This is a genomic window from Mesorhizobium sp. WSM4829 (assembly GCF_055811475.1).
Genome location: NZ_JBVVQJ010000013.1, coordinates 92954 through 147992 on the forward strand (window position 1 = coordinate 92954; position 55039 = coordinate 147992).

The window sequence follows — 55039 nt, forward strand, 5'->3', positions numbered from 1 at the left end:
CCCCGGCGCCCCTTTTTTTTTTTTTCACAATTTTTTTTTTCTCCCCCCCCCCCCCCCCCCCCCCCCCCCCCCCCCCCCCCCCCCACCTCTCCCCCGATCGACGGGGTAGAGGAAGGGCGCGAGCTTATGCAGGCTGGCGCCCTTCCTCTCCCTCCGGAGGGGGGAGAGGTGGCGCTGCGAAGCAGCGACGGAGTGGGGGAAGCCGTACACGAAACGCGAAGCCGCCGAAAAACGGCCGCGACTCGGCGAGCGAGAAAACTCAAGCAAGAAACAAGGCAATGACCAGGAAACCGGAAAAACCAGGCTCTGCCGGCATTCGCGTGCTGAAGACGCGGATCAAGAAGAAAAGCGGCCTGAAGGAATCGTCACGCCGCTGGCTGCAGCGCCACATCAACGACCCCTATGTCCAGCGTTCCAAGGCCGACGGCTACCGCTCGCGCGCGGCCTACAAGCTGATCGAGATCGACGACAAGCACCATCTGCTCAAGCCCGGCATGAAAGTCATCGACCTTGGCGCGGCACCCGGCGGCTGGTGCCAGGTCGCCGCCGCGCGCACGAAATCGACGGCCGAACACCCGCATGTCGTCGGCATCGACTATCTGGAGATGGACGCGGTGCCCGGCGCGCCGGTGCTGTTGATGGATTTTCTCGACCCGCAGGCGCCGGAAAAGCTCGCCGAAACGCTCGGCGGCCAGCCGGACATCGTTTTGTCCGACATGGCCGCACCCACCACCGGCCATCGCCGGACCGATCACATCCGCACCATGTATCTGTGCGAGGTGGCCGCCGATTTCGCCCTCTCGGTGCTGAAGCCGGGCGGCCATTTCCTTGCCAAGACTTTCCAGGGCGGCGCCGAGAACGAATTGCTCGCCAGGCTCAAGCAGAATTTCCGCTCGGTCCACCACGTCAAACCGCCGGCCTCGCGCGACGAGTCGGTGGAGCTTTATCTGCTGGCGAAAGATTTCAAGGGTTAGCGTCCTTTCCTTCTCCCCTTGTGGGAGAAGGTGGCCGAGCGAAGCTCGGTCGGATGAGGGGTGCTCCAGCTTGACGCAAACTCTCGTGTACATCGGCAAAATCACCAACGCCTCATTCCGTCCAACACCCCTCAACCGTCTCGGCGCTGCGCGCCGATCCACCTTCTCCCACAAGGGGAGAAGGGAGAGAGCCTACGATCCCGGTGGACCCACCCCCAGCGTCTTCGGCGCCGTCAGCCCGCCATGTCCCGATACGGCGTTGCCGGCATCGGGCGCCAGCCGCATGAATGACAGCGATGCGGCGGCCGACACCGCCGCGACAATGAAGAACGCGATGTGGAAGTCGCTCAGCGTCAGCGCCCCGCCATGGATTGTCGTCGACACTTCCAGAATGCCGCCGGCCAGCGCCACGCCGAGCGCGATCGACAGTTGCTGGAACACTGCGGCGATCGGCGTTGCCCTGCTGGTGTCGGCGGTCGAAATCTCGGCATAGGCTAGCGCGTTGATGCCGGTGAAGAACATCGAGCGGATGAATCCGCCGGCGAGCAAGATGGCGAGGATCAGCAGATAGGGCGTCTCAGGAGTCAGCAGGCCGTTGACGGCAATCGACGCCGCCGCGATCAGCGAGCCGAAGATCAGCACGCGGCGGAAGCCGGCGACCCGGAAGATCAGCGCGGTGACGAATTTCATGCCGATGGCGCCGATCGCCGCCACGAAGGTGATCATTCCCGACTGGAACGGCGTCAGCCCGAAGCCGATCTGGAACATCAGCGGCAAAAGGAAGGGTACGGCGCCGATGCCGATGCGAAACAGCCCGCCGCCGAGGACCGAGGCGCGGAACACCTGGTTGTGTAACAGTTCGAGCGCCAGCAGCGGATTTTTGGCGCGGCGCGCATGCAGGAGGTAAAGCACGGCAGAAACCAGCCCGACAGCCACGGTGAGGAAGCCGGCAATCGGCGGCAAGGCCGGCAGGCTGACCACCGACAGGCCGAAAACGATGCCCGATGCCGCCAGCCCGCTCAGCACGAAGCCGATGAAATCGAGCGGCGGCGTTGGCGCCGCTTCGGTCTCCGGCAGGAAGCGCGTGGCCAGCCAGATGCCGATCAGCCCGATCGGCACATTGATCAGGAAGATCCAGTGCCAGCTGAAATAGGTGGTGATGAAACCGCCGACCGGCGGCCCGACGAGCGGCCCGAGCAATGCCGGAACGGTCAGCCACGACATCGCGGCGACGAGTTCGCTCTTCGGCGTGGCGCGCACCAGCACAAGCCGTCCCACCGGCGTCATCATGGCGCCGCCAATGCCCTGCAGGAAGCGTGAGACCACGAAGGCCGGCAGCGAATTCGACACCGCGCAAGCGACCGATCCGACGATGAACACGGCAATCGCGGCGCGAAACACGGTCTTGGCGCCAAAATGGTCGGCCATCCAGCCGCTGATCGGAATGAACACCGCCAGCGATACCAGATAGGCGGTCAGCGCCAGCTTGAGCGCCACCGGGCTGGTCTGGAGGTCGACGGCGATCGCCGGCAGCGACGTTGCGATAACGGTCGAATCCATGTTTTCCATGAAAAGGGCGACCGCCAGGATAAGCGGAATGGTGCGGTTCATGGAGCGCGTCCGGATTCGATTGTTGCCGACCGGGCTAAGCCGACAGGCAGGGCGGTTACCACGGGTTGCGTTGGATGTCGCCTTAACTTGCTGTCACATTTGTGCGACCTGGCACCGGGCATGCCCAACAAAACTCCGGAGCAGCGCAGTCGGCGAGGCGGCCGCTTCGGCTTTCGCCAATCACCAGCGGTGAATGCCGGTCGCCATCCGTCACCGCGAAAGGCATTAAGCTGAGTCCGCGGCCCTGTCGTGCACAAGCAATCGGCTTTTCAACGGCGACGGGACGTGTTACGAGCCAGCGCCAATCCTGAAAGGGAAGAAGACGAGTCGGCGCTGTCCATCCGGTCCAGCGCTTTTCATGCATTCCGAGGGCTGGCCATGGCAAAGATTATCGAAACGTCCACAGGCGCATTGGCGCTGACCTTTGACGATGTGCTGCTGCAGCCGGGTCATTCCGAGGTCATGCCCGGCGAAACCGATATCGGCACCCGCATTGCCGGCGACATCGACCTCAACGTGCCGATCCTCTCCGCCGCCATGGATACCGTCACCGAGGCGCGTCTCGCCATCGCCATGGCCCAGGCCGGCGGCATCGGCGTCATCCACCGCAATTTCTCGCCGGCCGAACAGGCCGAGCAGGTGCGGCAAGTCAAGAAGTTCGAATCCGGCATGGTGGTGAACCCCGTCACCATCGGCCCCGATGCGACGCTCGCCGACGCCCTGGGGCTGATGCGCAACTACAGCATCTCGGGCATTCCGGTGGTCGAGAATGGCGGCGCTGGCGGGCACACGGTCGGACGGCTGGTCGGCATACTGACCAACCGCGACGTGCGCTTCGCTTCCGACCCGGGCCAGAAAGTCTACGAGTTGATGACCCGTGAGAACCTGATCACGGTCAAGGAAAATGTCGATCAGGACGAGGCCAAGCGGCTCCTGCACCAGCACCGCATCGAAAAGCTGGTCGTGGTCGATAGCGGCGGCAATTGCGTCGGATTGATCACCGTCAAGGACATCGAGAAGTCGCAGCTCAACCCGCACGCCACCAAGGACGTGCAGGGGCGCTTGCGCGCGGCGGCCGCCACCAGCGTCGGCGATGACGGTTTTGAGCGCGCCGAGCGGCTCATCGATGCCGGCGTCGACCTTTTGGTGATCGACACCGCGCATGGTCACTCGCAACGCGTGCTAGATGCGGTGACGCGGGCCAAGAAACTGTCCAATTCGGTCCGCATCCTGGCCGGCAACGTCGCCACTTCAGAAGGCACGCTGGCGTTGATCGATGCCGGCGCCGATGCCGTCAAAGTCGGCATCGGGCCGGGTTCCATCTGCACCACCCGCATCGTCGCCGGCGTCGGCATGCCGCAGCTTTCTGCGATCATGTCGGCGGTCGAGACGGCGCAGAAATCGGGCGTCTCGGTCATCGCCGATGGCGGCATAAAATATTCCGGCGATCTCGCCAAGGCGCTCGCCGCCGGCGCCAGTGCCGCCATGATCGGGTCGCTGCTGGCCGGCACCGACGAGAGCCCGGGCGAAGTCTATCTGCACCAGGGCCGCTCGTTCAAAGCCTATCGCGGCATGGGCTCGGTCGGCGCCATGGCGCGTGGCTCAGCCGATCGCTATTTCCAGGCCGAGGTTCGCGACACGCTGAAACTGGTGCCGGAAGGCATCGAAGGGCAGGTGCCTTACAAAGGACCTGTGTCCGGCGTGCTGCACCAGCTTGCCGGCGGCCTGAAAGCCGCTATGGGTTATGTCGGCGGGCGCGACCTTGCCGATTTCCGCGACCGCGCCACCTTTGTACGCATATCCAACGCCGGACTTCGTGAAAGCCACGCCCATGACGTCACGATCACCCGCGAAAGCCCGAATTACCCCGGCGGAGCCTAACCAGTTCGCACGAAGCCTGACGGCAATGATGCTGCGGCTGTCGCGCCACGCTGCCGCGCTCTGTTTTGTCTGCGCGGGGGTTTTCGTCGCCATGACGGCGATGGAGTTCCTCTATTTCCGCCAGCTGAGCGGCGGCCTGCCGTCGCTCGATTTGCGCTTTGCCGGGTTCACCCCGGACGAGGGCATGGCCTGGCTGACGGCACTCGGGCGTCGCGGCAGCGAGATCAGACTGGTCTGGCATTACCTGACCTTCGACCTGCTGTTTCCGGCGCTGCTGTCGCTGACATTGGTCAGCCTGATCCTAGCCACCGGGCGGCGGCTGAAGAACTTCCGGGCTCTGTCCGTCCAGCTTCAGTCGCTGTTCGCGCTCGTCCTGGTGCTGCCGTACACGCTTGCCGATTATGCGCAGAACATCGCGGTGGCCCGCATGCTCTCCGATTTCCTGTCGGCCAATCCGGACTCGCTGTCCTTCGCCTCGGCGCTGATCGTCATCAAATTCGCGCTTCTGGCGATACCGGTGATCGTCATCGCGGTATTTCACCTGGCCGCTCAGAAACAGCGCTGACTGCCCTTCTCCCACAAGGGGAGAAAGTCTGGCGAATGCTACAAATCGAACAGCGCGATCTTGCGCTTGTCGAACTTGATGGCAAGCTCGCCGCGCACCAGCTTGAGCGCCGCCTCGCCGAACACGGCGCGTCGCCAGCCTTGCAAGGCCGGCACGTCGGCGTCCTCGCCCTCGGCGGCGATGCGGTCGATGTCGTCGCTCGAGGCCAGCACCTTCGAAGCGACGCCCTCCTTTTCTGCGACGATCCGCAACAGCACTTTCAGCAGTTCCGCGGCGGCATTGGAGCCTTCGGGCGGCTGAAAACTCTTCGGCAGCTTCGGCATCTCTTCCCTGGGCAAGGCAAGCGCGCTGTTGACCGCGCCAAGCAGCGCCGTTGCCGTCGCCGAGCGTTCCCAGCCTTTCGGCGTGGTGCGCAGCTTGCCGAGTGCTGCCGCATCGCGCGGCGCCTGCTGCGCCACCTCGTAGATGGCGTCGTCCTTGAGCACCCGGCCGCGCGGCACGTCGCGTTCGCGCGCCTCGCGTTCGCGCCATGCCGCCACCGCTTGCACGATCGCCAGCTCCTGCGGCTTGCGCAGCCGCATCTTCAGCCGCTTCCAAGCGTCCTCCGGATGCGGATCGTAGGTTTCGCGTGCGGTCAGCACGTCCATCTCTTCGTTCAGCCAGTGGGCGCGGTTTTCCCGCACCAGCTCGGCGCTGAGGTGCTGGTAGACCTCGATCAGATGGGTGACGTCGGCAAGCGCGTAGTCGAGCTGTTTCTCGGAAAGCGGCCGGTGGCGCCAGTCGGTGAAACGTGAGGACTTGTCGAGCCGGGCGCCGGTGATTTTTTGGACGAGCTGGTCATAGGAGACGCTGTCGCCGAAGCCGCAAACCATCGCCGCCACCTGGGTGTCGAACACAGGATGCGGCACCAGATCGCCGAGATGAACGATGATTTCGATGTCCTGGCGCGCCGCATGGAAGACTTTGACGACCGCCTCGTTGGCCATCAGCCTGAAGAACGGCTTCAGGTCGATATCGGGTGACAGCGGGTCGATCAGCGCCGTCACCCCGGGTGCTGCCATCTGGATCAGGCAGAGAATCGGCCAAAAGGTCGTCTCGCGAATGAATTCGGTGTCGACTGTGACGAAATCCGACTTTTCGAACGTGGCGAGAGCGGTCTCGAGTTCTTTTTGGGTGGTGATGACGTGCATCAAATCGCTTTTGGCAAAGTGTAAGGTCTCCTTCAATTTCAGCCGCGCGGGCTTTCGTCAAGCCGCTGTCGGGGTTTCAAGACCTGACGGGCCGTCATCATTGCCTGGCAGGCCCGTCGGAATCATCGTTGCGCTTGGCCAGCCGGGCGAACACCGTCGATGTGCGCAAAAGGCCGATGAAACGGCTGCGATGGCCGGCCGGCACGCCCGATCGCACCTGCATCCGGTACAGGATGACGACGACGAAGATGGCATAGACGGTGGCGGTGAACACGAACAGCGCGCTTGGCCCGAAATACTGCATCGCCGTCGAGGCGGCGAACGGCCCGCCAATGGCGCCGAAGGAATAGAACAGCATCAGCGCCGCGTTGATCAGCACGAACTCGCCCTTGTCGGCGCGGTCGTTCGAGTGCGCCGCCGACAGCGAATAGAGTGGCATGGCGAAGCAGCCGAAGATGAAGACGATCACGAAGTTGAGGGACGGGTCGCTGCGCGCCCAGAACACCAGTGCCAGCGACGCCAGCAGCGCGCAGCACGTCGTTATCAGCAGCACCGAACGCCGGTCCCAGCGGTCGGACAGGTAGCCGAGCGGATATTGGATGATGGCGCCGCCGAATATGCCGACGCTGACGAAGGTTACGACGTCGGTGACCGACATGCCGATCTGTTCGGCATAGACCGGCGACAAGGTGCGAAAAGCGCTGTTGGTGACGCCGACGGCGATGCAGCCGAAGCAGCCGAGCGGCGAGATCCGCCAGACGCGGGCGAGGTCGAGCTTGACGTCTTCGGGCGGGGTCGGGTTGGAGCGATCGCCGAGCGACACCGGCACCAGCGAGAGCGTGATCATGATCGACATGACGGCGAAGATGGCGAAACCGCCGGCGCCGACGATCGGGATCAGGAACTGTGCGCCGGTGACCGAACCGATGTCGACCATCCGGTAGATGGCCAGCACCCGCGCGCGGTCCTTGTTGGCGGCCCCGGAATTGAGCCAGGCTTCCATGATGGTGAACAGGCCGGCGAAGCAGAAGCCGCCGGCGAGACGCAACGCGCACCACATGACCGGGTCGACGACCAGCACCAAAAGCAATGTCCCGGCCGAAGCGATCGCCGCCAGCGCGGAAAACGCGCGGACATGGCCGACGGCCTTCATGATGTGGGTGACGGCGAGGCAGCCGAGCAGGAAGCCGGCGAAATAGAACGTCCCCATCAGGCCGATGGTCGAGGCCGAAAACCCCTCCTGCGCCCCGCGCAATGCGATCAAGGTGCTCTGCAGGCCGTTGCCGCCGAGCAGGATGCCGGCGGCAATAAGGAGCGGGATCAGCGGGCGCATGGAGGACATGAAGGAGGGCCTGTCGTTGATCCTTCTTGAACCATCGCCCACGCCAATGCCAGCGGCAATTGCCGGCGGTTGGCAGGCCAGCGCCGGCTATCAACGCATCAGTTTGATTTTAGCTGGGAATCCTTCGCGCTGCCGATGGCCGCCCTACCGAAGAATTCTGTTTGTCATCAGCCATTTGACGGAGCGGGGCCACGCGTAATTCGCACCCATCCGCAGATCGGTAAAACCCTGCGAAACAGGTTGCCCGCTATCAGCGTCGAGGATGCGAATGAACATCGTATGCTCTGTTCGGCTGACGCGCGTTACGACGCCCAGCAAGGCAAGAGACGCGCCGTGCTCTTTGGCGATCTTGCTTTCACAGCCGCCGCAATTGCGCAATCCGTGCGGCGCCACCGCCTGCTCATCCCCGGCTGGCACATCAAGCACTGTAAAACGCCCTGACTGGGAGAGCATGTCCTTCGCCATTTGTGCCGACTCGGACAGATAGCGCCTATCATGTTCATCCGGGGGAATTATGCCTGCGCCAGCGCTCTTGTCTTCCAATTCGAAAGGAAACACCTCGATGGACATCGGCTTTGTCTGTGCGTGTGCAATTGCGCAGGTGCCGACAAGCAGCATCACCAGGACAGTCAACGTGCGAATGCGCATGGTAGTCCTCCCGCCAATGTGACGGCCATTGTACACGGCTCGGCCACGCTGATCACGATCAGGCGGAGGAAATTCTACACTTTGACTGTGGTGCGGAGTTTTCACACAGCCACGGACGAATGCCGAAGTTCGAATCAAGATGCTGCCGGGCGACGCCTGCCTTGACAAAGGCGGCCTCTCATGTGCTTTTCGCGCAAATTTTCGGGCCGGGCCATCATGCCTTGGCCGCAATCAGACATCCGGACTTAGCCATGACAATGCATCGTTACCGCAGCCATACCTGTGCCCAGTTGAGGAAAAGCGACGTCGGCTCTTCCGTTCGCCTTTCGGGCTGGGTGCATCGCGTACGCGATCATGGCGGCCTGCTGTTCATCGATTTGCGCGACCACTATGGCCTGACGCAGATCGTCGCCGACCCGGATTCGCCGGCTTTCAAGATTGCCGAGACGGTGCGCGGCGAATGGGTCGTCCGCGTCGACGGCGAGGTCAAGGCCCGTCTGGCCGAGACCGCGAACGCCAATTTGCCGACCGGCGAAATCGAGGTTTTCGCGCGCGAGATCGAAGTCCTGTCGGCGGCCAAGGAACTGCCGCTGCCGGTGTTCGGCGAGCCGGACTATCCCGAGGACATCCGTCTCAAATACCGCTTCCTCGATTTGCGCCGCGACACGCTGCACAAGAACATCGTGGCGCGCACGAAGATCATCGCCGAGATGCGCAAGCGCATGGGCGAGGTCGGCTTCACCGAATTCTCGACGCCGATCCTGACCGCTTCGTCGCCCGAAGGCGCGCGCGATTTCCTGGTGCCGTCGCGCATCCATCCCGGCACTTTTTACGCGTTGCCGCAGGCGCCGCAGATATACAAGCAATTGATCATGGTTTCGGGCTTCGACCGTTACTTCCAGATAGCGCCTTGCTTCCGCGACGAGGACCCGCGCGCCGACCGGCTGCCGGGCGAATTCTACCAACTCGACCTGGAAATGAGCTTCGTCGAGCAGGACGACATTCTGGCGACCATGGAGCCGGTGATGCGGGGCGTGTTCGAGACCTTTGCCGCCGGCAAGCCGGTGACGCAGGAGTTTCCGCGCATCGCCTATGACGTCGCCATGCGCAAATACGGCACCGACAAGCCGGACCTGCGCAACCCGATCGAGATGCAGGCGGTCTCCGAACATTTCCGCGAGTCCGGCTTCAAGGTGTTCGCCAACATCCTTGCCAACGACCCGAAGGCCGAGGTCTGGGCCATTCCGGCCAGGACCGGCGGTTCACGCGCTTTCTGCGACCGGATGAATTCCTGGGCGCAAGGCGAGGGCCAGCCGGGCCTCGGCTACATCTTCTGGCGCAAGGAGGGCGAAAAGCTCGAAGGCGCCGGCCCGCTCGCCAAGAACATCGGCGAGGAGCGCACCGAGGCAATCCGCCTCCAGCTCGGTCTTGCCGATGGCGACGCCGCCTTCTTCGTCGCCGGCGACCCGAAAAAGTTCGTCTCGTTCGCGGGCGCGGCGCGCACCCGCGCCGGCGAGGAGCTGAACTTGGTCGATCGCGACCGTTTCGAACTATGCTGGATCGTCGACTTTCCCTTCTTCGAATGGAACGAGGACGAGAAAAAAATCGATTTCGCCCACAACCCGTTCTCGATGCCGCAGGGCGGCATCGATGCGCTCAACGGTGAGGATCTGCTCGGCATCAAAGCGTTCCAGTATGACATGGTCTGCAATGGTTTCGAGATCGCCAGCGGCGGCATCCGCAACCATCTGCCGGAAACCATGGTCAAGGCATTCGAGACTGTCGGGCTCAATCGCGAGACGGTCGAGGAGCGCTTCGGCGGCCTCTACCGCGCGTTCCAGTACGGCGCACCGCCGCATGGCGGCATGGCGGCCGGCATCGACCGCGTCGTCATGCTGCTGGTCGGTGCCAGGAACCTTCGTGAAGTGACGATGTTCCCGATGAACCAGCAGGCCTATGATCTGTTGATGAGCGCGCCGTCGGAAGCCAGCCCGCAGCAGCTTCGCGAATTGTCGCTGCGCGTCGCAGTGACCAAGAAAGAGGGTTAAAAACCTCCCGCAACCGACTCTATTGATTCATAAAAAAGCCCGGCATCGCTGCCGGGCTTTTTGCTTTCAAGGGATCGCTCCGGTCAATCTTCGTTCGCCTTGACCGTCACGCCAAGCGTCTTCGTCAGGTCCGCCGGGTTGGACATGGCGCCTGCCATGATCAGCGCGAACGGCACCGCTGCCGGCGGCTCGGCCAGGATCTCGATGCTCTGCGGATCGTCGAGATATTTGCCGACCGCAGCCGACACCTGCGCCGTCAATTCCGGATTGTTGAGCTGCGCCATGCCGAAAGGCACGACCGCCTTGGCCTGGTTGGCGATGTCCTTGCCGGACATGCCTTGCTGCTTGCCGACATAGTCCAGCACCTTGTTGGTCAGCGAATCGTCGTCGAAGCGGATCGAAGCGCTGTTGAACGAAAGCTGCTGCAAGACGCCAAGCATGGCCATGCCTTGCGCCGAATTGTCGGCGCCTTGGGGCTGCGCCGCCATCTTCTTCTGCATCTCCTGCAGCGACTTGATGACGTCGAGCGTGTAGCCGCCGAAACCGAAGGTCATGCCGAGCGTTCCGGCATTGTCGACAGCGATGTCGTATTTCGACAGCTCCATCTTGCCGTCCGCAGGCTGCCAGGTGCCCTCCATGGCAAGGTTTCCGGTGATGTTCTGGTAGCCGAGCGCGTTGATCACGTCCTTGGACTTCGGGTCCTCGACCAGCGTCAGGTCGGCATTGAACTTTTCCGTGGTGCCGGAAAACGCCATCGCCTTGCCGTCGGCCGGCGGGGTGATTTCGATGGCGAGCCCATCCATCGAGAAGGCGGTCTTGTCGGCGACCTTGACCGTCATGTTGTCGAGCTCGGCCGATTCATACATCATCATTGAACCGAGCGGGCCTGTGGCGCCGTCGGCCGGAACCGTCATGTCGTGGATGATGAAGGGGCTGAGGTCGAGCGTGACGCCGTTTTCGCTGTGCTGGAATGCCGAAGTCGAGACGGTTTCGATTTCATAACCGCCATTGGCTTCGGTCACGCCTTCGAGCTTGATGTCGCCGATCTTGAGCGCTTCCTTTTCGGCCGCCGGCTTGAGGGCCACGCCCTGCAGCACCATGCTGGAGGCATCGCCCGTCACCCCGGTCCAGGAGATGTCGACGCCCTGCGCGGCGAGAGCCGCCTTCAGCCGGTCGGCGACCGCCGCATCCTGCGCGAGGGCCGCATTCAGCGGCAGCGTCAGCAGCAAGGTCGAAAAAGCGAGTTTGTTGAGTGTCGAGCGTCTGATCGTCATCGCGGTTCCCTGAGAGTGTGCTGAAGATTTTTCAATTCGTTGCGCCGTTACCCTTCCGTGACGAACTGGACGGGAAAAAGGCGTTCCGCCGCACAATGGTCGAAAACCACGGCGAAAGGCAAATCCGATCCATTGCCATAGAGCTGTGATGTAACCGATTGATGTTGGTCGGCGCAGCAGTGCGTCCAGTTCGTGTTGCGGATAGGCTGCCCCACTCAGGCGCCTCTTGCCGCGAATCACCCACTCGGCTAGTCCCAGCCCATGGGAAAAAGGCTTTTGCCGCCTGGCGATGGCGGTGGCGACAACATCGAGCCGGTCGATCTGAAGAAAGCGCTGGAAGAGCGCTATCTCGCCTATGCGCTGTCGACCATCATGCACCGGGCGCTGCCGGATGTGCGCGACGGGCTGAAGCCGGTCCATCGCCGCATCATGCATGCCATGCGGTTGCTCAGGCTCAACCCCGACCAGGGCTTCGCCAAATGCGCCCGCATCGTCGGCGAGGTGATGGGCAAGTTCCATCCGCATGGCGACCAGTCGATCTACGACGCGCTGGTGCGGCTGGCGCAGGATTTTTCGATGCGCTATCCCCTGGTCGACGGCCAGGGCAATTTCGGCAATATCGATGGCGATAACGCTGCCGCCATGCGCTACACCGAAGCGCGCATGACCGACGTGGCGACCGAGCTGCTGTCCGGCATCACCGAGAATGCGGTCGACTACCGGCCGACCTACAATGAGGAGGACGAGGAGCCGGTCGTGCTGCCCGGCGCCTTCCCCAACCTGCTCGCCAACGGCTCGTCCGGCATTGCCGTTGGCATGGCGACCTCGATCCCGCCGCACAATGCCGCCGAGCTCTGCGACGCCGCCCTGCATCTGATCGAGCAACCCGATGCGCCGGTGACGACGTTGATGGATTTCGTCCAAGGCCCGGATTTCCCGACCGGCGGCATCATCGTCGACAGCCGCGCCTCGATCCTCGAAGCCTACGAGACCGGTCGCGGTGGTTTCCGCGTCAGGGCGAAATGGAGCCAGGAGGACCAGGGCAGGGGCACCTGGAGCATCGTCGTCACCGAAATCCCCTATGGCGTCCAGAAGGCGCGGCTGATCGAAAAGATCGCCGAGCTGCTGATGGCGCGCAAATTGCCGCTGCTCGAGGACATCCGCGACGAGAGTGCCGAGGATATCCGCGTCGTTTTGGTGCCGAAGAGCCGTTCGGTCGATCCCGGCATCCTGATGGAATCGCTGTTCAAGCTGACCGAGCTCGAAAGCCGCTTTCCGCTCAACATGAACGTCCTGTCGCGCGGCAAGATACCCAACGTGCTGTCGCTGAAAGGCGTGCTCAAGGAATGGCTGGAGCACCGCCGCGAGGTGCTGATCCGCCGCTCCAGGCATCGCCTCGGCGAGATCGAAAGGCGGCTGGAGATCCTCGCCGGCTATCTGATCGCCTATCTCAACATCGACGAGGTGATCAGGATCATCCGCGAGGAGGACGAGCCCAAGCAAGTGATGATGGCGCGCTGGTCGCTCACCGACAACCAGGCCGAAGCCATCCTCAACATGCGGCTGCGTGCCCTGCGCAAGCTCGAGGAATTCGAGATCCGCAAGGAATTCGACGGTCTCACCACCGAGAAGAAGCAGATCGAGGCGCTGCTCGCGTCCGACGCCCGGCAGTGGTCGATGATCAAGTGGGAGGTCTCCAGCATCCGCGAGAAATTCGGACCGGAAACCGCGCTCGGCAAGCGCCGCACCCAGTTCGCCGACGCCCCCGAACATGACCTGACCGACATCGCCCATGCCATGATCGAGCGCGAGCCGGTCACCGTGGTCGTTTCGGAAAAGGGCTGGCTCAGGGCGATGAAAGGTCATCTGACCGACCATTCGTTGCTGACCTTCAAGGAGGGCGACAGCCTCAAGCTGGCCTTCCACGCCCAGACCACCGATAAGGTGCTGGTCTTCACCACCGGCGGCAAGTTCTACACGATCGGCGCCGACCGGCTGCCGGGCGGGCGCGGCCATGGCGAACCGATCCGCATCATCGTCGACATGGACAACGACCAGGACATCGTCACCGCCTTTGTCCATGATCCCAAGCGCAAGCTGCTGTTGGTGTCGCACGACGGTAACGGCTTCATCGTGCCGGAAGAGGAAGTCGTCGCCAACACCCGCAAGGGCAAGCAGGTGATGAATGTCAAGGCGCCCGACGAGGCCCAACGCTGTATGCCGGTCGCCGGTGACCATCTCGCCATCGTCGGCGAGAATCGCAAGATGCTGGTCTTCCCGCTCGCCGAAATCCCTGAAATGGGGCGCGGCAAGGGCGTTCGCCTGCAGAAATACAAGGATGGCGGCGTCCTCGACCTCAAGACCTTCACGCTCGCAAGCGGTCTCTCCTGGCAGGATTCTGCCGACCGCACCTTCACCAAATCACGTGAAGAGCTGGTCGAATGGATCGGCGCCCGAGCCTCGGCTGGACGCATGGTGCCGAAGGGATTCCCGAGGACGGGGAAATTCGGGTAGGTAATCTCCCCCCTTGAGGGGGAGATGTCGCCGAAGGCGACAGAGGGGGTCGGAACGTTCAGGCGCGACGCGACCTCTTATTGCGACAGAGGAGGCTGGGGCTTCACGCGCGGCGACCCCCTCTGGCCTGCCGGCCATCTCCCCCTCAAGGGGGGAGATTAGCAGTTCCATCCAAACATTTGGAATGTCGTCACGATTGCTGCACTATCATGGCGCATAAGCATCGCTACATAAGACGCGGACACACGCGTTTGGGAGAAACAGGCACTTGAAGGAAACCAGGGTTCGGAAACCGGAAGGGCAGCAACGCCTGTTCGGCCTGTCGACGCCGGTCAGATCCGCGGTCATTCCGCCGCTGTCGGCGGCGCGGTGGCTGCTGGTGCTGATCGTTGCCGCCGGGGTCTATTTCTTTCATGGTTTCCTGGTCCCGGTGCTGGCTGCTCTGGTCATCGCCTTTGCCAGCTGGCCGCTCTATCGGCGGTTGCTTGCTGCCGTCGGCGGCAACCGCACGGTCGCCGCGACATTGGCGATCCTGTTCATCCTGACCTTCCTGGTGGTGCCGATCGCGCTCGCCGGCGCCTACGCCAGCAACGAAGTCCGCGAATGGGTTGGCTGGGCGATCGAGACCAACCGCCATGGTGCGGTGACCCCGCACTGGATCGCCACGCTGCCGGTGGTCGGCGACTGGCTGAACGAGCAGTGGACGCGCAATCTCGGCCATCCCGGCGGCATCGGCGAACTGATCCAGCTGATCAGCGGCGCCAACATCGGCAGCATCTACCGCGGCGTGCTGGCCGCCGGCGGCAGCGCCTTCGGCCTTCTGCTGGCGCTGCTGTTCATGATGATCGCGCTGTTCTTTGCCTATCGCGACGGCGAGCATTTCGCCGGCCAGGTCGACCGTCTCGGCGAACGCATCCTGCCGACCAGGTGGGAGCGGATTTCACGCGTCGTGCCGGCGACGATTTCCTCGACGGTGACCGGCATGACCATTATCGCCATCGGCGAGGGGGTGGTGCTGGGCGTGGCCTACTGGCTGGCCGGCGTGCCGTCGCCGGTGACGCTGGGCGCCCTGACCGGCATCATGGCGCTGATCCCCGGCGGCGCACCGCTGTCCTTCACGCTTGTTTCGATCTATCTCGCCGCCAGCGGCTCGCCGATGGCCGGTTTGGCGCTGTTCATCTGGGGAAGCGTCGAACTGTTCATCGTCGACAAGACATTGCGGCCGAAGCTGGTCGGCGGCCCGATAAAGCTGCCGTTCCTGCCGACCTTTTTCGGCCTGGTCGGCGGCGTCAAGACGATGGGCTTTCTTGGCCTGTTCATCGGTCCGGTGCTGATGGCGTTGCTGGTCGCGATCTGGCGCGAATGGCTGCGCGAGGTGGAATTGGCCGACGAGCTTGCCCCCGCAGCGCCGGCGGAACTCGAAGGGGCGCCGCCGCAAATCGAAATCGTTGCCGAGAAGAAGTCTCAGGCCGGGTGACGGACTGCAAGGCTGGCGCGGCGTTTTCGCCCCTCAAGCAGCTGCCATAGCGAATGGACAACCAGCGTGACGATCAGGATCGCGCCGCCGATCAGGCTGTTGCGCGACGGCGTCTCGGCAAAGATCATCCACATCCAGACCGGCGCCAGCACGGTTTCGAGCAGATAGAACATCGCCACTTCCGGTCCCGAAATATATTTCGGTCCGTTGGCGAGGCAGAAGAACGAGATCGGCATGATGACGGCGCCGTTGAAGATGATCCACCATGGCGCGTTTACCTGAAACCCTTCGCCCGAAACCATGAACACCGCGACGGCCAGGGGCAGGATCACGCCGATCAGCGAAGCGAACCCCATGTCCTTGCCGCTGGCGCGCGAGATGGTGATGGCCAGCGCGATGAAGAAAGCCGAGCACAGCGCCATGAGGTCACCGAACAGGTGGCCGGTGCCGATCGAATCGCCGACGATGATCGCGACGCCGACGATCATGGCCAGCATCGCCATCACGGTGACCAGTCGCGGTCGCTCCTTCAGGAACAGCCAGGACAGCAGCGCCGCGAACACGGTGTTGAAGGCCAGGATGAAGACCAGGTTGGCGGTCGTGGTGTGATAGATACTGATGACGAAGGTAACCGAGGTCAGGCCGTAGCACAGGGCGACGACGAGCCCTGACCAGCCGGGGATGAGCTGGGGCGCGTTACGGCTCAGCGAGCGCCACACAGCCCAGATGATCAGCGCCGCGACCAGGGTGGTGCCGGTGCGCAGCAGGAGGATCGTCCATGCGCCGCCGTCGGCGAGCCGGATCAATGGAATGTCGATGGTCAGCGTCAGCCCGCCGATGGCGGTGATGAGAAGGCCTTTTTGATGATCGTTGTGGGACGACATGGCAGTTCCCGCAATGAATTTGGAGGCGGCCAGCACGCGCTATTGCACACTCTCCCGCCAAGCGGAAAGGCCAGCAGGCGCTCCCTGGAAACAGTTTAAGATTGGACTTTGGAAAAACTATTCAGCGCGAAACCGCTTCGTGGTCGTAGCGTTCCCAGCCTTTCGGGCCGAGATGCTCCTGCGGCATGAAGCGCATCTTATAGTTCATCTTGCGCGAGCCGTTGACCCAGTAGCCGAGATAGACATGGGGCAAGCCCATCGCCCTGGCGCGAGCGATGTGGTCGAGGATCATGAAGGTGCCGAGCGAGCGGTCCTCGAAGTCCGGGTTGAAGTAGGAATAGACCATCGACAGGCCATCGGCCATCTTGTCGGTGAGGGCGACTGCGATCAGCTCGCCCTGACCCTTGCCGGTGATAAAGCTGTCGGGGCCACGGCGCCGGTATTCGATGACCTTGGTGTCGACATGCGTGTCCTCGACCATCATGGCGTAGTCGAGCACCGTCATGTCGGACATGCCGCCGCGGCGATGGCGGGCATCGAGATAGCTGCGGAACAGCGAATACTGCTCGGTCGACGGTTGCGCGTCGTGCATCGCGCCGATGAGGTCTGAATTGTGCTGTATCACCCGCTTCATATTGCGGCTGGCAGTGAATTCCTGCGCCAGGATGCGCACCGAAACGCAGGCGCGGCAGGTCTCGCAGGCCGGCCGGTAAGCGATGTTCTGCGATCGCCGGAAGCCGCCTTGCGTCAACAGGTCGTTCATCTCCGATGCCTTGTCGCCGACCAGATGCGTGAACACCTTGCGCTCGAACTGGCCCTCAAGATACGGGCATGGCGACGGCGCGGTCAGGAAGAACTGCGGCGACTGGGTTGGATGCTGCGTCATCGACCCTTGGAAACACTCCTGCGAATCATCATACCTTTGGCGCGCACGGCGAAAAATTCAACAGGATTGTGAAAGCGTGGCTACCGGACGCCTTCACTTTGCACATAAATGCTCGCTGGGCCTGGTGAAAAGCTGTTTCAGCGGTCACTGCGGCTGACCACCGTGCCGAGCAGCAGGTCGTGCAGCGTGCGCTTGCGGTCGGCAAACAGCGACACCAGAAGGACCAGCGGCGTCAGGATGACGTTGCCGGCCCAGAACAGAACCGAATGGACCACCGCCGTCAGCCCGTCGATGCGGGTGCCGTCGAGACGGTCGAGCCGGATCCCCATCATCTTCATGCCTGTCGTGGCCTGGTCGGCGCTGCCGAGCGTGTTCCAGATGTAGAGGATGGCGACGGCCGGCACGAGGATGGAAAACAGCATCCAGCCAAGGCCAAGCGTCAAAATCCCGAGTAAGAACACCAGGATCGCGAACGGAATGGTGAGCAGCGCGACGATGCAATAATCGATGATGAAGGCGAGGACACGCCGCGTGCGCACGCCATCATAGGCCCTGACATCATCGAGCCTGCTGATTTCGCCGTCGAGAACGCGCGCGTTCATGTCATTTCCTCGCAATCAGGCCCGGCATAGGGTGCGGACCGCCTGGTGTTGAAATGGTGAAGTCCTGCGGCGGAATCAAGATCGAGCCTTTTTTCGGCCCTGCTACCGGAGGCAACGCCGAATGTAGACTGGATCGGTTGAATTTGCGGTACGGATGACGTTAGCTTGCTGCAGCGCAACAAATACGGCAAAAGCGCCCAACGGCGAGGGACAGGGCCAATATGGACTACGACATGCTGGTCATCGGCAGCGGGCCCTCAGGGCGCCGCGCCGCGGTGCAGTCGGCCAAGCTCGGAAAATCCGTGCTGGTGGCCGACAGGGGCCGGCGCCTTGGCGGCGTGTCCGTGCATACCGGCACCATCCCGTCGAAGACCTTGCGGGAAACCGTGCTCAACCTCTCGGGCTGGCGCGAGCGCGGCTTCTACGGGCGCGGCTACCGGGTCAAGCAGGATATATCGGTCGGTGATCTGATCGAACGCCTGCACAAAACGCTCGATCACGAGGTCGAGGTGCTGCAGCACCAGTTCATGCGCAACACGGTCAAGAGCGTGCGCGCCACAGTCAAGTTTCTCGGTCCCAACAGAGCCAGCCTGACGACGGATACCGGTGACTACAGCGAGGTCGGTTTTGCGCATGCGCTGATCGCGGTCGGCACCCGCCCGCACCGGCCGCGCGACGTGCCCTTCGACAAGATCCGTGTCTTCGACAGCGACGAAATGCTGGAACTCGAGCGCCTGCCGCGGACGCTGACGGTGATCGGCGCCGGCGTCATCGGCGTCGAATACGCGACGATCTTTTCGGCGCTCGACGTGCCGGTGACGCTGGTCGAGCCGCGCGACAGCATCCTCGATTTCGTCGACCGTGAGATCGTCGACGATTTCATCCATCAGATGCGCGACCGCGGCATGACGATCCGGCTCGGCAGTGCGATCAAGGAGATCGCCTCGAAACCAGACTATGCCGAGGTGACGCTTGCCGACGGCCGCAGCATACGCTCGGAGATGGTGCTTTATGCGGCGGGGCGCACCGGCAATGTCGGCGGGCTCGGACTCGATGTGATCGGCATCGAGGCCGACTCCCGGGGCCGCATCAAGGTCGACCCGCAGAGCTTCCGGACCAGTGCGCCGAACATCTATGCCGCCGGTGACGTCATCGGCTTTCCGAGCCTCGCCTCGACCTCGATGGAGCAGGGCAGGGTGGCCGCCTGCCATGCCTTCGGCGTGCCGTTGCCACCGCCGCCGGAAACCTTTCCCTACGGCATCTACGCCGTGCCGGAAATCTCGACCGTCGGCCAGTCCGAGGAGCAGGTGCGCGAGGGCGGCGGCGCCTATGAGGTCGGCGTGGCGCGCTTCCGCGAAACCTCGCGCGGCCATATTATGGGCGTCAACACCGGCTTCCTGAAGCTTCTGTTCTCGATCGAAACGCGCCGGCTGCTCGGCGCGCATATCGTCGGCGAGGGCGCAACCGAACTGATCCACATCGGCCAGGCGGTGATCAATCTCGGTGGCACCGTCGATTTTTTCGTTAACAACACCTTCAACTATCCGACGCTGGCCGAAGCCTACAAGATCGCCGGGCTGGATGCCTGGAACCGGATGGGGCGGGCATAGGGCGACGGGCTCATCAATTCGCCTGCGCGATCGCGGCTGCCGGGCCTGCCAGCCACTGCCTGACGATTTCAGCATCCCGGTCGCCGATTTCATGGCCGGAGGCGATGGTGTGGGCCTCGACCGCGGCGCCATGCGATTCGAGCAATGCGACCAACGCCGGGGCGAAGGGCGCGTAGGTCAGGTCATCTGCGCCGGCGATGATCAGCACGCGCGCTTTGGACAGATCGGCCGGGGGCACGTCGTCGAGCACCGCCATCGGGCGCAGCAACGCTGCCCGTTCGATGCGGCCGGAATGCAAAAGCATCACGCTCGAAACCAGATTGGCGCCGTTCGAATAGCCGAGGAAACTCGTCCGGGCGAGATCGAGACCGTGGCGCTTCGCGGCCGCGGTGATGAAGCCGGCGAAAGCGTCCGTCTCGGTGCGGATACTGTGCTGTTCGAAACGCGTCGGCGTGATCCGCGCGAACCAGCGGAAACCGTCCTCCTGGGCGACACGGCCGCGCACCGTCACCAACACCGCATGCGGTGCGATTTGCCGTGCCAGCGCCACCAGCGTCGTTTCGTCGACACCGGACCCGTGCAGCAGGAAAAGGCATTCGCCGCTTGCATCCACGGGCCGGTAAAGTCGGTAGAAAAACGGCAGGTCGCGCCGCAAAAAGCCGTCTTCCGGAGGTTTTTCGGCCATATTGCATCCTTTTGATTTCGTGTGGTTTTTATTCATTTGCCGGCTTCAAAACGGAATATTTTCGGGCTCCTTCAAAGTTGATTGAACCGGGCGCATTTCAGTCCGTTTGTTTGCCGATATGCTCCTGCGGGAGGAATCGAAGCGGTGCGTCCGGCGGTCGCATCGATCGCGGCATGAACAACCAGCTTTGAGGCCTTTTATCGATGACCATGCCAATTTCACCGGATCGCGGGCCGCGTATCCCGGATCGCGGGCCGCGTGCCGCGGAACGCGATACGCGCATCGATGTGTTCCGCGCTCTCGCTCTGCTGATCATATTCGTCGACCATGTGCCGGGCACGGTTTTCGAAACCCTGACCTACAAGAATTTCGGCTTTTCGGATGCCGCCGAGGCCTTCGTGCTGATCTCCGGCATGTCCGTCGCGCTCGCCTACGGCGCAAAATTCCAGTCCGGAGACCGGCTCCTGGCGACACTGAAATTGTGGCGCCGCGCCGGAGTGCTCTATGTCGCCCACATCGTCACGACGATGGCGGTGCTGGCCATCTTCTGCGCGGCGGCGATGTTCGCGAAGCGGCCGGACATGCTGACCCTGATCAACATCGAACCGTTGATCAGGGACCCGCAACATGTGCTGATCGGCATCGTCACGCTTGGCCATCAGCTTGGCTACAACAATATCCTGCCGGTCTATGCGGTGCTGCTGCTGATGGCGCCAACCTTCCTGCTGCTCATCAGCTACCGGCCTTTCACTGCGCTCACCCTGTCCGGAACTCTGTGGCTGGTTGCCGGGATCTACCAGATCGCCCCGCCGAATTACCCTGAGCCCGGCTTCTGGTTCCTCAATCCGCTGTCGTGGCAGTTCCTCTTCAACATCGGCCTGGCGAGCATGCTGTACATCAGGCGCGGCGGCGTCATTCCGGTCAATCGCTGGCTGGTCGGCGCGTCGGCGGCCTATGTCGCGACGGCTTTGGTCTGGGTGCACAGCCCGCTATGGGGGCACGTGTCGTGGCTGAACCTGCCCGTGGTGCTGACCGGCTTCGACAAGACCTTCCTGTCGCTGCCGAGGCTGCTGCACATCCTGGCGGTGAGCTATCTGATCGTGGCGTTTCCTTCTGTCTCCAACCTGTTCCGCACCAGCCGCGATCATCCGCTCGCCATATTGGGCAAGCGATCGCTGCCGGTTTTCATCGCCGGCACGCTGATCGCCATGTCGGCGCAGGTGATGAAGCTGATCAACCCGGGCGGATTTGCCTATGACAGCCTGCTGATCGCCGCCGGCATCGCCATGCAGTTCGCGCTCGCCTATTATCTCGAATGGCTGTCTTCTATTGGCGGCAACAGCAAGCCGGTCCGCAGCGCGGCGCCGCCGGTCCGTGCGTCCTTCGGCGTGGGCGGCATGGCGACTAGCAACCCCTAGAGATTTTTGCAGCCGAGTGGAATCACTTGGCGTCGCAGAAATGCGGCTAAAACAAATAGATAGAGCGGGATCCCAAGTTCAATTCGAATGCATCCCGCCCTAGTCCGGATAGTAATCGGGACAAAAAGGGCGGGGAGGCAGCGGTGCCGGATCGGTCGTGCTACGGTCGCGCTGGCTGTGGGTGACGAGCCCAAAGGTCCGGGCCCTGACCGAGGCTTGTACACGCGGGGGGTCACCTCGCGCTCCCTGCGGGCGGGGCAAGAACACTTGCCAGGCGCAGGAAACCGCGCCACGTATGAAATTAATTTGACGACCGGGCTCAGGCTGTCTTGGGCGGCGGTCCCGACGATGCCCTGACGACAAGCTCGACGCCAAGCGTCTCGCGCCGCACCGTGCCGTCGAAATCGAGGATCGTTCGCGCCGCCCGGCGGCCGATCTCGGCGATTGGCTGCGCGACCGTGGTCAGCGGAGGATCGCAAAGTGCGGCGTCAGGCACGCCGTCGAAGCCGACGACGGAGACGTCGCCGGGAACCGCAATGCCACGCGCGGCCAACCATTCGATCGCAACCATGGCGATCCGGTCCGACATCGCCAGGATGGCGGTCGGCTGCGCTGCCGAGGCGAAGATCGTTTCGAGGCCGGCGCTTGTGCTGGCTTCGTCGTTTTCGGTCTCGTATACCGGGATCCCGGCGGTATCGACGCCATACCGGGAAAACGCCTCGAAATAGCCGACGAGGCGATCGCGCGTGCCTGTGTAGAGGGCCGTCCGGACCTTCTCCGGCGAGACAAGGCCGGTGCTGCCGTCAGCGAAAGGCAGCGCCAGCACGGCGAAGCGCCGATGGCCAAGCTCGGCGAGATGCTGCGCCGCCAGGCGGGCGCCGGCGACATTGTCGACGCCGATGGCCGAAACGGTGTCGTCGTCGAAGCCGAGCTCAAGCGCGACAAAGGGGAGTTTGCGTTCGCGCGTCAGTTCGACAAGCCGTGAGCCGCCCTCGATGCAGAACAGGATGAAGCCGTCGACCAGCGCGCTCTGGATGTTCCAGGCAAGTTTTTCCTGGTTGCCGGCCGATACCAGCGCTATTCCCGCGCCGGTGGCGTCACAGGCCTCGGAAATGCCGGCCATCATAGCGCGGGCAAAGGGATCATCGAAGAAATAGGACAGCGGCTCGGTCGTGGCGACGCCGATCGCGTTGACCTTGCCGGCGCGCAGCAGCCGGCCCTTGGGGTCGGGACCGGCATAGCCCATCGCCTCGGCCGCCGCCTTGACCCGTTCGCGGACTTCCTCGCGCACTATTTCGGGACGGCTGAAGACGTTGGAGGCGGTGCCGTGCGAAACCCCGGCGGCCTTGGCGATGTCGGCCAGCCGGATGGGTCTGGTATTGCTTTCGCTGGATGATGCCATTTTTCTGCCTCCAGGCTGCTATCTAGCATCTTTGTTGGATCGATTCAAATTTTGCTTGACATCAGCGCGGTCCAAGCCTAGTTTTGAATCGATCCAATTGAGTATCGTCATTGGATCGATTCAGTAAGGAGCGAGCCATGCACCCCGTCAATTATTTGTTCGAAGACATCTATCGCAACGACTGGAGCATAATTTCGAAGCAGGTGGCCCGGACACGTCGCGGCAGCGCCGGCCCGTGGATCCGTGATCTGCGTTTTCTCGTGGAGCGCAAGCGGAGCTAATCGGCAGCGTTTTTTCACGCCTGTCGATTGGATCGATTCAAATCTCAAATCGAAGAGGAAACCAAGCCATGCACCCGATCAATCATCTGTTCGAAGAGATTTATCGCAACTATTGGGGCATCTCGCCGGCCATCGACAGGCCGGAGCGGCGGCGCCTGGCCAAGCCGGCGGCACGCAATCGCGACCTGCCGGTCCGGTCCGAGCGCCGGCAAGAGCGGCCATCGTCTGACTGACCGTCGTTTGGCGGATGCCGAATCCGGCCGCCTCAGGAGCGCGGGCGCCTCAGCGCCGAGGCCGCAACCGTTAGCCAGCCGGCGATGAGCAAGGTGCCGCCGATCGGCGCCGACATCGAAAAAAGCCGCGAGCCGAGGAAGTCGCGGGCGAGCAGGTCGCCGCAGAACAAGACAAGCCCGACGAGAAGAATAAGGCTCGCGGTACGCAGCATCCGGTTTGCGCCAACGAGGCCGACGGCAAGGAAGACCGGTGCATGCATGAGCAGGAACGACGCGACCGTGCCGACGAAAGCGCCGCCCAGATGTGCCGCCGCGGCAAAAAGCGCCACACCGGCCGCGCCGCACAGACCGCCGACGAAAACGAGGATGCGCTCGATGCCGCTTGCTGGGTGGTCGGCTGTGCTCATGTCTTGGACTCCGTGAAGTGGCCCGCAAACCGTGTCAGGATTTGCCCGCCTGCACCAGCATGTCGCGTGCGCGGCGGGACTGGACCAGCCAATTATACGCCGCTCCGCCCGCCATCAGCACCGACGTGCCGAGAAACACCGCGCGCATGCCGAAATGACCGCCGACGAAGCCGCCGAGCAACGGCCCGGCGACCTGTCCGACATACTGCGCCGAGATCGACAGACCGAGCACATTGCCGCCGACGCCGTCCGGGACATTATGGCGGATGACGCTGGTGATGCAGGGCAAGAGGCCGCCAAGCGCCAGTCCCATCAGGAAACGCAGGCCGACGAGCTGCCAGCCCTGCGTGACGAAAGCCTGCGGGATCAGCAGCAGCGCCGAGACGGCAAGCGCCGCAATGATGACATTCCAGTGACCGACGCGGTCGGCGAGCCTGCCGAGACGCGAGGCCGACAGGATGGCGCCAAGTGCCGCCGCCGACATGACCACGCCGGACATCAGCGTGACCCGGCTTTGGTCCTCTATGATCTGTTGCACATAGACCGCGATGATCGGCTCGATCGACATGGTGGCGAAGCTCAGCAGCATGCCGGTCACCAGCATGGCGACGATCGGGCGCTTGTCCGGGATTTGGGACCAGCCGCCTTTCGGTTTCGAGGTCGTTGCCGATTTGTCGGTTTCCGGGCGAGGGTCCTCCTTGATGAGAAAGGTCGTTGCCAGGAACGCCAGGAAAATGACGCCGCCGGCGAGCAGGAAGGTGGCGCGGATGCCGATCAAGGGCGGCAGCGCGCCGCCGAGCAAGGGACCGACGAGAGCGCCGCCGGTGATGCCGGCCGACAGCACGCCGAGCGCCCAGCCCGACCGTTCCTTCGGCGTCTGCATGGCGACGAGAATGGTCGAGCCCGAGGAATAGCCACCGGCGAAACCGATCAGCAGGCGTAGCAGCACCAATTGCCAGACGGTCTCCACCATGCCGGTCAGCGACATGCAGACGGCCATGCCGAAACTGGCGCGCACCAGCATCAGCTTGCGGCCATAGCGGTCGCCAAGCCGTCCCCACAGCGGCGCGACCAGCGCGGCGGCGAAGAAGGTCGCGCCATAGGCGATGCCGGACCACTGCACAACAGCCGCGTGGCCCTCGGCGCCCAGCTGCTCGACGTAAAGCGGCAGGAAGGGCAACAGCAGAGTCATGGCGACAAGCGTGCTGAACGAACCGGCAAAGCACACGGCGAGATTGCGGCGCCAATGGATATTGTGGGCGCCTTGGGTGGCAGGGTCTTGCGGCATGTCTGTCCTGTCCGGCCGCCTCTCGACGGCATCATTGCACAAGAACTGGCGCGGCCTGCCTGCCAGGGGATTAGCCAGCGTCGCGGGTGATTGCGGTGGCAACCACTTTCGCACTCGCTTCGCGAGCGGCGATGGCGTAAGAGCGGCGATGGAAAACAACCGATTTGAAACACCCGTGACCGTCAAGGGCGCGGCGGGAACCACTCAGCTCTTGCGCACGGCCCGCGAGGCTTCCGACTACCTCCTCAACAACTGGCCCGGCAAGCGCAGTCCAAAGCATCGCGAAGCGCTGCAGGCCTGCCATGATGCGCTGGCCGGCGACAAACCGGCAATGATCGCAAGGCGTGCCTTCATCGCCGCCGCCCGCGAAGTGAACGTTTTCGTCAGCGACAAGGCGCCGGTCTGAAGACGCAGCGAAATCTGATCTGATCCGCCGCGCGGGCCGGGTGCGCTTTTACTAAGGGGCAATCGCTTCAGCTTGCGCTGCCCCCCATTGCCCTGCCCGTCCTCCGCAGCAGCTGCGCTGCAGAGGGTGGGACCGGGCATTTCTCACCGGACGGGAGAAAGCGGCCTGCACCAAGGGTTTCGCCAAACTCCGGCGTTGCAGAAAGCGCGCCAAAGTTGCGGCCAGTTCCCTTCTCGCCGTCACTAGGAAGCGATTGCCCTGCAGTTTACTCTGCGGTTTCCGTTTCGGTCTCGGACGTGGTCTCGTCTTCCGGCTTCGAACGTTCCTTGGCTGCAACCTTGGCCGCTTGCTTTTCCGCCTTCTTGGCAGCCTTCTGCCGGTCGCGTTCCTTGCGTTCCTGGCCGTAATTCGGTGCTCGCGCCATATCTCTTCCTTTCACAATCCCAAAGGTTCTTAGCCCTGCCTAGGAGCATTGGGCTACAAACACAACACCGCAAAGAGCGATCGGCTCCATGGACAGCCAGGCAGGCCGGCTGAACACGGTTCCGTGGCTTGCAAGATAGCCGGCACAATGGTGTAGGAGGGACCGGGGGGGCAAATCCCAAGCCGATTTTTCACCAAGTGACCGATGGCCACCCTTCAAAGAAACGCACAGAAGCTATTCTACTATGCGCGCAATGCCGTGCGCGATATCGCACCGCAGGCGCTGTTCCGCCGCAGGCTCGCCGGGTTGCTCGTGCTCTACAAATATTTCGTGCTCAGCGGCCAGATCGAGCCTGATCCCGAGGTCTGGCGTTTTATCTCAGGCCAAGCCGCCGGCGACCTTCGACCTGGCCCGGATGGATGTCAGATGTCCTCCCGGTCAAGAACCAGATCGGCCGGACCAAACCGGTCTTTTGCCGTGAATTGCTGGTGCCAATAGGGGTAGAGAACGGGCGGGCGGCTCACAGCGTCGAGGCGTGCGCGCTCATCGCTGGTCAGCACCAGGCTGGCTGCGGCGATATTGTCCTTGAACTGCGCTTCGGTCCGTCCGCCGATCACCAGCGAACTGACCGCGGGCCGGCCGAGCAGCCAGGCAAGCGCCACCTGCGCCGCCGAAACGCCATGGTTCTCGCCGATATGGGCAAGCACGTCGACGATCCGCCACAGCCGGTCCTCGTCGCGGATCGGCGGTTCGGTCCAGCCGCTGATCTGGCGGGCGGTGGCCTGGTCGCGGTGGTATTTGCCGGACAGCAGTCCACCGGCGAGCGGGCTCCATACCAGCACGCCAAGCCCCTGGTCGACCGAGATCGGCAGCAGTTCATATTCGGCTTCGCGCGCTTCCAGCGTGTAGTGGATCTGCTGGGTGACGAAGCGCGGCTGGTGCTGGCGGTCGCTGATCCCCAGCGCCTTCATCACTTGCCAGCCGGAATAGTTGGAGCAGCCGACATAGCGGATCTTGCACTGGCTGACGAGCGTGTCGAGCGCGGCGATGGTCTCTTCGAGCGGCGTCGTGCCGTCCCATTCGTGCAGGAAATAGATGTCGATGACGTCGGTCCTGAGGCGCTTCAGGCTCTTCTCGCACTCGCGAATCAGATGATAGCGCGACAGGCCCTCATCGTTGGGACCGTCGCCGATCCGCATGCGCGCCTTGGAGGCGATCAGCACATCGCCCTTGCGTTTGCCGCCGAGCGCTTCGCCGATGATCTCTTCCGAAAGTCCGTTCGAATAGACATTGGCGGTGTCGATGAGATTGATGCCGGCATCGATGCAGAGGTCGATCATCCGGCGTGCCTCGTCGAGATCGGTCTTGCCGACTGCCGAAAATGCGCCAGCGCCGCCAAAAGTCATGGTGCCCATGGTCAGCGTCGAAACCTTCAGCCCGGAACGGCCGAGTGTGCGGTATTCCATGTCAGATCCTCGCGATTGCGTTGAAAAGGGTGCTTTGAAGGTTGCTCGGGGAAACCTGGCATTTGTAGGACAATTCGAGCCGCTTGTCGTGCGTGCCAGGCAGGCTGATCGATCACATCTCGCGGAGTTGGGCGACCGGCGTGCGGGCCGGCTGCAATAAAACCGTCATTGCCGGCCTATATGCAAGTCGGCTCAAGGTGTCCGATCTCGGCCGGCAGGCCGAGGCCGACGCGGGCGTGCACGCGGAGCAGCATAAATGACCGAAGCAAAACAGAATTCTCCCGCCAGGGACTGGCTGGAAGCGGAACTCGCCGACACGCTCGACGAGGACTACGAGCTGGAGATGTCGGAACCGGCGCTGTCGCTCGAAATCGCCAAGATCTACAAGAACGCGCATCCGCCCTCGATGGATCGCCTGCAGTATTTTCGCGACCTGATCACGCTGCAATCCGAATTGATCAAGCTGCAGTCCTGGGTGGCTTACACCAGGAAGAAGCTGGTGGTGGTTTTCGAGGGCCGCGATTCGGCCGGCAAGGGGGGCGTCATCAAGCGCATCACCCAGCGGCTCAATCCGCGCATCTGCCGCGTCGTCGCACTTCCTGCGCCGACCGAGCGCGAGAAATCGCAATGGTATTTTCAGCGCTACGTGCCGCATCTGCCGGCAGGCGGCGAGATCGTGCTGTTCGACCGCTCGTGGTATAACCGCTCCGGCGTCGAACGTGTGATGGGCTTCGCCGAGCCGGACCAGGTCGAGGAGTTTTTTCGCGACGTGCCGGAGTTCGAGCGCATGCTGGTCCGCTCCGGCATCACCCTGGTCAAATACTGGTTCTCCATCACCGACGAGGAGCAGCAGATGCGCTTTCAGATGCGCATCCATGATCCGATGAAGCAGTGGAAGCTGTCGCCGATGGACCTGCAGTCGCGCGTGCGCTGGGAACAGTATACCAAGGCCAAGGAAGAGACCTTCGCCCGCACCAACATTCCCGAAGCCCCCTGGTTCATCGTCGAGGGCAACGACAAGAAGCGGGCGCGGCTGAACTGCATCGATCATCTCCTCAAGCAGATGCCTTATGAGGAAGTGCCGCACGAAGAGATCACGCTGCCCGATCGCGTCTTCAATCCAGAATACGAGCGCCAGGTGCTGCCGCGCGAGCTGTATGTTCCGGAGAAGTATTGAGGAGCACGCCTCTTCTTCCTTCTCCCCTTGTGGGAGAAGGTGGATCGGCGCGCAGCGCCGAGACGGAAGAGGGGTGTTGGAAGAAATGAGGCGCTGGTGATCCTGGCGCTGTGCGCCCGATTTGAACGTAGGTATGCGCCAAGCTGGAACACCCCTCATCCGACCGAGCTTCGCTCGGCCACCTTCTCCCACAACAAGGGGAGAAGGGGGAACTTAACCAGGCTCACGCCCGCTCGATGGTGAGATGCATGGCGTTCGGCGTGCCCACCTGCTCGCTGCAGCGGTAGCCGAGTTTGACCATGTCGATGCCGGCAAAAAGGTTCTCGCCTGAGCCGAGCAGCATCGGCGATATCGCCAGATGCATGTCGTCGATGAGCTTTTCCCTCAGATATTGCCGGATCGTGGCGACGCCGCCGCCGAGCCGGACATCCTTGCCGTCAGCCGCGGCTTTCGCCTTTTCCAGCGCCGAGTGAATGCCGTCGGTCACGAAATGGAAGGTCGTGCCGCCCTCCATGACGATAGGATCCCGCGGATGGTGGGTGAGCACGAAGACCGGCACATGGTAGGGCGGATTGTCTCCCCACCAGCCCTTCCAGGTGTCATCGGGCCAAGCGCCGCGGATCGGTCCGAACATGTTGCGGCCCATGATCCACGCGCCGGTGTTTTCGAAGCCGCGCGTTACGAACGCGTCGTCGGTATCCGTGGTCCCGCCATCTTCGCCGGACATGTTGCGGAAGCTTCGGGTGCCGAACATCCATGTGTGCAGGGCTTCCCCGCCGACGCCCAGCGGCTCTTTCAGGTCCTGGTCGGGACCGGCGCCGAAGCCGTCGATAGATACGGTGAAAGCGTTGACGCGAAGCTTTGACATGAGGACCTCCCTCTAATCCAGTTGTGAAATGCAAGCAGTTGCCTTTTTTTAGCTAGACTGATTGCACTTTGCAAGCGGTATTTCGCCGCCGAGCATAAGCGGCTCGTTTGGCCAGCAACAGGGGCCACCGCAAAGAGGGGTGGTTGCGCAGCAGCTACTTGCGCCGCGACGCCTCGAGGATGCGCTCGACAGCTAGGCGGAGCGCCGCCATGATCTCGGCCAGGATAGGCTCTATCCGGCGGACGGCCATCAGAATACGCGCACGGCCGATCGTTCGATCTCGGCCTTCAACATGGGATGAAGGCTGTCGCGCGTGGTGATGTCGATTTCCGTTGACATCTTCTCTTCCAGAAATTGCTTGATCCCGACCAGGTCGATCAGAGAAAAGCGCCGCGCCCGGTCATAGTCGATGAACAGATCAAGATCGCTGTCCGGCTGCGCATCGTCCCGCGCTGCCGACCCGAACAGATACAGCGAAGTCGCGCCCATGCCTTTGATGGCATCTGCGTTTCTCTGCAACCGTTCGATGACCTCGTTCCTGCTCATGGGTCCATTCTAGCGGATTGCAGCAGAATCCCAAAACGATGCTTACCCCTTCAGCATCGCCGCCACCTCGGGCGCGAAATAGGTGAGAATGCCGTCGCAGCCGGCGCGCTTGAAGGCGAGCAGCGATTCCAGCATCGCCTTGTCGCCGTCGATCCAGCCATTGGCGGCGGCCGCCTTGATCATCGAATATTCGCCCGACACCTGATAGGCGAACGTCGGCATCCGGAATTCGTCCTTCAGCCTGCGGATGATGTCGAGATAGGGCAGGCCGGGCTTGACCATCAGCATGTCGGCGCCCTCGGCGAGGTCCTGCTCGGCCTCGCGCACCGCCTCGTCGGAGTTGGCGTGGTCGAGATAATAGGTCTTCTTGTCGCCCTTGAGCAGGCCGGCGGTGCCGACTGCCTCGCGATAGGGTCCGTAGAAGGCAGAGGCGAATTTCGTTGCGTAGGACATGATCGCCACATCCTGAAAACCATTGGCGTCGAGCGCATCGCGGATGGCGCCGATGCGGCCATCCATCATGTCGGACGGGGCAATGATATCGGCGCCGGCCGAAGCCTGGATGACGGCAGCCGCCGTCACCTGCTCCACGGTCTGGTCGTTGACGATGATGCCGTCACGCAAGATGCCGTCGTGGCCGTGCGAGGTGAAGGGATCGAGCGCCGCATCGGTGATGATGCCGATCTCGGGCACCGCGCGCTTGATGGCGCGCGTGGCGCGGTTGATGACGTTTTCCGGATCGAGGATGTGCGAGCCGGTCTGGTCGCGCAGGCCGAGTTCGACATTGGGGAAGGTGGCGATCGCCGGAATGCCGAGTTTTGCCGCGCGCTCGGCCTCCTTGACGGCAAGGTCGAGCGACAGGCGGAAGACACCAGGCATGGCGGCGATCGGTTCGCGGATATTGTTCCCATCGACGACGAAGATCGGCCAGATCAGATCGTCGACGGAGAGCCGGTTCTCCTGCACGAGGCGGCGCGACCAGTCGGCCTTGCGCATGCGGCGCAAACGGCGACTGCCGGTGATCTCGTCGACGCTGCGCGCGCCGGCAGGCTTTGCTGGGGTGAATTTGTTCATCGCCAAAACTCCGGATTGGCGGCTTTTAACACGAGCCTCCGCCGCTGACCAATGCGGCACGATAGTGCCAGGCACAAGCTGGATACCGGTATACGAGTTCCTGACCGTTGTTGCCGGACAGGATTGCGGCTTGGCATTGACGCAGCCATGCGCCACGCTTTAGCACTTCAGTCCCGGCGGCATTGGGCGAGGGATTCTTCAGGCGATGGATTTTGGCGGCGGCAACGATATCCGCTTCGAACGACTGGGCAGCGTCGGCGTCGTCACGCTGACGCGGCCGCAGGCGCTCAATGCCGTCACCCATCGCATGGTCAAGGCGCTCGACAAGGCGCTGCGCGCCTGGGAGTGCGACGACGGCGTCGATGTTGTCGTCGTCAAGGCCGAGGGCAGGGCGTTTTCGGCCGGCGGCGACATCCTCCACATCTACGAGGCCGGCCGGGCGGGAAAGCCGCCGGTCGATTTCTTCGCCGACGAATACCGGCTGAACGCCCGCATCGCGCGGTTCGAAAAACCCTATGTCGCCCTGATCGACGGCATCGTCATGGGCGGCGGCGTCGGCATCTCGTTCCACGGCACGCATCGGCTGCTGACCGAGAACGCCCAGTTCGCCATGCCGGAAGTCGGCATCGGCTTTTTCCCGGATGTCGGCGCCAGTCATCTGCTGCCGGGCCTTGGCGGCAGCTTCGGCATGTATCTGGCCCTGACCGGAAACCGCATCCGCTATGGCGACGCTCTGTGGTCGGGCCTGGCGACGCACACGATCAAGGCGCAGGACCAGGCCGGCTTTCTCGACCGGCTGGTTGCGAGCGGCGACCCGGAAGCGGCGCTGCGCGGCTTTTCCGTCCCGGCCCGGCGCGAAACGGACAGTCCGACACTGGAAGCCATCGCTCGCCATTTCGCGCAGCCGTCGCTGAGCGACATCATCGGCAGCCTGGAGCGCGCCGCACCCGCAGACGCGTTCGCGGCAAAGACGCTGGCGACGATCCGCACCCGCTCGCCGACCAGCCTGCATGTTGCCTGGCGCGAGATCAGCGCCGGGCTGACGCTGTCGATGGACGAGTGCATGCGGATGGAGTTCCGCATCCTCAACCGCATGCTTGCCGGCCACGATTTCTACGAAGGCATCCGCGCTGCCATCATCGACAAGGGCTCGTCGCCGCAATGGCGGCCGCCAGGCATCGACGACGTCAGTGCTGCCGACGTCGATGCCTATTTCGCTCCGCTCGGCGAACGGGAACTCAAGCTGTGAGCGAGGTCACGTCGAGACGCGTCGTGCTCCAGCCCTCGACGGTCGAGGTCATCTTCGCCTGGTTTCAGCGCGTCATCTCAGCCTACTGTCTGTTGTTCGGGATTTTGTACTGGATCCGGCTGATCGGCTTCTATCCCGGCTCGTTGTGGCGCTTCGACCTGATGCCGGTGCATTGGCAGGTGGCGGCGGTGACGCTTGCCGTCTTCTTTCCCTTCGCCGCCGCCGGTCTGTGGATGCTGGCGTCCTGGGGGCCGGTGATCTGGTTCATCTGCGCGGCGGCCGAGACCGTCATGCATGCCGGCTTTCCCGAACTCTTCGGTCACCGGCCGCTGATCCTCGCCTCGCATGCGGCGGTGGCGCTGCTCTACATCGTCTTTCGCGTGGTGATCTGGATGCAGAAGCGCCGGAGCCGGCAATAGAGCATCGGACCGATGCTCTACAAGAATAGCCCACGCCTGCGGTTGGACGGGGCAAATTACCGCCCGCAATCATTGGCTAAATCTTTAGGTTAATCATCCTTGTTGGGGTGACCCTTCGTTAAGCCTCTTTCGAAACCTATTACCGGTAAGCTCTTGTTAGCCCTAGCGTTTAAGTCGAATTTTATGAGTATTCGATAGTGTCGCGATCAAGGTGAAAAACAAAAAATCACCAGGCGACAAACGAGAGGCAAAGACAATGATCAATTCCCGTCCGGCGGCGAAGACCGCCAACGTATCCGATGACCGCCGCGAGGCGATCCGTTCGCTGTACATGGAATCTCTGCAGCTGGTGGAACGGCTGCACCGCCGCCTGCTTGACGTGATCAAGGACGAATTCGACCGCAACGGCCGTTCCGATATCAACGCCATCCAGGCGCTGCTGCTCTTCAACATCGGCAATTCGGAGCTGACCGCCGGCGAGCTGCGCTCGCGCGGCTATTATCTCGGCTCGAACGTCTCCTATAATCTGAAGAAGCTGGTCGATCTCGGCTTCATCAACCACCAGCGCTCGCGCATTGACCGCCGTTCGGTGCGGGTCTCGCTGACGCCGAAGGGCAGTGAGGTGGCGGAAGTCGTCGCCGGCCTCTACGAGCGCCATGTCGGCTCGATCGAGCAGGTCGGCGGCATCAACACGGAAGAATTCAAGCAGATGAACCGCGCCTTGCAGCGCCTCGACCGCTTCTGGAACGACACCATCGCCTATCGCATGTAAAGCATGTCCATCGCATGCAACCGCGCCACGGGGGCGGTCGGGGGAGCGATCCAAAAGACCGGTGCCGAAAAGCATCGGTCTTTGCGTTTCGTGAGGCCAGCCGATCCAAATCGCGGTCAGGGTCACGTTGCCGCCATATTCCCGGTGGAAGCGAGAATGCGGGTGATGTAGCGGCGCGAGCCAATCCGTCTGCCCGCCAACCGCCGCAGTGAAGGCGCGTCGCGCCCGGCGCGTTCTCGCACAGAAGCGAGTGGGGCATGGTTGGCTAATTGTTAAGGGCGCCGACCTAGAATGCGGGCGGCCTAGCGTGCGGGCGGATCGCCCGGTTAAAAAAATATCTGGAGCGTACATGAGAACCAGTCGCCGTTTCTTCCTTTCCGGAGCCTCCGCGTTGGCCGCGACGATGGTTGCCGGTGGCGCCAGCGCACAGGACGTGATCGCGGACATCCTGAAATCCTCGGGCCGCGGCAACTGGAACGACCAGTTCGACGCCCGCGCCAGCGAGGGCGGCAAGGTGGCCTCGACGCTGCCGATCGTCAGCCTGCAGACCGTTGCGTACACCGAGCAGGCGATCGCGCAGTATCAGAACATTGTCGCGCAGGGCGGCTGGGAGCGGGTCCCGGACACCAAGAAGTTGCAACTCGGCGTCATCGATCCCGACGTGGTGCCGTTGCGCAGGCGCTTGATGATTTCGGGTGACCTGGCGCAGAGCGCCGGCCTTTCAGAGGCCTTCGATTCCTATGTCGATGCGGCGGTCAAGCGCTTCCAGGCGCGTCATGGCCTGCCTTCCGACGGGACCCTGGGCCAATATAGCTATGCGGCGATGAATGTCTCGGCGCAGGTCCGGCTTGGCCAGCTGCAGACCAATCTGCAGCGGCTGAACGAACGCGCCGGCACGTTGGGCAACCGCTATGTATTGGTCGATATCCCTGGCGCCCAGATCGAAGCGGTCGAGAACGACCGCGTCGTGCTGCGCCACACCGCCGTCGTCGGCAAGATCGATCGCCAGACGCCGATCGTCGATTCCAAGATCAACGAGATCATCGTCAATCCTTACTGGAACGCACCGGTCTCGATCGTGCGCAAGGACATCATTCCGCTGATGCGGAAGGACCCCAACTATCTCAAGGACAGCAAGATCCGGCTGTTCGCACCGGATGGCAGCGAGGTCGATCCACTGACCGTCGACTGGTCGACCGACGACGCGGAGAAATACCGCTTTCGCCAGGATCCGGGCGCCGGCAATGCGATGGCCTCGGTCAAGATCAATTTCCCGAGTCCGGACGGCGTCTACATGCACGACACGCCGCAGCAGAGCCTGTTCGGCAAGATGATGCGCTTCGATTCCTCGGGCTGCGTGCGCGTCCAGAACGTGCGCGACCTCGTCACCTGGATCCTGCGCGACACGCCGGGCTGGAGCCGCCAGCATTTCGAGGCGTCGATCAAGAGCGGCGAGAACATCCCGGTGCAGGTCACCAATCCGGTGCCGGTCTTTTTCCTCTACATCTCGGCCTGGTCGACTGGGCCTGGCGTCGTGCAGTTTCGCGACGACATCTACGGGCTCGACGGAGCCAACGAGTTGCAGATCACCTCTGCGCTCTAAGCCACTGATGTTATTGAATTGATGAAAGGCCGCCATCGAGGCGGCCTTTTTGATGTGCGCCAGGCATCGCGCGTGGTGCGCAAGCACCGTTTGGCCGGGATGATAGCCGGTCAATGACTTGGAGGTGAAAGTCCTCTGCTGGCCCTGGTGGCGTCGCGAAGCCTTGCTGAACGGCCGGCAGGCGAGGAAATAGGTGGCTCTTCTCCTCGCTGCCGCAATCCGACCAGCAAATTTCGCGCCGCAAACGTGGCGGGGCGAAAGCAACTGTGTTAATGGCGCGGCAGACCCCCCGGACGACAAGGATCTCAAGCATGGCAACAGCAGCGGCAGTGTCGAACAAATTCGAATCCTTCTTCGAAACCACGCTTGCCGATGCCGATCCGGAGATTTTCGGCGCGATCCGCAACGAACTCGGCCGCCAACGCCACGAGATCGAGCTGATCGCTTCGGAAAACATCGTCTCCCGCGCCGTTCTGGAAGCGCAGGGGTCGGTCATGACCAACAAATACGCCGAGGGCTATCCGGGCAAGCGCTACTATGGCGGCTGCCAGTTCGTCGACGTGGCCGAGGACCTGGCCATCGAGCGCGCCAAAAAACTGTTCGGCTGCAACTTCGCCAACGTTCAGCCGAATTCCGGCAGCCAGATGAACCAGGCGGTCTTTTTGGCGCTGCTGCAGCCCGGCGACACCTTCATGGGGCTCGACCTGAATTCTGGTGGCCACCTGACGCACGGTTCGCCGGTCAACATGAGCGGCAAATGGTTCAAGGTCGTTTCCTACGGCGTCCGCAGGGACGATCACCTGCTCGACATGGACGCGATCGAGAAGACCGCCCACGAGACCAGGCCGAAGCTGATCCTGGCCGGCGGCACCGCCTATTCGCGCGTCTGGGACTGGAAGCGTTTTCGCGAGATCGCCGACTCGATCGGCGCCTATCTGATGGTCGACATGGCCCACATCGCCGGCCTGGTCGCCGGCGGCGTACATCCGTCGCCGCTGCCATACGCCCATGTGGTCACCACCACCACGCACAAGTCGCTGCGTGGCCCGCGCGGCGGCATGATCCTGTGCAATGACGAGGACATCGCCAAGAAGATGAACTCGGCGGTGTTTCCAGGCCTGCAGGGTGGTCCGCTGATGCATGTCATCGCCGCCAAGGCGGTGGCCCTGGGCGAAGCGCTGAAGCCAAGCTTCAAGATCTATGCCGAGAGCGTTGCCGCCAACGCCAAGGCGCTGGCCTCCAGCCTGCAGGAGACCGGTCTCGACATCGTCTCCGGTGGCACCGACAACCATCTTATGCTGGTCGATCTGCGGCCGAAGAACGCCACCGGCAAGCGTGCCGAGGCAGCGCTTGGCCGTGCCAACATCACCTGCAACAAGAACGGCATCCCTTTCGATCCCGAAAAGCCGTTCGTCACCTCGGGCGTGCGCCTCGGCACGCCGGCCGGCACCACGCGCGGTTTCGGCCAGGCCGAGTTCCGCGAGATCGGCAAGCTGATCGCCGAGGTGCTGGACGGGCTCAAGGCCGCGAATTCCGACGAGGGCAATGCAGCCGTCGAAGCAGCGGTGAAGGCGAAGGTGGCCGCGTTGACGGATCGTTTTCCCCTCTATCCCTATCTCGGTTGAGCTCACGCAAGGTGTCGTCCGTTATCGGCGGACGAGAAGCACTTTTTCAGCTGGGATGGAGTCCGGACAGGAGCCTTGACGATGATGCAGATTTTCGGTGTCGCTGGCTTGGGCGCGCTTGGCGTGTTGGTCACATTGACCAGCTTGCCGTCCGCCGCCCTGGCACAGTCTGCGCCCACCCCAGCCGCACCGAAGACCGAAACCTTCGGCAACTGGTCCACCACTGTGGACGAGATCGATACCGGTGAGGATCTGCGCAAGACCTGCGTCGCCTCGACCGCCTTTCTCGACGCGAGCGGTACCAGCGGCACGCTCACGCTTGCCATCTCGAACGGTGATGCACTGCCGCCCAATGGCTATCCGACCCTCGTCATCGCCATGAAGAACAAGGACTTGCCGACTGGCGAGAACATTCCGGCGGTGTTCGGCGATGGCAACGGCAAGGTCAAGGCGACCGTCGATGCCATGGCCGGTGCCAGCGGAAAATGGATGTTGAACAACAAGCCCGAGATCAGCCTGGCGCTGCTGCGTGCCATGCGCCGCGCCAGCGCGCTCGACGTCATATTCGCCGACACGCCGGTCGCGACGGTATCGATGGACGGCTTCACCAAGGCCTATCGCAGCCTCGGCGTGTCATGTGGGTTCCCGACTGCTGACGTCGCGCCGTAATCGGCCGGTATTGCCGTTGATGCTGGCAATTTTCCCCGCGCCTCGCTATCTCTGAGGCGCGACCCGATACTTTGCCATCGCGGCAAAAACCTCTAAGCCTTCGCTCCACGAGATTCGCGAACACAAGGCTGCTCATGCGCTGTCCCTACTGCCAGTCCGAAGATACGCAGGTGAAGGATTCGCGCCCCGCCGAAGACGGCGCGGCGATCCGCAGGCGGCGCGTCTGCCCCGATTGCGGCGGCCGCTTCACCACCTTCGAACGGGTGCAGCTGCGCGACCTCGTGGTGGTGAAGAAATCCGGACGCAAGGTGCCGTTCGACCGCGACAAGCTGCTGCGCTCGGTCGAGATCGCGGTGCGCAAGCGCAATGTCGATCCCGAGCGCATCGACCGCGCCGTGACCGGCATCGTGCGCCAGCTCGAAAGCTCCGGCGAGACCGAGGTCGCCTCGGGCGAGGTCGGCCGCCTGGTGATGGAGGCACTGAAGTCGCTCGACGACGTCGCCTATGTGCGCTTCGCCTCGGTCTATCGCAATTTCCGCGAGGCCAAGGATTTTCACGACGTGCTGGGTGAGCTTAAAGGTGACGAGCTCAAGGAAGAGGACGCCGGCTGAGCATGGCAAGGCGCAGCCAAGCCGAGCAAGAGGTTCTTGATCGCCGCTTCATGGCGGCGGCACTGAGGCTGTCGCGGAAAAACGCCGGGCGGACCTCGACCAACCCTTCCGTCGGCACGCTGATCGTGCGCGACGACGGAACCGGGCCGATGATCGTCGGAAGCGGCGTCACTGCTGTCGGCGGCCGGCCGCATGCCGAGACCGAGGCGCTGGCCGAGGCCGGCGAACTCGCACGCGGCGCCACCGCCTATGTCACATTGGAGCCCTGCGCCCACCATGGCCGCACCCCGCCTTGCGCCAGTGCACTGGTCAATGCCGGCGTCGCGCGGGTGGTTGGGGCTGCGAGCGACCCCGATCCACGCGTGTCCGGCAACGGCTATGCGATCCTGCGTGCCGCCGGTGTCGAAGTGGTCGAAAAGGTGCTCGTGGCAGAAGCCGCCGAGCAGATGGCCGGCTATCTCATTCGATCCCTGAAAAAACGCCCGGAAGTGATCCTGAAACTTGCGATTTCCAGCGATGGCAAGATCGGCATGGAAGGCGCGGGGCAGGTCTCGATAACCGGCGACATCGCCCGGCGCGAAGTCTATCTGATGCGCGCCGAAGCCGACGGCGTGTTGATCGGCATCGGCACGGCGCTGGAGGACGATCCCGCGCTGACGGTGCGGTTGCCGGGGCTGGAGAACCGCTCGCCGGCGCGCATCGTGCTCGACCGCCAGATCAGGCTGCCGGAGACGTCGAAACTGGTCGCCGGCCTCGACCGGGTTCCGCTCTATGTCGCCGCCTGTGCCGAAGCCGATCCGCACCGGCGCGCCGCGCTCGAACGCGCCGGCGTGCGCTTCATCGGCACCGAGACGTATGAAGGCGATATTGCGCTGCCGGAACTGCTCGAGGATCTTGCCGCACTCGGCATGGCGAGCGTGCTGGTCGAGGGCGGCGCCAAGGTAGCCAAGGCCTTCCTCGCCGAAGGGCTGGTCGACCGCATCGTGCTGTTCCAGGGGCAGGAGCCGATCGGCAGGAGCGGCATTGCATCGCCCATCGACGCCGACCATATCCCGGCAGGATTTCGCAAATTGCGCGACATGCGTTTCGGCGAAGACAGCTACGACGAGTGGATAAGACCATGATCCTGAAAAGTGGAGCCGGTTTTTGGACAAGAACATGGTCAAACTGAAAGACATGATCCCGAAAAGTGGGAACCGGTTTTCGGAAAAGATCATGGCCAACCAAGACATGATCCCGAAAAGTGGGAACCGGTTTTCGGAAAAGATCATGGTCAACCAAGAAGCCAGAGTCTGATGTTTACCGGGATTGTCACCGATGTCGGCACCGTCGCTGCCGTCAAGCCGCTGAAAGAGGGTGTCGGCTTGCGCATCGACACCGCCTATGACCCCCAGACGATCGCCATTGGGGCTTCGATTTCCTGCGGCGGCGTCTGCCTGACGGTGACTGCGCTGCCGGAAAGCGGCGCCAACGCGCGCTGGTTCGAGGTCGAGGCCTGGGAAGAGGCACTCAGGCTGACGACGGCGATGGGCTGGAAATCCGGCACCAGGATCAATCTGGAGCGGCCGCTGAAGATCGGCGACGAACTCGGTGGCCACATCGTTTCAGGCCATGTCGACGGCATGGCCGAGATCGTTGCGCGCAAGGAGGAGGGCGATGCCGTGCGCTTTACGCTGGAAGCGCCGCGCGACCTGGCCAGATTCATCGCACCCAAGGGCTCCGTCGCGCTCGACGGCACCTCGCTCACCGTCAACAAGGTCGACGGCACGCGCTTCGACGTGCTCTTGATCCATCACTCGCTGACCGTGACCACCTGGGGCGAACGCCAGGTCGGCGACCGCGTCAACCTGGAGATCGACACCATGGCCCGCTACGCGGCGCGCCTGGTGGAGGCCGCGACAGAAGGACTTTGAAGCAACTATCGTGAGAGCATTCCAGCCTCGACCTAATCAGATTTAATCGCTATGATTAGGTTCGATTAGATGAGGCTCTCCAATGGACACCAAAGTGATTACTGCGCATGTCCCCCTGCCACTCGCAGAAAAAGTAGACCAACTCGCAGCCCGTCTTGAGCGTCCACGGGGCTGGATCGTCAAGCAAGCCCTATCCGCTTGGGTTGACATGGAGGAGGAGCGTCGGCGGCTCACGCTCGAAGCGCTGGCTGATGTGGATTCCGGGCACGTTGTCGACCACCAAGCCGTGCAGGCATGGGCCGATAGCCTTGATAAGGAAAAGCCGCTGCCGGCACCACGTTGATGGAATTGAAGTGGACCAGCAAGGCTCTGTCCGATTTGGTGCGGCTTCATGATTTTCTCACGCCGGTGAACCGCCAGGCAGCCGCACGCGTGGTGCAATCTCTGACTGCCGCTCCCGCCCGGCTGACTGAACATCCGCGCATCGGTGAAAGACTGGAGGAGTTCGAACCACGCGAAGTTCGCCGCATTCTGGTAGGCAACTACGAAATGCGTTACGAGATCCAGAAATCGACCATCTATGTGCTCCGCCTGTGGCACACGCGAGAGGATCGATAGGGACTGTCGCCGCACCACCAATCTTCTGCTTGCGATCAAACCGGCTTCGGCCTAAGTCACCGGCGATCCCGGAGACATCTATGGCTGGCACATCCCAACACGGCAAAGCGTTTATTCGCCCGAAGAAGAAGGCCCACCTTCTTGTCATCGAGGCACGCTTCCACGACGACCTTGCCGACGCGCTGCTCGAAGGCGCGACAAGCGCGCTCGAGGAAGCGGGCGCGACATACGACGTCGTCACCGTTCCGGGCTCGCTCGAAATTCCCGCAGTGATTTCCTTCGCCCTCGACGGCGCCGCCGAAGGCGGGTCGAGCTATGACGGCTTTGTCGCCCTCGGCACCATCGTGCGCGGCGACACCTATCATTTCGACATCGTCGCCAATGAATCGAGCCGTGCCCTGATGGACCTGTCCGTCCAGGAAGCGGTCTGCATCGGCAACGGCATCCTGACCACCGAAAATGACGAGCAGGCCTGGACGCGGGCCAAGCGTTCGGAAGGCGACAAGGGCGGCTTTGCCGCGCGTGCGGCGCTGACCATGATCGCCCTCAAGCAACAGTTGGGAGAGCGGTCGTGAGCGAACCCGCATCGCCCGGCCAGCCCGCGGTGCGCCACGCCAACAAGCGCGGTGCAGCCCGTCTGGCCGCCGTGCAGGCGCTCTACCAGATGGATGTGGCCGGCAGCGGCGTCTTCGAGATCACCGCCGAATACGAGGCGTTCAGGCTCGGCAAGGAAGTCGACGGCGCGCTCTATCGCGAGGCCGACGCGCAATGGTTTCGCGCCATCCTCGCCGGCGTCGTCGAGAACCAGAAGACGATCGATCCGATCATCCGCCAGGCGCTGACCGAGGACTGGCCGTTGTCCAGGCTCGATTCGACGCTGCGCGCCATATTGCGCGCCGGCGTCTACGAACTGATGAAGCGCGAGGACGTGCCGGTGGCTGTCATCGTCTCGGAATATGTCGATATCGCCAAGGCGTTTTACGAAGAAGACGAGCCGAAGCTGGTCAACGCGGTGCTCGATCGCGTGTCGCGCCGGGTGCGCGGCGAAGGGCGTGGCAAGGACGCTTCATGACGGCCGTCGCTATCGCCGAGGCCGGCAGGGAAGCGCGCCGCACGGCGCTCATCCTTGCCGCTTCGCAGGCGATCATCGGTTCGGCTGCACCCATTGCCATTTCCGTGGGTGGGTTGGCCGGGCACTATCTGCTCGGAACCGACAAGTCGCTGGCGACGGCGCCGATCACCGGCTTCAACGTCGGCGTGGCGCTCGGCGCCCTGCCGGCCGCAGCCATCATCCGCCGGCTCGGCCAGCGCGACGGCTTCATGACCGGGACGATCGTCACTGCGCTCGGCGGTCTGGTCGCCACGCTGGCGCTATTTTACGCCAGCTTCTGGCTGTTCGCCTTCGGCCTGCTGGTGATCGGCATCGGCGGTGCCTTCGTCCAGCAATTCCGCTTCGCCGCCGCCGACAACGCACCGGCTGAATTCAAGGCGCGCGCCATCTCCTTCGTGCTGGCGGGCGGCATCGTCACCGCCATCCTTGGGCCGCAGATCGTCATTTTCACCCGCGAATTGTTTGCGCCGGTGATGTTTGCCGGCTCGTTTGCCTCCATCCTGGTGCTGGCGGCGGTCGGCGCCGCCATCCTGTCGTTGCTGCGCATCCCGGCCAAGGCGACGGGCAAAGCGGAAATCGCCGACAGCGACGCGCGGCCGCTCGCCGAGATCGTCACCAGGCCGCGTTTCGTTGCGGCGCTGTTTTGCGCCGTCGGCAGCTATGCGCTGATGAGCTTCGTCATGACCGGCGCGCCGCTCGCCATGGTCGGCTGCGGCCTGTCGACGGACGACGCCACGCTCGGCATTTCCTGGCATGTCATGGCGATGTTCGCGCCGAGCTTCTTCACCGGCTCGCTGATCTATCGCTTCGGCGCCGAACGGATTGTCGCAACCGGCCTTGTGCTGCTGATCGGCTGCGCCGTGGTGGCGCTGTCGGGCCTGGCGCTGTGGCAGTTCTGGACGGCGCTGATCCTGCTCGGCCTTGGCTGGAATTTCGGCTTCATCGGCGCCACCGCCATGGTCACCGACAGCTACCGGCCATCGGAAAAGGCCAAGGTCCAGGGTTTTCACGACTTCGTCCTGTTCGGCTCCGTCGCCTTCGCCTCGCTGATGTCAGGCGCGGTCTACAACGCCTGGGGCTGGGAGATGCTGAACTGGATCATCTTCCCGGTGACGGTGCTGTGCTTCGTGGCGCTGGGCGTGCTGAAGTTGACCGCGCGGCCGACCAGCGCATGACCCCGAACCGAAGGTTCGGAAAGGATCATGCGCAAAATCAAAAGTGCTGTAGTGACATGACGCTGTCGGGATCAGAAAGCAGCGGATTCACCCGCATCCGAACAAAATTATTGCCCCCATCCCCCTTCTTATGAAACCGTGTGCCCCGACGGAGCATTGAAGCCATGCTCATATGCGGCAGCCGCGGTCCGGTTCTCAGCAAGGGATTTGTGAAATGTTTTCAGTCAAGGTTCTGGCCGGCGCGGCACTGGCGCTCGGCATCACCGCAGCCTCGGCGAGCGCTCAGGTGGTCGTGTCGTCGAAGATAGACACCGAAGGCGGCGTGCTCGGCAACATCATCCAGCTGGTGCTGAACGCCAACAACATCCAGACCACCGACCGCATCCAGCTCGGCGGCACCCCTGTGGTGCGCAAGGCGATCACCGCCGGCGAGATCGACATCTATCCGGAATACACCGGCAATGCCGCCTTCTTCTTCGAAAAAGCCGACGATCCGGTGTGGAAGGATGCCGCCAAGGGCTATGAAACGGCCAAGAAGCTCGACTACGACGCCAACAAGATCGTCTGGCTGTCGCCGTCGCCGGCCAACAACACCTGGGCGATTGCGCTGCGCAGGGATGTCGCCGAAACCAACAAGCTGGCGACGCTGTCCGACTTCGGCAAATATGTCTCCGGCGGCGGCCAGGTGGTGCTGGCGGCCTCGGCCGAATTCGTCAATTCGGCTGCCGCGCTGCCGGCTTTCCAGAACACCTATGGCTTCACGCTTAAGCCGGACCATCTGATCACGCTCTCCGGCGGCGATACGGCGGCGACCATCGCCGCCGCGGCGAACCAGACCAACGGCGCCAACGCCGCCATGGTCTACGGCACCGACGGCGGCATCGCGCCGTCCGGCCTGGTCGTGCTCGAAGACGACAAGGGCGTGCAGCCGGTCTACCAGCCGGCGCCGATCATCCGCGAGGCGGTGCTGAAGGAGCATCCCGAAATCGAGATGCTGCTGAAGCCGGTCTTCGCCAAGCTCGACCTCGTCACCCTGCAGGAACTGAACGGCCGCGTTCAGGTCGGCGGCGAGCCGGTCAAGGGCGTCGCCGAAGACTTTTTGAAGAAGAACGGGTTTTTGAAGTAGTCAGCCCGTTTTGAAAATGACGCCGGTGCGAGGCGCGCCATGACCACCCGCTTCGACAAGCTCGGCGTGGTCATCGCCGCGATCGTTGCCTACGCCGCCTTCGCGGCGCCCTTTGCCACCTTGCGCGCCAATCGCATCGTGCCAGGCGAGGCGCGCTCGATTCTTGAAGCGCTGCCGCCGACGCTGGGGCCGCTGCTGCTTGCGGTCGTCGTCGTTGCGGCGGTCGTCGCCTTGCTGAAAACGCCGCTGGTACCGCGCCTGGCCGCCAGCGTGGTCGCGCTTGCCGCACTGGCGCTGCTGATCGGCGTCGCCGGCAGCTTCCTGACGCCTGAGGGCAACAGCTTTGCCCGCATCTCGCCGGCTTCGGGTTTCTGGCTGCTCATCTTCGCCTTTACGCTGTTGCTCGCCGATGGGCTGACGAGGCTGAACCTGTCGCCATCGGCGCGGATCGGCGTGCTCGTTGTCGCGGCAGCGGCGATCGGCCTGCTGCTGGTCTCGGGCAGCTGGAACAGTCTGTCGATTCTCAAGGAATACGCCAACCGTGCCGACAGTTTTTGGGCCGAAGGCTCCAAGCATGTGACGCTGGCGCTGGGCTCGCTGGCGGCGGCGGTGATAGCAGGCTTGCCGCTTGGCATTCTCTGCCACCGCGTCGAAAAATTGCGGGCCGGCGTGCTCAACGTGCTGAACATCATCCAGACAATTCCCTCGATCGCGCTGTTCGGCCTGTTGATCGCGCCGCTCGGCTGGGTCGCCACGCATGTGCCCGGCGCGGCCTCCCTCGGCATTCGCGGCATCGGCACCGCGCCCGCCTTCGTCGCCCTGTTCCTCTATTCGCTGCTGCCGGTGGTGGCCAACACCGTGGTCGGTCTTGCCGGCGTGCCGCGCGCCGCCAACGATGCCGCACGCGGCATGGGCATGACCGAGCGCCAGCGCCTGTTCGGCGTCGAATTTCCACTGGCCTTCCCGGTGATCCTCACCGGCATCCGCATCGTGCTGGTCCAGAACATCGGCCTTGCCACCATTGCCGCGCTGATCGGCGGCGGCGGTTTCGGCGTGTTCGTGTTCCAGGGCGTTGGCCAGACGGCGATGGACCTGGTGCTGCTCGGCGCCGTTCCGACGGTGGCTATGGCCTTTGCTGCCGCCATCATCCTCGACGCATTGATCGAAATGACCTCCGCCAGGCGACGCGAGGCACAACCGGCATGATCGAGATCGAAGGCATTACCAAGCGCTATGACGCGACGACCGTCGTCGACGACGTGTCGATGGTGATCGAGCCGCGCACCATCGCCGTCATCGTCGGCACCTCCGGCTCCGGCAAGACGACTCTGCTGCGCATGATCAACCGGCTGGTCGAGCCGACCGCCGGCGTGATCAGGCTCGACGGCGCCGACAACCGCTCGCTGCCCGGCTACGAACTGCGCCGCAGCATCGGCTACGCCATCCAGGGCCATGGGCTGTTTCCGCATCGCACCGTGGCGCAGAACATCGCCACCGTGCCGGTGCTGCTCGGCTGGGACGCGGCCCGCACCAAGCGCCGTGTCGACGAGTTGATGACGCTCTACCAGCTCGATCCCCAGGCGTTCGGGCCACGCTATCCGCACGAGCTCTCCGGCGGCCAGCAGCAGCGCGTCGGCGTCGCCAGGGCACTTGCCGCGGAGCCGAACGTGCTGTTGATGGACGAGCCGTTCGGCGCGCTCGACCCGATCATCCGCAACAAGGCGCAGGAGGACCTTCTGGCGATCCAGAAGCGCTTCGGCACCACCATCATCCTCGTCACCCATGACATGGAGGAGGCGGTGCGCATGGGCGACAAGATCGCTGTGATGGATGCCGGCAAGCTGGTGCAATATGCCAGGCCCGCCGAGATCCTGGCGAAGCCGGCCAGCGCCTTCGTCGAGACCCTGGTCGGCGCCAGCGAAAAACCGTTCAGGCTGCTGTCGCTCGGCCGGGTGCGCGACGCCGTGGAGACGGGCACCGCCGAAGGCGAGGCGATCCCCGCCGACGCCAGCCAGCGCGATGCGCTGGCCGAACTGTTGTGGTCGGGACGCCCGGCGTTGCCGGTGACAGGCGCGGATGGCAAGCCGCTCGGTCGCGTGACTGTGGATGGGCTGGTGAAACGCGCGGCGAGGCCGGCATGAAAGAGGCCGGTGTAAAAGCCTGGCTTCCGTCACTGCTCAGGCTTGCCCTGGTGGTGCTGCTCATTGCGTTCGTGACCAATCCGGGTTGGTTCGAGCCGCTGCTGAAGCCGCTGACCGAGAGCAACGCGCCGGCAATCTACAACCAGGGCAGCCTGTTGACGCTGATGCTGCTGCACCTGAGGACCGTGCTGATCGCGACGGTGGCGGCAACCATCGTTGCCGTGGCGCTCGCCATCCTGGTCACCCGGCCGGCCGGCGTCGAATTCCTGCCGCTGTCGCGCAGCCTGGTCAATATCGGCCAGACCTTTCCGCCGGTGGCGGTGCTGGCGCTGGCCGTGCCGGCCGTCGGCTTTGGCGAGAAGCCGACACTGATCGCGCTGTTTCTCTACGGCCTGCTGCCGATCTTCGAGAACGCGCTGACCGGGCTGACGACGCTGCCGGCCAATGTGGTCGAGGCGGCGCGCGGCGTCGGCATGACCGGCTGGCAAAGGCTGGTCAAGGTCGAGCTGCCGCTCAGCGCGCCGATCATTCTCGGCGGTATCCGGCTTTCGGTGGTCATCAGCCTCGCCACTGCGACGATCGGCTCGACCGTGGCGGCCAGGACGCTCGGCGAGGTGATCATCGCCGGTCTGTTGTCCAACAACCTCGCCTTCGTCCTGCAGGGCGGGCTGATCGTCGCCGCGCTTGCCGTGCTGATCTATGACGGGCTGTCGGCGATCGAGCGCTACACCGCACGCCGCATGGGGCAGGAGACGGCGTAGGCGACAGATCAGAGCTTATCGCGTTTGCTCATCTTGGCGGAAATGGACTTCAAACAGCGATTTCCATGACCCGGCCGGGTCCTGAAGTGAAAGATAGCGGCTCTACCGAGAGGCAGCCTTCGATTGCTTCACGCAAGTTCTCGACAAGTTCGTCCAAGGTTTCACCCTGGGTCGCGCAGCCGGGAATTGCCGGTACTTCGGCCCAGTAGCCACCTTCTTCGGCTTCGTGAATGATCGCCTTGAACTTCATCGGTCATCTCCAACTCCACCCTGAAGATAGGCTGCCCCGCCGATATTTGCATAGCTGCATCAGCGCTGTCTATCTGCAAGGTCTGCCTGCCTGATCAGGCTCTCGACGGGTGTGGCAGTCCAACGTCTGCAACGGCCAGCAGAAGGCTTTCATGTTCTCCATGACCATGCTGGCGGTGCTGCTCTTCGTGGTCGAACTGGACGGCGACCTGCGCGGAGGCTGACGACCGCCAGCCGATTTCAATCGATCTGATCGGGTGGCGGCACTTGCGAGCCTGTTGCCGCCATTGCTTTTGCGCGAAAGCCGGGGCTTTTGGGCGAAAGCCGGGCAAAAACCGAACAATATCTTGACGTTCGCAGCCCTGTTTCGCATAAGCCGATGCGAGGGGAGCGGATTCGGCGCGCGGAATCCGCTCCCCGTCTCAACGGCCCAGGGAGGGGTTCTTTTGGGTCATCAATCGAGGAAAATCCGGCAATGACCATAATTTTAGCTGTCATCGCCTGCGGTCTGCTTTCAGTCCTTTACGCCATCTGGGCGACAAAATCGGTCCTCGCGGCCGATCAGGGCAATGCACGCATGCAGGAAATTTCCGCGGCCATCCGCGAAGGCGCGCAGGCCTATCTGGCGCGCCAGTACACCACCATCGCCATCGTCGGCGTCGTGGTCCTGCTGCTCGCCTGGTGGCTGCTTTCGATCACCGCCGCCATCGGCTTCCTGATCGGCGCCGTTCTGTCGGGCGCCGCCGGCTTCATCGGCATGCACGTCTCGGTGCGCGCCAATGTGCGCACCGCGCAGGCGGCTTCCAACAGCCTCGCAGCCGGCCTCGAGATCGCCTTCAAATCGGGCGCCATCACGGGCATGCTGGTCGCTGGCCTGGCCCTGCTCGGCGTCTCGATCTACTATCTGATCCTCACCCAATTCATCGGCCTCCAGCCCAACGACCGCGTCGTCATCGACTCGCTGGTTTCGCTCGGCTTCGGCGCCTCGCTGATCTCGATCTTCGCCCGTCTCGGCGGCGGCATCTTCACCAAGGGCGCCGACGTCGGCGGCGATCTCGTCGGCAAGGTCGAAGCCGGCATTCCCGAAGACGATCCGCGCAACCCGGCCACCATCGCCGATAATGTCGGCGACAATGTCGGCGACTGCGCCGGCATGGCCGCCGACCTGTTCGAGACCTATGCGGTGACCGTGGTCGCCACCATGGTCCTCGCCGCCATCTTCTTCGGCGGCACCGCCGTTCTCAGCGCCGCGATGCTCTATCCGCTGGCCATCTGCGGCGCCTGCATCCTGACCTCCATCGTCGGCACCTTCTTCGTCAAGCTCGGCTCCAACGGCTCGATCATGGGCGCGCTCTACAAGGGCCTGATCGTCACCGGCCTGCTGTCGATCGTCGGCCTCGGCATCGCCACCTCGGCAACGCTGGGCTGGGGCGAGATCGGCACGGTCGCCGGCATGGCCATCACCGGCGCGAACCTGTTCATCTGCGGCCTGATCGGCCTTCTGGTGACCGGCCTCATCGTGGTGATCACCGAATACTACACCGGCACCGACAAACGCCCGGTGAACTCCATCGCCCAGGCTTCGGTCACCGGTCACGGCACCAACGTCATCCAGGGCCTTGCGGTCTCGCTGGAATCGACGGCACTTCCGGCGATCGTCATCGTCGGCGGCATCATATCGACCTACCAGCTCGCCGGCCTCTACGGCACGGCGATCGCGGTCACCACGATGCTCGGCCTTGCCGGCATGATCGTTGCGCTCGACGCCTTCGGCCCGGTCACCGACAATGCCGGCGGCATCGCCGAAATGGCCGGCCTGCCCAAGGAAGTGCGCCAGTCGACCGATGCGCTCGATGCCGTCGGCAACACCACCAAGGCGGTGACCAAGGGCTACGCCATCGGTTCGGCCGGTCTCGGCGCGCTGGTGCTGTTTGCGGCCTACTCGAACGACCTGAAGTTCTTTGCCGCCAATGGCGACAAATACCCTTACTTCCAGGGCATGGGCGACGTCTCTTTCGACCTCTCCAACCCTTATGTCGTCGCCGGTCTGATCTTCGGCGGCCTGATACCGTATCTGTTCGGCGGCATCGCCATGACCGCTGTCGGCCGTGCGGCGGGCGCCATCGTCGAGGAGGTGCGCAAGCAGTTCCGCGAGGATCCGGGCATCATGGCCGGCACCTCGAAGCCGAACTATGCGCGTGCGGTCGATCTTCTGACCAAGGCGGCGATCCGGGAAATGATCATTCCGTCGCTGCTGCCCGTGCTGGCGCCGCTGGTCGTCTATTTCGGCGTGCTGCTGATCTCGGGCTCGAAAGCGTCCGCCTTTGCAGCCCTTGGCGCCTCGCTGCTCGGCGTCATCGTCAACGGCCTGTTCGTCGCCATCTCGATGACCTCTGGCGGCGGCGCCTGGGACAATGCAAAAAAATCGTTCGAGGACGGCTTTACCGACAAGGACGGCGTCAAGCATCTCAAGGGCTCCGAGGCGCACAAGGCCTCGGTGACCGGCGACACGGTCGGCGATCCCTACAAGGACACCGCCGGTCCGGCAGTCAACCCGGCGATCAAGATCACCAACATCGTCGCCCTGCTGCTGCTGGCCGTGCTCGCGCACGGCTGAGGCCGCTCGGCCTTTCCAGGCCCGAAATTCACAACCGAACCCGCAGGAGCGATCCCGCGGGTTCGTCTATTTTGGACGTCCAGCGTCAGGGCATTGGCGCCGGTGACGGGTCCAAGCTCGCGTTGAAATGGTCTGAGGAAAACAAAAACCCGCGGGATCGCTCCCGCGGGTTTTCGGTCGCCTGAGATGTTGCTGCTTCCCCCCGAAGCAAAAGAAGGGAAGCAAAAGAAAAGGAGGATCAGGTGCCGGGCGAGGCGCCGCCGCCGCCGCCGGGGAGGCCGGGCGCCAGCTTGCGGGCGCCGCCCATGATCTGGCTGAGGAAGTTCTGGTCCTTGCCGCCGGTCGGCGTGGTCCGCGAGATGAAGTCGAACACCTTGCCGTCCTTCAGGCCGTAATTGGCGATCTGGGTAACGCGCCCGTCCTCGCCGAAATAGACCGCCAGCACCTTCTGGTCGACCAACCTCGGCTTGTCGAAAGCGACGTAACGCTTGCGCGTCTGTGAGATGTAGTAGAAGGCCTCGTTGTCGAAAGTCGCCTTGGTCGACGGGGTGCCGAGCGCCAGAAGCACCTGTTCGCGGCTCGAGCCGACCGGCACCAGGTCGATCGCCTGCTGGTCGATGACGTAGCCCTGCGTCAGCGTCTCGCTCGGATTGAGATCACCGATCATCTTCGACGAGTTGCAGCCGCAAAGCGCCGAAGCGACCACCAGCAGCGAGATCGCGCCGGCGGATCTCGGAAATGCGGACCTGGGCAGAAAAGTCGACTTGATTTTCAGCGCGCGCAACTACAACTCCATTAGCTGGCCGCAACTTGCGCTGGGCCGCAAAACCGGTAAACCAGCTTGCTCGCCGATGCAACAAGGCCAATTCAACAAACGGTCCCCGGGAGACCACCCTCAATGTTCCAGCGCCTTTTTGGTCGCGAACGTCACGCCAACCGCGCTATCACCGAGGCGCTTTACGCACAAATCGTGGCAGCGGCGCGGCAAACCGTGTTTTATTCCGACTGGGATGTCCTGGACACGCCGCTTGGCCGCTTCGAGATGCTGTCGCTGCACATGTTCCTGTTCCAGCACCGGCTGCGCGGCGAGGGTGGTGTTGCCGGGGAGGTCGCGCAGGTGCTGATCGACGAGTTCTTCATGGATGTCGAGCATTCGCTGCGCGAACTCGGCATCGGCGACGTCGGCGTGCCGAAGCGCATGAAGAAACTGGCGAAGATGTTTTATGGCCGCACCGCCGCCTATGACGATGCGCTGGAACGAAACGACCATGACGCACTCGTCGCGGCGCTTGCCCGCAATATCAGGCCCGATGCCGGCACCTGGCCGCAGGCGACGCATCTGGCCGGCTACGTCGCCGATGTCTCCAGGCGACTCGCGGAACAGCCGACCGAATCGATTGTTTCCGGCACTGTGGCATTCCCCGCGGCCAAACCTATTTGAGAAAACAAGCCTATTTAAAGGAAAATATGAAACACGCCGATTCCCAGAGCCCCGATCGCCAGAGCCCCGTGTCCTTCGTGGCCAACGTCGCCCGGCTGCCGCAAAAGGGACTGCCGGTGCTGATCGAGGCCGACGCCGCGCAGCGCGCCGCGCTGGCAGGCGAGCACGAGTTGCTGTCGGTCGAGAACTATCGCGCCGAACTGCTGGTGGCGCCATGGAAGCGCAACGGCGTCAAGGTCAGCGGCCGCGTCGAGGCCGATATCACCCAGGCCTGCATCGTCACCCTGGACCCGATCGAGGCGCATATCGACGAGGCGGTCGACGCACTGTTCCTGCCGGAGCAGTCGAAGCTCGGGCGGCAGGGTTTCGAGGGCGGTGGCGAGATAATGCTCGATGCCGAAGGGCCGGACAGCCCGGAAACATTTTCCGGCAATTCAATCGATGTCGGGGCGCTCGCCGAACAGTTCTTTGGACTGGCGATCGATCCCTATCCGCGCAAGCAAGGCGTTTCGATGGAGGCTGCCGACGATGCCGGGACTGCGGAAAGCGAATTTCAGCAAAAGCTGCGTTCCCTGCTGGGGAAATCCTGAAAACCCGACCCAATCGGAGAAAGCCGGTTGTGCGGCAGCCCAAAAACGCTATTTTCGCCGAACCTTCGCGAGCCCCAAACCCGTTGCCAGCGCCAGGCGCTCGCTCAAGCAAACTGTGAGATGAACACCGCGTGATCAGGATTTCCATCGATGCCATGGGCGGCGATCACGGACCAAGCGTGGTCATCCCGGCGCTCATGACGGTCGCGACCCGGCGTCCCGACATCCGCTTCGTCATCTATGGTCGCGAGGAGGCAGTGCGCCCCGAACTCGCAAAGCTGCCCAAGCTGGCGGAAGTCAGCGAGTTCATCCACTGCGAGATAGCAGTCCGGATGGACGACAAGCCGAGCCAGGCGCTGCGCCATGGCCGCTGGAAGTCGTCGATGTGGAAAGCGGTCGAGGCGGTCAAGGCAGGCACTGCCGACGCCTGCATCTCGGCCGGCAACACCGGCGCGCTGATGGCGATGTCGCGATTCTGCCTCCGCACCATGGCGACCATCGACCGTCCGGCGATCGCGGCGCTGTGGCCGACATTGCGTGGCGAAAGCGTGGTGCTGGACGTCGGCGCCACCATCGGCGCGGATGCGCATCAACTGGTCGATTTTGCCATTCTGGGCACTGGCATGGCGCGCTCGGTTTTCGGCATCGAACGGCCGAGCGTCGGTCTGCTCAATGTCGGCGTCGAGGAGATCAAGGGCCAGGAAGAGGTCAAGGAGGCGGGCCGCATGTTGCGCGAGGCCAACATGGCCTCGATGAACTACCATGGTTTCGTCGAGGGCGACGACATCGGCAAGGGCACGGTCGACGTGGTCGTCACCGAAGGATTTGCCGGCAACATCGCGCTGAAAACGGCGGAAGGCACGGTACGGCAGATCGCCGGTTACCTGCGCGCCGCGATGGACCGCACGCTGATGGCCAGGATCGGCTATGTATTCGCCAAGGGCGCCTTCGATCGCCTGCGCGAGAAGATGGATGTCGGCCGCTCCAACGGCGGGGTTTTCCTGGGTCTGAACGGCGTCGTGGTGAAAAGCCATGGCGGCGCCGATTCGGACGGCTTCGCGGCGGCGATCGAGCTTGGCTACGACATGGTGCGCAACAATCTGCTCGATCGCATCGAAGCCGATCTTGATCTGTTCCATGCGCGCAATCCGCATGCCCAGACATCCAGGAAATCCGACGTCGTTGCCGACGCAGAGGAATAGGAAAGAGCCTTGATCAGATCAGTCGTGCGCGGCACAGGCTCCGCGCTGCCCCGCCGCATCATGAAGAATGCCGATTTCGAAGGCATGGTCGAGACGTCAGACGCATGGATTGCCCAGCGCACCGGCATCCGCCAGCGCCATATCGCGGCCGACGACGAGACGACGGCTTCGCTCGGCGAGGCGGCAGCGCGCGCAGCCCTCGACAATGCCGGCCTGACGCCGGCCGATATCGACCTGATCGTGCTGGCGACCTCGACACCCAACAACACCTTTCCGGCGACCGCCGTCGACATCCAGAACCGGCTCGGCATGCATCACGGCTTCGCCTTCGACATGCAGGCGGTGTGCTCGGGCTTCGTCTACGCGGTGACGACGGCCGACCTCTATATCCGCGGCGGCCTCGCCAAACGCGTGCTGGTGATCGGCTCCGAAACCTTTTCGCGCATCCTCGACTGGAGCGATCGCTCGACCTGCGTGCTGTTTGGCGACGGCGCCGGCGCGATGGTGCTGGAAGCAGGCGAGGGGGCGGGCGGCATTGCCGACCACGGCGTGCTGGCTGCCAGCCTGCGCTCCGACGGGGCTCACAAGGACAAGCTGTTCGTCGACGGTGGAGCGTCGACCACCGGAACGGTGGGCCATCTCAGGATGGAAGGCCGCGAAGTGTTCAAGCACGCGGTCGGCATGATCACCGACGTCATCGAGGCGACGTTCTCAGCTGCCGGGATCACCGCTGAAGATCTCGACTGGTTCGTGCCGCATCAGGCCAATAAGCGGATTATCGACGCTTCCGCCAGGAAGCTCGGGATAGCGGAACAAAAGGTGGTGGTTACCGTCGATTTGCACGGCAACACCTCGGCTGCTTCGGTGCCGCTGGCGCTGTCGGTGGCGGTCGCCGACGGCCGCATCAAGAAGGGTGATCTGGTGCTGATCGAGGCGATGGGCGGCGGCTTCACCTGGGGCGCGGTCCTGGTTCGCTGGTAAGTGCCGAACGGACCGGTTCGGTCCTTGACCTTGCCGGATCAATTACTTAGGCTCTATCTTTGCTTATATAGAGTTATGTTTTTTGAGCTGATGGGGACGGTTCGCATGGGGGGAAAGACACTTACGCGCGCCGATCTTGCTGAAGCCGTTTATCGCAAGGTTGGCCTGTCGCGTACTGAATCGGCCGAACTCGTCGAAGCGGTTCTGGACGAGATCTGCGAGGCGATCGTTCGCGGCGAGACGGTGAAATTGTCGTCGTTCGCAACCTTCCATGTCCGCTCCAAGAACGAGCGCATCGGGCGCAACCCCAAAACCGGCGAGGAAGTGCCGATCCTGCCGCGCCGCGTGATGACCTTCAAATCGTCGAATGTGCTGAAGAACCGCATCCTGCGCGCGCACCAGATCAGCAAGGCCAAGGGCAGCAAATAGCGCCTGCGCTTCAAAGCCCGGTTGAAAACGGTCGCCTGCTTTGACGCCGGGCTTGAATATTGTTTCATAAACCGCTGAAATAAGGCTCGATTCGGCACAACAGCCGGATCGGAATGACTCTTTGTTGAGCATGATCCTGGCCGAAAACCGTTTTCCCACTTTTCGGGATCATGCTCCAGCGTGAGGATTTCGCCCATGGACAAGAGCCCCGACGCTTTCCGCACCATCAGTGAGGTCGCAGAAGATCTCGACCTGCCGCAGCATGTGCTGCGTTTTTGGGAAACGCGTTTCAACCAGATCAAGCCGATGAAGCGCGGCGGCGGCCGCCGCTACTACCGGCCCCAGGATGTCGAACTGATCAAGGGCATCCGCCACATGCTCTACGATCAGGGATACACGATCAAGGGCGTGCAGAAGCTGTTGCGCGAGAACGGCAATCATTTCCTGGTCGCCATCGGCAATGGCGACATGGCGGCCGTCGAGGCGATCTCGCAGCGCCGGCAGGCCGATGCGGTGCCGTTGACGCCGGCGGCCCAGCCGCGCGGCGCCGATGACG

The 55039-nt window shown here is 63.2% G+C and carries 57 protein-coding genes (1 of these 57 only partly in view); 38 read left to right on the plus strand and 19 right to left on the minus strand.

All coding sequences use genetic code 11. The features are described from left to right. Positions 1–278: 278 nt before the first annotated feature. Positions 279–974 (plus strand): RlmE family RNA methyltransferase, encoded by a 696-nt coding sequence (locus AC0L17_RS15055; RefSeq protein ID WP_236389620.1) that lies wholly within the window; start codon positions 279–281, stop codon positions 972–974. A 192-nt stretch (positions 975–1166) separates the two neighbouring features. On the opposite strand, the gene AC0L17_RS15060 is transcribed toward AC0L17_RS15055, so the two are convergent. After that, positions 1167–2585, minus strand: coding sequence for an MFS transporter (locus tag AC0L17_RS15060; RefSeq protein WP_473516404.1), 1419 nt, complete (start codon positions 2583–2585; stop codon positions 1167–1169). 378 nt (positions 2586–2963) lie between these two features. On the opposite strand from AC0L17_RS15060, the gene guaB reads away from it, so the two are divergent. Together guaB and AC0L17_RS15070 are read left to right on the plus strand one after the other, a co-directional pair. Next, positions 2964–4466, plus strand: a complete 1503-nt coding sequence (gene guaB, locus AC0L17_RS15065; protein WP_023798441.1) for an IMP dehydrogenase — start codon at positions 2964–2966, stop codon at positions 4464–4466. Positions 4467–4491: 25 nt separating this feature from the next. Continuing rightward, positions 4492–5031: a hypothetical protein gene (locus AC0L17_RS15070; protein WP_473516405.1), complete on the plus strand. Its 540-nt coding sequence runs from the start codon at positions 4492–4494 to the stop codon at positions 5029–5031. Positions 5032–5069: 38 nt separating this feature from the next. Here the strand turns inward: AC0L17_RS15070 and rnd are convergent, their stop codons facing one another. The 3 genes from rnd to AC0L17_RS15085 all read right to left on the minus strand — a co-directional run bounded on the left by rnd (position 5070) and on the right by AC0L17_RS15085 (position 8211). Next, a complete protein-coding gene (gene rnd / locus AC0L17_RS15075; protein ID WP_091591615.1) occupies positions 5070–6221 on the minus strand; it encodes a ribonuclease D in 1152 nt (383 codons plus the stop codon). Between the two features lie 97 nt (positions 6222–6318). Next, the gene (locus AC0L17_RS15080; RefSeq protein WP_023798438.1) at positions 6319–7563 is read right to left on the minus strand and encodes an MFS transporter; all 1245 of its coding nucleotides are present in this window, start codon (positions 7561–7563) and stop codon (positions 6319–6321) included. Between the two features lie 144 nt (positions 7564–7707). Continuing rightward, a complete protein-coding gene (locus AC0L17_RS15085; protein WP_473516406.1) occupies positions 7708–8211 on the minus strand; it encodes a DUF3280 domain-containing protein in 504 nt (167 codons plus the stop codon). A 257-nt stretch (positions 8212–8468) separates the two neighbouring features. On the opposite strand from AC0L17_RS15085, the gene aspS reads away from it, so the two are divergent. After that, positions 8469–10259 carry an aspartate--tRNA ligase gene (gene aspS, locus AC0L17_RS15090; RefSeq protein WP_473516449.1) on the plus strand — a complete coding sequence of 597 codons (1791 nt, stop codon included), beginning with the start codon at positions 8469–8471 and terminating at the stop codon, positions 10257–10259. Between the two features lie 83 nt (positions 10260–10342). Here aspS and AC0L17_RS15095 read toward each other — a convergent pair whose 3' ends face one another. Then, positions 10343–11533: a hypothetical protein gene (locus tag AC0L17_RS15095; protein ID WP_473516407.1), complete on the minus strand. Its 1191-nt coding sequence runs from the start codon at positions 11531–11533 to the stop codon at positions 10343–10345. A gap of 261 nt (positions 11534–11794) precedes the next feature. On the opposite strand from AC0L17_RS15095, the gene parC reads away from it, so the two are divergent. Continuing rightward, positions 11795–14047, plus strand: coding sequence for a DNA topoisomerase IV subunit A (gene parC, locus AC0L17_RS15100; RefSeq protein WP_473516408.1), 2253 nt, complete (start codon positions 11795–11797; stop codon positions 14045–14047). A gap of 268 nt (positions 14048–14315) precedes the next feature. Next, complete coding sequence (locus tag AC0L17_RS15105; protein ID WP_473493537.1) at positions 14316–15524, plus strand: AI-2E family transporter; 1209 nt, start codon at positions 14316–14318, stop codon at positions 15522–15524. On the opposite strand, the gene AC0L17_RS15110 is transcribed toward AC0L17_RS15105, so the two are convergent. The 3 genes from AC0L17_RS15110 to AC0L17_RS15120 form a co-directional block, all read right to left on the minus strand. Further along, positions 15512–16408 (minus strand): DMT family transporter, encoded by an 897-nt coding sequence (locus AC0L17_RS15110; protein WP_473516409.1) that lies wholly within the window; start codon positions 16406–16408, stop codon positions 15512–15514. The two genes, AC0L17_RS15105 and AC0L17_RS15110, sit on opposite strands and share 13 nt — an antisense overlap. A gap of 121 nt (positions 16409–16529) precedes the next feature. Further along, complete coding sequence (locus tag AC0L17_RS15115; protein ID WP_027154654.1) at positions 16530–17294, minus strand: arginyltransferase; 765 nt, start codon at positions 17292–17294, stop codon at positions 16530–16532. Between the two features lie 137 nt (positions 17295–17431). Continuing rightward, positions 17432–17896 (minus strand): RDD family protein, encoded by a 465-nt coding sequence (locus AC0L17_RS15120; protein ID WP_473516410.1) that lies wholly within the window; start codon positions 17894–17896, stop codon positions 17432–17434. Between the two features lie 221 nt (positions 17897–18117). Between AC0L17_RS15120 and sthA the strand changes: the two genes are divergently transcribed. Then, positions 18118–19506, plus strand: coding sequence for a Si-specific NAD(P)(+) transhydrogenase (sthA, locus tag AC0L17_RS15125; protein WP_473516411.1), 1389 nt, complete (start codon positions 18118–18120; stop codon positions 19504–19506). Between the two features lie 13 nt (positions 19507–19519). Here the strand turns inward: sthA and AC0L17_RS15130 are convergent, their stop codons facing one another. Continuing rightward, positions 19520–20191 carry an alpha/beta hydrolase gene (locus AC0L17_RS15130; protein WP_473516412.1) on the minus strand — a complete coding sequence of 224 codons (672 nt, stop codon included), beginning with the start codon at positions 20189–20191 and terminating at the stop codon, positions 19520–19522. A gap of 203 nt (positions 20192–20394) precedes the next feature. On the opposite strand from AC0L17_RS15130, the gene AC0L17_RS15135 reads away from it, so the two are divergent. Then, entirely contained in the window at positions 20395–21609 is a 1215-nt protein-coding gene (locus AC0L17_RS15135; RefSeq protein WP_473516413.1) for an OpgC family protein, read from the plus strand. A 319-nt stretch (positions 21610–21928) separates the two neighbouring features. Here AC0L17_RS15135 and AC0L17_RS15140 read toward each other — a convergent pair whose 3' ends face one another. Further along, a complete protein-coding gene (locus tag AC0L17_RS15140; protein ID WP_473516414.1) occupies positions 21929–23011 on the minus strand; it encodes a LacI family DNA-binding transcriptional regulator in 1083 nt (360 codons plus the stop codon). A gap of 137 nt (positions 23012–23148) precedes the next feature. On the opposite strand from AC0L17_RS15140, the gene AC0L17_RS15145 reads away from it, so the two are divergent. Together AC0L17_RS15145 and AC0L17_RS15150 are read left to right on the plus strand one after the other, a co-directional pair. Then, positions 23149–23292 (plus strand): hypothetical protein, encoded by a 144-nt coding sequence (locus tag AC0L17_RS15145; RefSeq protein ID WP_292549012.1) that lies wholly within the window; start codon positions 23149–23151, stop codon positions 23290–23292. A gap of 68 nt (positions 23293–23360) precedes the next feature. After that, on the plus strand, positions 23361–23525 hold the full coding sequence (locus AC0L17_RS15150) for a hypothetical protein (RefSeq protein ID WP_473516415.1): 165 nt from the start codon (positions 23361–23363) through the stop codon (positions 23523–23525). A gap of 32 nt (positions 23526–23557) precedes the next feature. On the opposite strand, the gene AC0L17_RS15155 is transcribed toward AC0L17_RS15150, so the two are convergent. Then, complete coding sequence (locus tag AC0L17_RS15155; protein ID WP_473516416.1) at positions 23558–23932, minus strand: DUF423 domain-containing protein; 375 nt, start codon at positions 23930–23932, stop codon at positions 23558–23560. Positions 23933–23966: 34 nt separating this feature from the next. Continuing rightward, the gene (locus tag AC0L17_RS15160) at positions 23967–25220 is read right to left on the minus strand and encodes a multidrug efflux MFS transporter (protein WP_473516417.1); all 1254 of its coding nucleotides are present in this window, start codon (positions 25218–25220) and stop codon (positions 23967–23969) included. A 148-nt stretch (positions 25221–25368) separates the two neighbouring features. Between AC0L17_RS15160 and AC0L17_RS15165 the strand changes: the two genes are divergently transcribed. Beyond that, the gene (locus AC0L17_RS15165) at positions 25369–25626 is read left to right on the plus strand and encodes a DUF982 domain-containing protein (protein WP_023798420.1); all 258 of its coding nucleotides are present in this window, start codon (positions 25369–25371) and stop codon (positions 25624–25626) included. A 265-nt stretch (positions 25627–25891) separates the two neighbouring features. Here the strand turns inward: AC0L17_RS15165 and AC0L17_RS15170 are convergent, their stop codons facing one another. Together AC0L17_RS15170 and AC0L17_RS15175 are read right to left on the minus strand one after the other, a co-directional pair. Continuing rightward, positions 25892–26050, minus strand: a complete 159-nt coding sequence (locus AC0L17_RS15170) for a hypothetical protein (RefSeq protein WP_023798419.1) — start codon at positions 26048–26050, stop codon at positions 25892–25894. 422 nt (positions 26051–26472) lie between these two features. Continuing rightward, positions 26473–27516 carry an aldo/keto reductase gene (locus tag AC0L17_RS15175; protein WP_473516418.1) on the minus strand — a complete coding sequence of 348 codons (1044 nt, stop codon included), beginning with the start codon at positions 27514–27516 and terminating at the stop codon, positions 26473–26475. A gap of 256 nt (positions 27517–27772) precedes the next feature. Here AC0L17_RS15175 and ppk2 point away from each other — a divergent pair, with 256 nt between their 5' ends. After that, positions 27773–28693, plus strand: coding sequence for a polyphosphate kinase 2 (gene ppk2 / locus AC0L17_RS15180; protein WP_091591586.1), 921 nt, complete (start codon positions 27773–27775; stop codon positions 28691–28693). Positions 28694–28916: 223 nt separating this feature from the next. Here the strand turns inward: ppk2 and AC0L17_RS15185 are convergent, their stop codons facing one another. From AC0L17_RS15185 to hemB, 3 genes are all read right to left on the minus strand, one after another. Continuing rightward, positions 28917–29561: a dihydrofolate reductase family protein gene (locus tag AC0L17_RS15185; RefSeq protein ID WP_473516419.1), complete on the minus strand. Its 645-nt coding sequence runs from the start codon at positions 29559–29561 to the stop codon at positions 28917–28919. 249 nt (positions 29562–29810) lie between these two features. Then, entirely contained in the window at positions 29811–30107 is a 297-nt protein-coding gene (locus AC0L17_RS15190) for a nucleotidyltransferase family protein (protein WP_473516420.1), read from the minus strand. Positions 30108–30149: 42 nt separating this feature from the next. Then, a complete protein-coding gene (gene hemB, locus AC0L17_RS15195) occupies positions 30150–31181 on the minus strand; it encodes a porphobilinogen synthase (RefSeq protein WP_287237380.1) in 1032 nt (343 codons plus the stop codon). A 205-nt stretch (positions 31182–31386) separates the two neighbouring features. On the opposite strand from hemB, the gene AC0L17_RS15200 reads away from it, so the two are divergent. The 19 genes from AC0L17_RS15200 to AC0L17_RS15290 all read left to right on the plus strand — a co-directional run bounded on the left by AC0L17_RS15200 (position 31387) and on the right by AC0L17_RS15290 (position 46974). Beyond that, a complete protein-coding gene (locus AC0L17_RS15200) occupies positions 31387–32430 on the plus strand; it encodes an enoyl-CoA hydratase/isomerase family protein (RefSeq protein WP_473516421.1) in 1044 nt (347 codons plus the stop codon). Continuing rightward, the gene (locus AC0L17_RS15205; RefSeq protein WP_473516422.1) at positions 32427–32849 is read left to right on the plus strand and encodes a DUF6163 family protein; all 423 of its coding nucleotides are present in this window, start codon (positions 32427–32429) and stop codon (positions 32847–32849) included. Before AC0L17_RS15200 ends, AC0L17_RS15205 begins: the two co-directional genes overlap by 4 nt. A gap of 256 nt (positions 32850–33105) precedes the next feature. Beyond that, complete coding sequence (gene ldtR / locus AC0L17_RS15210) at positions 33106–33621, plus strand: transcriptional regulator LdtR (RefSeq protein ID WP_027154640.1); 516 nt, start codon at positions 33106–33108, stop codon at positions 33619–33621. A 349-nt stretch (positions 33622–33970) separates the two neighbouring features. Next, on the plus strand, positions 33971–35224 hold the full coding sequence (locus tag AC0L17_RS15215; RefSeq protein ID WP_091591574.1) for a L,D-transpeptidase family protein: 1254 nt from the start codon (positions 33971–33973) through the stop codon (positions 35222–35224). 311 nt (positions 35225–35535) lie between these two features. Then, positions 35536–36849, plus strand: a complete 1314-nt coding sequence (gene glyA / locus AC0L17_RS15220) for a serine hydroxymethyltransferase (RefSeq protein ID WP_473516423.1) — start codon at positions 35536–35538, stop codon at positions 36847–36849. Positions 36850–36933: 84 nt separating this feature from the next. Beyond that, complete coding sequence (locus AC0L17_RS15225; RefSeq protein ID WP_473516450.1) at positions 36934–37518, plus strand: invasion associated locus B family protein; 585 nt, start codon at positions 36934–36936, stop codon at positions 37516–37518. Between the two features lie 134 nt (positions 37519–37652). Next, positions 37653–38129 (plus strand): transcriptional regulator NrdR, encoded by a 477-nt coding sequence (gene nrdR / locus AC0L17_RS15230; protein ID WP_023798407.1) that lies wholly within the window; start codon positions 37653–37655, stop codon positions 38127–38129. A gap of 2 nt (positions 38130–38131) precedes the next feature. Next, positions 38132–39253 (plus strand): bifunctional diaminohydroxyphosphoribosylaminopyrimidine deaminase/5-amino-6-(5-phosphoribosylamino)uracil reductase RibD, encoded by a 1122-nt coding sequence (gene ribD / locus AC0L17_RS15235; protein WP_473516424.1) that lies wholly within the window; start codon positions 38132–38134, stop codon positions 39251–39253. A gap of 34 nt (positions 39254–39287) precedes the next feature. Beyond that, positions 39288–39425, plus strand: coding sequence for a hypothetical protein (locus AC0L17_RS15240; RefSeq protein WP_473516425.1), 138 nt, complete (start codon positions 39288–39290; stop codon positions 39423–39425). Next, positions 39425–40042 (plus strand): riboflavin synthase, encoded by a 618-nt coding sequence (locus AC0L17_RS15245; protein WP_473516426.1) that lies wholly within the window; start codon positions 39425–39427, stop codon positions 40040–40042. The genes AC0L17_RS15240 and AC0L17_RS15245 overlap by 1 nt, the downstream gene beginning before the upstream one ends. Positions 40043–40124: 82 nt before the next feature. Then, positions 40125–40385: a CopG family ribbon-helix-helix protein gene (locus AC0L17_RS15250; RefSeq protein ID WP_077371906.1), complete on the plus strand. Its 261-nt coding sequence runs from the start codon at positions 40125–40127 to the stop codon at positions 40383–40385. Next, positions 40385–40660 (plus strand): type II toxin-antitoxin system RelE/ParE family toxin, encoded by a 276-nt coding sequence (locus tag AC0L17_RS15255; RefSeq protein WP_254022483.1) that lies wholly within the window; start codon positions 40385–40387, stop codon positions 40658–40660. The genes AC0L17_RS15250 and AC0L17_RS15255 overlap by 1 nt, the downstream gene beginning before the upstream one ends. Before the next feature lie 80 nt (positions 40661–40740). Further along, a complete protein-coding gene (ribH, locus tag AC0L17_RS15260) occupies positions 40741–41235 on the plus strand; it encodes a 6,7-dimethyl-8-ribityllumazine synthase (RefSeq protein ID WP_473516427.1) in 495 nt (164 codons plus the stop codon). Further along, entirely contained in the window at positions 41232–41732 is a 501-nt protein-coding gene (gene nusB / locus AC0L17_RS15265; protein WP_023798402.1) for a transcription antitermination factor NusB, read from the plus strand. Before ribH ends, nusB begins: the two co-directional genes overlap by 4 nt. Then, on the plus strand, positions 41729–42946 hold the full coding sequence (locus tag AC0L17_RS15270; RefSeq protein WP_473516428.1) for an MFS transporter: 1218 nt from the start codon (positions 41729–41731) through the stop codon (positions 42944–42946). The genes nusB and AC0L17_RS15270 overlap by 4 nt, the downstream gene beginning before the upstream one ends. Before the next feature lie 214 nt (positions 42947–43160). Further along, entirely contained in the window at positions 43161–44072 is a 912-nt protein-coding gene (gene osmF / locus AC0L17_RS15275) for a glycine betaine ABC transporter substrate-binding protein OsmF (protein WP_473516429.1), read from the plus strand. A gap of 39 nt (positions 44073–44111) precedes the next feature. Next, complete coding sequence (locus tag AC0L17_RS15280; protein WP_473516430.1) at positions 44112–45278, plus strand: ABC transporter permease; 1167 nt, start codon at positions 44112–44114, stop codon at positions 45276–45278. Beyond that, positions 45275–46213 carry an ABC transporter ATP-binding protein gene (locus tag AC0L17_RS15285; protein WP_473516431.1) on the plus strand — a complete coding sequence of 313 codons (939 nt, stop codon included), beginning with the start codon at positions 45275–45277 and terminating at the stop codon, positions 46211–46213. Before AC0L17_RS15280 ends, AC0L17_RS15285 begins: the two co-directional genes overlap by 4 nt. Next, positions 46210–46974, plus strand: coding sequence for an ABC transporter permease (locus AC0L17_RS15290; protein ID WP_473516432.1), 765 nt, complete (start codon positions 46210–46212; stop codon positions 46972–46974). Before AC0L17_RS15285 ends, AC0L17_RS15290 begins: the two co-directional genes overlap by 4 nt. Positions 46975–47023: 49 nt before the next feature. Here the strand turns inward: AC0L17_RS15290 and AC0L17_RS15295 are convergent, their stop codons facing one another. Next, entirely contained in the window at positions 47024–47224 is a 201-nt protein-coding gene (locus AC0L17_RS15295; RefSeq protein ID WP_473516433.1) for a type II toxin-antitoxin system HicB family antitoxin, read from the minus strand. 474 nt (positions 47225–47698) lie between these two features. Between AC0L17_RS15295 and AC0L17_RS15300 the strand changes: the two genes are divergently transcribed. Then, on the plus strand, positions 47699–49840 hold the full coding sequence (locus AC0L17_RS15300) for a sodium-translocating pyrophosphatase (RefSeq protein WP_473516434.1): 2142 nt from the start codon (positions 47699–47701) through the stop codon (positions 49838–49840). Between the two features lie 238 nt (positions 49841–50078). On the opposite strand, the gene AC0L17_RS15305 is transcribed toward AC0L17_RS15300, so the two are convergent. Then, the gene (locus tag AC0L17_RS15305) at positions 50079–50624 is read right to left on the minus strand and encodes an outer membrane protein assembly factor BamE (protein WP_473516435.1); all 546 of its coding nucleotides are present in this window, start codon (positions 50622–50624) and stop codon (positions 50079–50081) included. Between the two features lie 114 nt (positions 50625–50738). Here AC0L17_RS15305 and AC0L17_RS15310 point away from each other — a divergent pair, with 114 nt between their 5' ends. The 6 genes from AC0L17_RS15310 to AC0L17_RS15335 form a co-directional block, all read left to right on the plus strand. Further along, entirely contained in the window at positions 50739–51281 is a 543-nt protein-coding gene (locus tag AC0L17_RS15310) for a ubiquinol-cytochrome C chaperone family protein (RefSeq protein ID WP_473516436.1), read from the plus strand. Between the two features lie 26 nt (positions 51282–51307). Beyond that, positions 51308–51871 (plus strand): YceD family protein, encoded by a 564-nt coding sequence (locus AC0L17_RS15315; protein WP_023798390.1) that lies wholly within the window; start codon positions 51308–51310, stop codon positions 51869–51871. Positions 51872–52002: 131 nt separating this feature from the next. Then, positions 52003–53073 carry a phosphate acyltransferase PlsX gene (plsX, locus tag AC0L17_RS15320; protein ID WP_023798389.1) on the plus strand — a complete coding sequence of 357 codons (1071 nt, stop codon included), beginning with the start codon at positions 52003–52005 and terminating at the stop codon, positions 53071–53073. A 9-nt stretch (positions 53074–53082) separates the two neighbouring features. Further along, positions 53083–54054, plus strand: coding sequence for a beta-ketoacyl-ACP synthase III (locus tag AC0L17_RS15325; RefSeq protein WP_023798388.1), 972 nt, complete (start codon positions 53083–53085; stop codon positions 54052–54054). 105 nt (positions 54055–54159) lie between these two features. After that, entirely contained in the window at positions 54160–54483 is a 324-nt protein-coding gene (locus AC0L17_RS15330; protein ID WP_023798387.1) for an integration host factor subunit alpha, read from the plus strand. Positions 54484–54678: 195 nt separating this feature from the next. Then, positions 54679–55039, plus strand: the 5' portion of a protein-coding gene (locus AC0L17_RS15335; RefSeq protein WP_023798386.1) for a MerR family transcriptional regulator. It continues 182 nt past the right edge of the window; the window shows 361 of its 543 coding nt (coding positions 1–361); it begins with the start codon at positions 54679–54681; its stop codon lies beyond the right edge, outside the window.

Excerpts from the sequence above, each read along its gene's own strand:
- AC0L17_RS15055 (WP_236389620.1), top strand. The coding sequence starts at position 279 with ATGACCAGGAAACCGGAAAAACCAGGCTCTGCCGGCATTCGCGTGCTG.
- AC0L17_RS15060 (WP_473516404.1), bottom strand. The coding sequence starts at position 2,585 with ATGAACCGCACCATTCCGCTTATCCTGGCGGTCGCCCTTTTCATGGAA.
- guaB (WP_023798441.1), top strand. The coding sequence starts at position 2,964 with ATGGCAAAGATTATCGAAACGTCCACAGGCGCATTGGCGCTGACCTTT.
- AC0L17_RS15070 (WP_473516405.1), top strand. The coding sequence starts at position 4,492 with ATGATGCTGCGGCTGTCGCGCCACGCTGCCGCGCTCTGTTTTGTCTGC.
- rnd (WP_091591615.1), bottom strand. The coding sequence starts at position 6,221 with ATGCACGTCATCACCACCCAAAAAGAACTCGAGACCGCTCTCGCCACG.
- AC0L17_RS15080 (WP_023798438.1), bottom strand. The coding sequence starts at position 7,563 with ATGTCCTCCATGCGCCCGCTGATCCCGCTCCTTATTGCCGCCGGCATC.
- AC0L17_RS15085 (WP_473516406.1), bottom strand. The coding sequence starts at position 8,211 with ATGCGCATTCGCACGTTGACTGTCCTGGTGATGCTGCTTGTCGGCACC.
- aspS (WP_473516449.1), top strand. The coding sequence starts at position 8,469 with ATGCATCGTTACCGCAGCCATACCTGTGCCCAGTTGAGGAAAAGCGAC.
- AC0L17_RS15095 (WP_473516407.1), bottom strand. The coding sequence starts at position 11,533 with ATGACGATCAGACGCTCGACACTCAACAAACTCGCTTTTTCGACCTTG.
- parC (WP_473516408.1), top strand. The coding sequence starts at position 11,795 with ATGGGAAAAAGGCTTTTGCCGCCTGGCGATGGCGGTGGCGACAACATC.
- AC0L17_RS15110 (WP_473516409.1), bottom strand. The coding sequence starts at position 16,408 with ATGTCGTCCCACAACGATCATCAAAAAGGCCTTCTCATCACCGCCATC.
- AC0L17_RS15115 (WP_027154654.1), bottom strand. The coding sequence starts at position 17,294 with ATGACGCAGCATCCAACCCAGTCGCCGCAGTTCTTCCTGACCGCGCCG.
- AC0L17_RS15120 (WP_473516410.1), bottom strand. The coding sequence starts at position 17,896 with ATGAACGCGCGCGTTCTCGACGGCGAAATCAGCAGGCTCGATGATGTC.
- sthA (WP_473516411.1), top strand. The coding sequence starts at position 18,118 with ATGGACTACGACATGCTGGTCATCGGCAGCGGGCCCTCAGGGCGCCGC.
- AC0L17_RS15130 (WP_473516412.1), bottom strand. The coding sequence starts at position 20,191 with ATGGCCGAAAAACCTCCGGAAGACGGCTTTTTGCGGCGCGACCTGCCG.
- AC0L17_RS15135 (WP_473516413.1), top strand. The coding sequence starts at position 20,395 with ATGACCATGCCAATTTCACCGGATCGCGGGCCGCGTATCCCGGATCGC.
- AC0L17_RS15140 (WP_473516414.1), bottom strand. The coding sequence starts at position 23,011 with ATGGCATCATCCAGCGAAAGCAATACCAGACCCATCCGGCTGGCCGAC.
- AC0L17_RS15145 (WP_292549012.1), top strand. The coding sequence starts at position 23,149 with ATGCACCCCGTCAATTATTTGTTCGAAGACATCTATCGCAACGACTGG.
- AC0L17_RS15150 (WP_473516415.1), top strand. The coding sequence starts at position 23,361 with ATGCACCCGATCAATCATCTGTTCGAAGAGATTTATCGCAACTATTGG.
- AC0L17_RS15155 (WP_473516416.1), bottom strand. The coding sequence starts at position 23,932 with ATGAGCACAGCCGACCACCCAGCAAGCGGCATCGAGCGCATCCTCGTT.
- AC0L17_RS15160 (WP_473516417.1), bottom strand. The coding sequence starts at position 25,220 with ATGCCGCAAGACCCTGCCACCCAAGGCGCCCACAATATCCATTGGCGC.
- AC0L17_RS15165 (WP_023798420.1), top strand. The coding sequence starts at position 25,369 with ATGGAAAACAACCGATTTGAAACACCCGTGACCGTCAAGGGCGCGGCG.
- AC0L17_RS15170 (WP_023798419.1), bottom strand. The coding sequence starts at position 26,050 with ATGGCGCGAGCACCGAATTACGGCCAGGAACGCAAGGAACGCGACCGG.
- AC0L17_RS15175 (WP_473516418.1), bottom strand. The coding sequence starts at position 27,516 with ATGGAATACCGCACACTCGGCCGTTCCGGGCTGAAGGTTTCGACGCTG.
- ppk2 (WP_091591586.1), top strand. The coding sequence starts at position 27,773 with ATGACCGAAGCAAAACAGAATTCTCCCGCCAGGGACTGGCTGGAAGCG.
- AC0L17_RS15185 (WP_473516419.1), bottom strand. The coding sequence starts at position 29,561 with ATGTCAAAGCTTCGCGTCAACGCTTTCACCGTATCTATCGACGGCTTC.
- AC0L17_RS15190 (WP_473516420.1), bottom strand. The coding sequence starts at position 30,107 with ATGAGCAGGAACGAGGTCATCGAACGGTTGCAGAGAAACGCAGATGCC.
- hemB (WP_287237380.1), bottom strand. The coding sequence starts at position 31,181 with ATGAACAAATTCACCCCAGCAAAGCCTGCCGGCGCGCGCAGCGTCGAC.
- AC0L17_RS15200 (WP_473516421.1), top strand. The coding sequence starts at position 31,387 with ATGGATTTTGGCGGCGGCAACGATATCCGCTTCGAACGACTGGGCAGC.
- ldtR (WP_027154640.1), top strand. The coding sequence starts at position 33,106 with ATGATCAATTCCCGTCCGGCGGCGAAGACCGCCAACGTATCCGATGAC.
- AC0L17_RS15215 (WP_091591574.1), top strand. The coding sequence starts at position 33,971 with ATGAGAACCAGTCGCCGTTTCTTCCTTTCCGGAGCCTCCGCGTTGGCC.
- glyA (WP_473516423.1), top strand. The coding sequence starts at position 35,536 with ATGGCAACAGCAGCGGCAGTGTCGAACAAATTCGAATCCTTCTTCGAA.
- AC0L17_RS15225 (WP_473516450.1), top strand. The coding sequence starts at position 36,934 with ATGCAGATTTTCGGTGTCGCTGGCTTGGGCGCGCTTGGCGTGTTGGTC.
- nrdR (WP_023798407.1), top strand. The coding sequence starts at position 37,653 with ATGCGCTGTCCCTACTGCCAGTCCGAAGATACGCAGGTGAAGGATTCG.
- ribD (WP_473516424.1), top strand. The coding sequence starts at position 38,132 with ATGGCAAGGCGCAGCCAAGCCGAGCAAGAGGTTCTTGATCGCCGCTTC.
- AC0L17_RS15240 (WP_473516425.1), top strand. The coding sequence starts at position 39,288 with ATGGTCAAACTGAAAGACATGATCCCGAAAAGTGGGAACCGGTTTTCG.
- AC0L17_RS15245 (WP_473516426.1), top strand. The coding sequence starts at position 39,425 with ATGTTTACCGGGATTGTCACCGATGTCGGCACCGTCGCTGCCGTCAAG.
- AC0L17_RS15250 (WP_077371906.1), top strand. The coding sequence starts at position 40,125 with ATGGACACCAAAGTGATTACTGCGCATGTCCCCCTGCCACTCGCAGAA.
- AC0L17_RS15255 (WP_254022483.1), top strand. The coding sequence starts at position 40,385 with ATGGAATTGAAGTGGACCAGCAAGGCTCTGTCCGATTTGGTGCGGCTT.
- ribH (WP_473516427.1), top strand. The coding sequence starts at position 40,741 with ATGGCTGGCACATCCCAACACGGCAAAGCGTTTATTCGCCCGAAGAAG.
- AC0L17_RS15270 (WP_473516428.1), top strand. The coding sequence starts at position 41,729 with ATGACGGCCGTCGCTATCGCCGAGGCCGGCAGGGAAGCGCGCCGCACG.
- osmF (WP_473516429.1), top strand. The coding sequence starts at position 43,161 with ATGTTTTCAGTCAAGGTTCTGGCCGGCGCGGCACTGGCGCTCGGCATC.
- AC0L17_RS15280 (WP_473516430.1), top strand. The coding sequence starts at position 44,112 with ATGACCACCCGCTTCGACAAGCTCGGCGTGGTCATCGCCGCGATCGTT.
- AC0L17_RS15285 (WP_473516431.1), top strand. The coding sequence starts at position 45,275 with ATGATCGAGATCGAAGGCATTACCAAGCGCTATGACGCGACGACCGTC.
- AC0L17_RS15290 (WP_473516432.1), top strand. The coding sequence starts at position 46,210 with ATGAAAGAGGCCGGTGTAAAAGCCTGGCTTCCGTCACTGCTCAGGCTT.
- AC0L17_RS15295 (WP_473516433.1), bottom strand. The coding sequence starts at position 47,224 with ATGAAGTTCAAGGCGATCATTCACGAAGCCGAAGAAGGTGGCTACTGG.
- AC0L17_RS15300 (WP_473516434.1), top strand. The coding sequence starts at position 47,699 with ATGACCATAATTTTAGCTGTCATCGCCTGCGGTCTGCTTTCAGTCCTT.
- AC0L17_RS15310 (WP_473516436.1), top strand. The coding sequence starts at position 50,739 with ATGTTCCAGCGCCTTTTTGGTCGCGAACGTCACGCCAACCGCGCTATC.
- AC0L17_RS15315 (WP_023798390.1), top strand. The coding sequence starts at position 51,308 with ATGAAACACGCCGATTCCCAGAGCCCCGATCGCCAGAGCCCCGTGTCC.
- AC0L17_RS15330 (WP_023798387.1), top strand. The coding sequence starts at position 54,160 with ATGGGGGGAAAGACACTTACGCGCGCCGATCTTGCTGAAGCCGTTTAT.